Genomic DNA, 57671 nt, shown 5'->3' with positions numbered 1-57671 from the left:
CCGAACGCGCCGACCAGCTGATCTCCGGCAGCCGCATGCGCTTCGCCGACCCCGTAGCCGAGCTGCCGCACGCGCCGGATGTGCCCTTCGCCGCACCGGCGGAGGCGGCACGCTGGATGAGCGCCGAGCACGCGGCCCTGCACGCCTGCGTACGGCTCGCCCACGAGGCCGGGACCGCACAGGGCGACGCGGACGCCTGGGGCCTGTGCGAACCGCTGTGGACGCACTTCATGGACCACCGCCACCACGCCGACGCCATCGACGCGTTCGAGGCCGGGCTCGCCGCCGCCCAGCGTGCCGGACACCTCGCCGCCCAGGCCCGCATGCGCTGCCAGCTCGCCCGCCCGCTGTGGGAGACCGGGCACCTGGGCCGGGCCCGCGAGCAGGTGGACGCCGCCGTCCGCACGGCGCATGCGCTGCCCGGCGAGCCGAAACTGCGGGCCTCCACGCTGGAGTTCCGCGGCCTGACGCGCTCGGCCGAAGGCGACTGGGCGGGAGCGGCCGAGGAGTTCGCGGCCTCCCTCCGCATCCACGAGGAGATCGGCAACACCTACGGCGTCCTCCTGCAGAGCTATCTGCTGGGGAAGGCCCTCATCGAGCAGGGCGCGGCACACCGCGCCGCCGAACTGCTGGCGGACGCCCACGCCGAGGCCCAGAAGCAGCGGCGCGAACGTATGACCGGCCTCACCGCCTTCGAGCTGGCCCGCGCCCTGGAGCGCGAGGCGGCGGACGACATGGCGGGCGAGGCGGCGGACGAGGAGACGCACGGCGCGGCGGGCGACGCGGCCAACGGCACAGGGTACGGCCCGGGAAACACCGGGAACGGCCCCGGGAGCGCCGGGCACACCGCGCGTCTCACCGCCCTCTACGGCCGCGCCGTCACCAGCGCCCGAAGCCGTGGCGCCGACCACGACGAGGTCACGGCACTGCGCGCGCTCGCCGATCTCGCCGAGCGGACCGGGGACACGGCCGGAGCGCATCGACACCGCGCCCGCGCCCGCGCCCTCACATCCCGCGCGGGCGGCCTCTCCGAGAACGCCTGAGCCCCGGCCCGCGCTCCGCCCCTGTGCCCGTCACGGCCGGCTCCGTGCGGGCCAGCCCGGTTCGGAGCGCGGGGGAGGGGACCCGCTGATCCGGCCGCGACGCCATCCGGGCAGCCGGAGGGCTCGGACCACCCGAGGGCCCGGACCACCCGAGGGCTCGGACCGGCCATGTGCCGCCCGCTCCCTCAGACCCGCTCAGAGCAGCGCACCGGCCTCCTCGTCCGAGGCGGGCCCCAGCAGCACCGTCGCCGCCAGCTCGCCCACCACACAGTGCACCCGTGCCACCGGGCTGCGTCCCGCGTGCTTTCCCAGCCACGCGTGCACCCCGCACAGCACGGCCACCGGATCGGGAAGCGCCCCGCCGCCGGGCGCCTCGATCCGGACGCTCAGCAGACTCCCGCCTCGCACCCGCAGCCCGCCCCGGTCGTCCGCCAGTACGGCGGCTGCCGTACGGCAGCCCGGGTACGCCGCGAGCAGGCGGGCGCTCCAGTCGCCGAGCGTCACCCTGTCGCGGTGGCCGGTCCGCCCGGTGGCGGGGCCGGCGTGGCGGTAGAGCAGCCCCGCGCTCTGCACGTACCGCAGCCCCGCCCAGTCCTCCTCGGCCGCCAGATGATGGCCGGGCCTGCCCGACACCGGGCGTCGCACCACCTTCACCGTGTCCGCGCCGACCTCGGCGTCCACCGCGAACGCCGACAGACCCGAAGAGCGCCGCGCGACCTCACCGGGCAAGGGCAGCGGTTCGGGTTCGGCGGGGGTGTCCGGCGGTGCGAGGCCGAGCAGCCCGTACAGGTGTCCGCGCAGCTTGCCCAGCGCGTTGCCGCTCGGTCCGAAGGCGTACGAGGCCGCGTCCCGTGCGCGCTGTGCGCCATCGCCCGCCAGGGCCTGTGCGAGCTGGCCTTCGTACGGCGCGTCCTCCGTCAGCCGGGGTGCGCCCTCCAGCAGCCGGGCCATGGGCGTGCCGGGCAGCAGTTCCCCGCCGCCGTCGTAGGCGCCGAGGACGGGGAGTCCGAGTGCGGCGGCGTACAGCGCGGTCGAGCCGTGGTCGGTGACCACACAGTCCGCCGCGACCAGCACCGACGCCCACTCCTCGTACGGCCCCGGCACCAGCACGCCCGCCCTGCGCTCCGGCACCAGGTCCTGGCTCAGGCCGAACGGCGCCTTGCGCGCGTACTCGTTCGGGTGGAGCACGAGTGCGGCCTGGTAGGTGTCGTAGGGCAGTTCGGTGGCCATCCGCAACGGCAGCCAGGGGCGGCGCGCCAGCAGGGATTCCGGGCCCCAGGTCGAGACCAGCACGACCAGTCGCCGCCTGCCGGTGCCCAGCGCCCGCCGGTAGCGGTCCCTGCGCGGTGTGGACTCCAGCAGCCGGTCGAGGGTCGGGTCACCCACGACGGCCACGCGCGCCGCCGCCCGGGGTGAACCGGCCGCGATCCGGTCGAGCTGGCCGGGGTGCGCCAGGGCGTGCACGTCGGCCAGTGGGCTGCCGTCGGGGAGCAGCAGTTGCTCCGGATGCAGCCCGTTGGCCGCGTCGTCGGCGCCGACGACGGCTCGCGCGCCGGGGATCCGCCTGTTGAACCCGGCACCGTGCGGCAGCAGCGCCAGCGGCCCGCGCAGCAGGTCGAGCCCGCCGTTGGCGCTGGCGGCCAGTACGAGCCCGAACGGGCGGCGCAGCGCCTCCTCCCAGGGCAGCTGTGCGGCCCTCAGCCCGTCGAGCGCCGCGAGGGCGCCCGCGCCGAAGTCGGAGCCGGGCACGAGCGTGAAGTACGGCCGTATCCGCCGGTCACCCGCGAGTGCGGGCGCCGCATCGAGCAGCCGGTGCAAGGTGGTCGCCGTCCGCACCGCGAAGAGCACGTCACACACGACGGCTCCCGGCTCCCGGCTCCCGGCTCCCGGCTCCCGGCTCCCGGCTCCCGGCTCCCGGCTCCCGGCTCCCGGCTCCCGGCTCCCGGCCAAATTGCCCACCCTATCGGGTTCCAGGCGGTCGAGGGGGTCGGTTCGGGCAGGCCATGCGGGGCCGTTGGGGTCACTGGGTGGCATGGGCGTGAGGGTACTCGCGGGGGTGCGGGTGCCGAGGGGGTCCACGGGACTTCTGACACCCTGCCAGCACCGTGCGCCACGTGGGCATACGGCGGCCCACGCCCGTGCGCGGTCGGTGCGCTGTCGGGCCCCGCGCGAGGAGCGGACACAATGGGGGCATGACCGACTCCCTCGCTGACCCGCATCTGCGCTATCCCGGCACCGTGCCGGAGGCGGGTGCCCCACGCGACATCGTGATCCTCGGCTCGACGGGATCGATCGGCACCCAGGCCGTCGATGTCGTGCTCAACAATCCGGACCGCTTCCGGGTCACCGCGCTGGCCGCGTCCGGCGGTCGGGTCGAGCTGCTGGCCGAGCAGGCACACCGGCTGGGCGTGCGCACCGTGGCCGTCGCCCGCGAGGACAAGGTGCGGGAGCTGCGCGAGGCCCTGCGCGCCGTGTACGGCACGGGGGAGCCGCCGCCCGAGGTGCTGGCGGGCGACGAGGCGGCGACCGAGCTGGCCGCCTCCCCCTGCCACACCGTGCTCAACGGCATCACCGGCTCCATCGGGCTCGCCCCGACCCTGGCGGCGCTGAAGGCGGGCCGCACGCTGGCGCTGGCCAACAAGGAGTCGCTGATCGTCGGCGGCCCCCTGGTACGGGCGCTGGCCGAGCCGGGCCAGATCGTTCCGGTGGACTCCGAGCACTCGGCGCTCTTCCAGGCGCTCATGGGCGGCACCCGCGCGGAGGTGCGCAAGCTGCTGGTCACCGCTTCGGGCGGCCCGTTCCGGGGCCGCAGCAGGGCGGAGCTGGCCGGGGTGAGCCCCCAGGACGCGCTGGCGCACCCCACGTGGGACATGGGCCCGGTGATCACCATCAACTCGGCCACGCTGGTCAACAAGGGCCTGGAGGTCATCGAGGCCCACCTGCTCTACGACATCCCCTTCGACCGCATCCAGGTCGTGGTGCACCCGCAATCGGCCGTCCACTCGATGGTGGAGTTCACCGACGGCTCGACGCTCGCCCAGTGCGGGCCCCCCGACATGCGGCTGCCGATCGCGCTGGGGCTGGGCTGGCCCGAGCGGGTGCCGGACGCGGGGCCGGTCTTCTCCTGGGACCAGGCCATGTCCTGGGACTTCTACCCGCTGGATGAGGACGCCTTCCCCTCCGTGCCGCTGGCCTGCCGGGTGGGTGAGCTGGGGGGCACGGCCCCCGCCGTCTTCAACGCGGCGAACGAGGAGTGCGTCGGGGCTTTCCTGGCGGGAAGGCTGCCGTTCACCGGCATCGTGGATACGGTTGCCGCTGTGGTCGAGGAGCACGGCACCCCGGAGGGAACCGGGCTGACCCTGCCGGATGTCCTGGCCGCAGAGACCTGGGCGCGCGCGCGTGCCCGTGAACTGGCCGCGCAGTCGGCGAAAGCAACAGCAACAGCGGAGGCCCGCGCATGACGACGTTCATGACCATCCTCGGCATAGTCGTCTTCGTTGTCGGCCTGCTGTTCTCCATCGCGTGGCACGAACTGGGGCACTTCTCCACCGCGAAGATGTTCGGTGTCCGCGTTCCGCAGTTCATGGTCGGATTCGGGCCCACCGTCTGGTCCAAACGCAAGGGCGAGACCGAGTACGGCATCAAGGCGGTGCCGCTGGGCGGCTACATCCGGATGATCGGCATGTTCCCGCCCGGTGAGGACGGCACCGTGCGGCAGCGCTCCTCCTCACCGTTCCGCGGCATGATCGAGGACGCCAGGGCGGCGGCGTACGAGGAGCTGAAGCCCGGTGACGAGCACCGGATGCTCTACACGCGCAAGCCGTGGAAGCGCGTCATCGTGATGTTCGCCGGGCCCTTCATGAACCTGGTCCTGGCCGTGGTGATCTTCCTGACGGTGCTGATGACGTTCGGGGTGAACACCCAGACGACCACGGTCTCCTCCGTCTCCAAGTGCGTGATCCCCGCCTCGGCGCAGACCGACAAGTGTCCGGCCGGTGCCAAGGACTCCCCGGCCAAGGCGGCGGGCATCGAGCCCGGCGACAAGATCGTCGCCTTCGACGGCCGCCGGGTGACGGACTGGGGCAGCCTCCAGCAGCACATCCGGGACACGACGGGCCCGGCCACGATCACGGTCGAGCGCGACGGCGCCCGCCGCACGCTGCACGCGAACCTGATCGAGAACAAGGTCGCCAAGTCCGACGGCAAGGGCAGCTATGTCCCCGACGAGTACGTCACGGCCGGTTTCCTCGGCTTCACCCCGGCCAGCGGCGTCGTGAAGCAGTCCTTCCCGCAGGCCGTGGACCGCATGGGCGACATGATGGCCAACGGTGTGCAGGCCCTCATCGACCTGCCGGGCAAGATCCCGGACCTGTGGAACGCGGTCTTCGACGGCGGGGAGCGCAAGCAGGACTCCCCGATGGGCGTCGTGGGCGCGGCCCGGGTCGGCGGCGAGGTCTTCTCGCTCGACATCCCGCCCAGCCAGCGGGTGGCGACCATGCTCTTCCTGGTCGCGGGCTTCAACCTCAGCCTGTTCCTGTTCAACATGCTGCCGCTGCTGCCGCTGGACGGCGGACATATCGCGGGGGCGCTGTGGGAGTCCGTGCGCAGGATGTTCGCCCGGGTCTTCCACCGGCCCGACCCCGGCCCCTTCGACGTCGCCAAGCTGATGCCGGTGGCGTATGTCGTGGCCGGAATCTTCCTGTGCTTCACGCTGCTCGTCCTGGCCGCCGACCTGGTGAACCCCGTCAGACTCACCGGTTAGCACGCCTGTGTGACGTCCGTACGTTTCGCGTGCGGACGTCATATTTTGCTGTTGTTCCGCCCAAGCGATGTGCCTGGCACACAGTGGGTGCCGTAATCTCGGGGCCTGGAGCCCGTCGAACCCGGGACTTGAACCACACCGTTGGGGTTGCACGCTGATGACAGCGATTTCGCTCGGAATGCCGGACGTTCCCGCAAAGCTCGCCGACCGCAGGGTCAGCCGGAAGATCCAGGTCGGACAGGTCGCCGTGGGCGGAGACGCACCGGTGTCCGTGCAGTCCATGACCACGACCCGCACCTCGGACATCGGCTCGACGCTTCAGCAGATCGCGGAGCTGACCGCGTCCGGCTGCCAGATCGTGCGGGTGGCGTGTCCCACACAGGACGACGCCGACGCCCTCGCCACGATCGCCCGTAAATCCCAGATCCCGGTGATCGCGGACATCCACTTCCAGCCGAAGTACGTCTTCCAGGCCATCGACGCCGGCTGCGCCGCCGTCCGCGTCAACCCCGGCAACATCAAGCAGTTCGACGACAAGGTCAAGGAGATCGCGGACGCCGCCTCCGCGGCCGGCACCCCGATCCGCATCGGCGTCAACGCGGGCTCCCTCGACAAGCGGCTCCTGCAGAAGTACGGCAAGGCCACCCCCGAGGCGCTGGCCGAGTCCGCGCTGTGGGAGTGCTCGCTCTTCGAGGAGCACGGCTTCCGCGACCTCAAGATCTCGGTCAAGCACAACGACCCGGTCGTGATGGTCAACGCCTATCGCCGGCTGGCCGCCCAGTGCGACTACCCGCTGCACCTCGGTGTCACCGAGGCCGGCCCCTCCTTCCAGGGCACGATCAAGTCGGCCGTCGCCTTCGGCGCCCTGCTCAGCGAGGGCATCGGCGACACCATCCGGGTCTCGCTGTCCGCGCCGCCCGTCGAGGAGGTCAAGGTCGGCATCCAGATCCTGGAGTCCCTCGGCCTGCGCCAGCGTGGCCTGGAGATCGTCTCCTGCCCGTCCTGCGGCCGGGCCCAGGTGGACGTCTACAAGCTCGCCGACGAGGTCACCGCGGGCCTGGAGGGCATGGAGGTTCCGCTGCGCGTCGCCGTCATGGGCTGCGTCGTCAACGGCCCGGGCGAGGCCCGCGAGGCCGACCTGGGCGTCGCCTCCGGCAACGGCAAGGGCCAGATCTTCGTGAAGGGCGAGGTCATCAAGACCGTTCCCGAGGCCAAGATCGTCGAGACGCTCATCGACGAGGCCATGAAGATCGCCGAGCAGATGGAGAAGGACGGCGTCGCCTCCGGCGAGCCCGTCGTCACCACCGCCGGCTGACGCGCCCCTCGCACATCCACCCGACTCGCACGCCGCCGCCGCCCCACCACCGGCGCCGTCGCGCGGCCGATCCGGCCGCACGGCGGCGCCAGGCCATGGGCAGAGGTACAGTGCGAGAGATCGTTCCCCTTGCCCGCGGGCCGTACGGTGAGGCGCCGAGACGTTGTTGACCACCACCTCCACCAAGGTCGTCGAACCGGCCGAACTCCAGGACGCGCTGGCCGTGCTGCGCAGGGAGCCGGTGAACAACGCGTTCGTCACGGCCCGTGTGCAGGTCTCCGGGCTCGACCCGTGGCGTCTCGGCGGCGAGATGTGGGGCTGGTACCAGGACGGCCGCCTGGAAGCCCTCTGCTACGCCGGAGCCAACCTCGTCCCCCTGTGCGCGGGCCCCGAGGCCGTGAGCGCCTTCGCCGAGCGCGCCCGCCGCCAGGGCAGGCGCTGCTCCTCCATCGTCGGCCCCGCGGGACCCACGGCCGCCCTGTGGGCCGCCCTCGAACCGCACTGGGGCCCGGCCCGCGAGGTGCGCGCCAACCAGCCACTGATGATCACCGACCGGGTGCCGCCGGACATCGAGCCCGACCCCCGGGTGCGCCGCGTGACCAAGGGCGAGATGGACACCGTCCTGCCGGCCTGCGTGGCCATGTTCACCGAAGAGGTCGGCATCTCCCCGCTCGCTGGCGACGGCGGCCTCGTCTACCAGGCCCGCGTCGCCGAACTCGTCAGCTCGGGCCGCTCGTTCGCGCGCATCGAGGACGGCCAGGTCGTCTTCAAGGCCGAAATCGGCGCCGCCACCCCCTACGCCTGCCAGATCCAGGGTGTCTGGGTGGCGCCCGAGCGGCGCGGCGAGGGCCTGTCCGAGACGGGCATGGCCGCCGTCGTCGGCTACGCGCTGCGCGATGTCGCGCCGCTGGTCAGCCTCTACGTCAACGACTACAACGCCCCCGCGCGGGCCGCCTACCAGCGAGTCGGCTTCCGCGAGGTCGGCGCCTTCATGAGCGTGCTGTTCTGAGCGCGGCCCCGGGTGACGCCCGCCCCGCGATGTGCCGCCTCTTCGCGGCGGCCCGGCGGAGGAAGTAGCCTCCCCGCCATGCCGCATTCAGCCCGGGGGCAGCTCCCGGACCCCCGGAGCGTCGTCATCGGCCCGCTGGACCTGGCCGCCCGCGTGGACGACGCGCTGGCAGTGCAGGCCGTGGCCTTCGGCCTTACCGACGAAGAGATCGGCGTACGCAGACACATCGTCCTGCGCCATATGGCCGGCCCCGGCGCCAGTGCCCTGGGCGCCACCACCGAGGAGGGGCGGCTGGTCGGCTTCGTCTACGGCATGCCCAACGACGACACCCAGTGGTGGTCCACCATCGTGCGGCCCTACCTGGCCCGGGAGGGCAACGAGGGCTGGCTCAGCGGCTCTTTCGTGATCACCGAACTCCACGTCCACCCGGCCTTCCAGCACCGGGGCATCGGCCGCGGCCTGATCACGGCCCTCACCGACACCGCGGCGGAACCCCGCTCCCTGCTCTCGGCCCTGGACACCGACAGCCCGGCCCGCACGCTCTACCACGGCCTCGGCTACCACGACCTGGCCCGCCGCGTGCAGTTCCCGAGCGCGGTCCAGCCCTATGTCGTGATGGGCGCTGTGTTGCCGCTGGCGCGGTGGTGAGGGTGAGGGTGGGGGCAGCCCCGCCGTCCTCGGCGGGGAGATCTCGTTTTCGCGGCGTCGGTCCGGGCGGATAGGCTGCCGCCTCGGCGAGTTCGTCTCCTGACGGGTTCGTCCCCATCGCCAGCAGCCCAGCAGGAGTTCCCATGGCAGCCCGTGTCCAGCGTTTGTCCCGGTCGATGCTGAAGACGCTGCGGGATGACCCGGCCGACGCCGAGACGCTCAGCCACAAGCTGCTGGTCCGCGCCGGCTATGTGCGCCGTACTGCCGCCGGTATCTGGACGTGGCTGCCGCTGGGCAAGCAGGTGCTGGACAACGTCACGCGCATCGTGCGCGAGGAGATGGACGCCGCCGGCGGCCAGGAGGTGCTGCTGCCCGCCCTGCTGCCCAAGGAGCCCTACGAGGTGTCCGGGCGGTACGAGGAGTACGGTGACCTGCTCTTCCGCCTCAAGGACCGCAAGGGCGGCGAATACCTGCTCGGGCCCACCCACGAGGAGATCTTCACCCAGGTCGTCAAGGACCAGTGCACGTCCTACAAGGACCTGCCGGTGACCGTCTACCAGATCCAGACCAAGTACCGCGACGAGGCCCGCCCCCGCTCCGGCATCCTGCGGGGCCGCGAGTTCACGATGAAGGACTCGTACTCCTTCGACGTCTCCGACGAGGGCCTGGCCGACTCGTACGCGAGGCACCGCGTCGCCTACAAGCGCATCTTCGAGCGCCTCGGCCTGGACTACCGCATCGTCTCGGCCATCTCCGGCGCCATGGGCGGCTCGGCCTCCGAGGAGTTCCTGGCGCCCGCCGCCGCGGGCGAGGACACCTTTGTGCAGTGCCCGCAGTGCGGCTACGCGGCGAACACCGAGGCCATGACCTTCACCGTGGCACCCGCCGCCACCGAGGGCCACGATCCGGTGGAGAAGCTGGACACCCCCGACACCCCCACCATCGAGACCCTCGCCGCCCACCTGGGCGTCCCGGCCTCGGCCACCTTGAAGAACCTGCTGGTCAAGGTCGATGGCGAGATCACCGCCGTCGGCGTGCCGGGGGACCGCGAGGTGGACATGGGCAAGCTGGCCGAGCAGCTGGCACCCGCCGCCGTCGAACTGGTGACGGCCGAGGACTTCGAGGGCCGCGAGGACCTGGTGCGCGGCTACGTGGGCCCGCAGGGCGGCATGGCGGGCAAGGCGTTCCGCTACCTCGCCGACCCCCGCATCGCGCCCGGCACCAGCTGGATCACCGGCGCCAACGAAGCGGGCAAGCACGCGCGCAACGTGGTGTGCGGGCGGGACTTCGAGGTCGATCAGTACCTGGACGTCGTCGTGGTCGAGCCCGGCGACCCCTGCCCGAAGTGCGGGTCCGGCATCGAGCTGGACCGCGCCATCGAGATCGGCCACATCTTCCAGCTCGGCCGCAAGTACGCCGACGCCTTCGAGCTGGACGTCCTGGGCAAGGACGGCAAGCCTGTCCGCGTCACCATGGGCTCCTACGGCATCGGCGTCTCCCGCGCCGTCGCCGCGATCGCCGAGCAGAGCGCCGATGAGCAGGGCCTGTGCTGGCCGCGCGAGGTCGCGCCCGCCGATGTCCACGTCGTCGCCGCCGGCAAGGCGCAGCAGACCGAGGCGGCGCTGGAGATCGCGGAGCGGCTGGGCGATGCCGGGCTGCGCGTGCTGGTCGATGACCGCACGAGCGTCTCTCCGGGCGTGAAGTTCACCGACGCCGAGCTGATCGGCGTGCCCACGATCCTCATCGCGGGCCGGGGCATCAAGGACGGCCTGGTCGAGCTGAAGGACCGGCGTACCGGCGAGCGGGAAGAGCTGGCGATCGACGCGGCCGTCGCCCGTCTCACGGAGGGCTGACCGGCGCGGAGCGGGCCCGTTCCCGGGGGAGCGGGCCGCTGTCACCGAGAGGCCGAAGGCCGGATGACCGGGTGACGGCGCGGGCGGTGTGCGGCTCCGGGGCCCGGCAGGTTCACAGCCAGGCGGCGAACTCCAGCAGCATCTCCGCGTCCGCCCGGCTGCCGCCCGCCGCCTGGCGTACGGCGGATTCGACGGCGCGGTAGAGCGCCCACAGCCGTACCCGCTCGCGGGGGACGTCCAGCGAGTCCGCGAGTTTGTGGATGCGCCGCCGGGTCTGGGCGGCGGCGCCGGAGGCGGCCATCAGGTCGTGCAGCCGGTCGCGGGCCAGCCGGGCGAGGTCGAAGGCGGGCTCTCCGACCAGCGGATCCGGCCCCACGGTCAGCCAGGGCGCACGCTCACCGGAGCCGGGGGGCGAGGAGCTGGCCAGCACGGCGCCCTGCCGGAAGTCGCCGTGCAGCAGCACCGGTCTCCCCTCGGGCGGCTCGGCCAGCAGCGTCTCGCGTGCCTCCAGCGCGGCGGCCACCAGCGGCTCGGCGTCGAGCGGCACGGCCGAGCGCATCAGGGCCGCCTCCGTCCCGGTGTGCGCGGCCACGGTCTCGAAACCGTGCCCCGGCGCCACGGGCACCCACAGCCGGCGCACCACGGAGACGGCCTCCAGCGTGGCCTTGGCCTCCGGCAGCGAGCGCAGCGACACCTCGCGCCGCAGCCGCTCCAGGAGCAGCACCCCCTCTTCCGGGGCGGCGCGCAGTACCTGTACGGCTCCCAGCCCGTGCCAGGCGGTCAGTGCCTCGTGCTCGCGCGCCGCCCGCACCGGCGCGGGGGCCCCGTCGGGAGCCAGCAGCTTCAGCGTCGCGGGTGAGCCGTCGGCCTGCCGTACCAGCGCCGTCACGCTGCTGCGTCCGCCGGGGGAGACGATCCGCTCCAGCGACAGCTCCCAGCGCTCCAGCCACCGGCCCAGCAGCCGGGGTGTCTCCGCCAGCCAGGCCGGTCCCGCGGCGGCCCACTCGGCGTCCGGCTGCGCCGCCAGCGCGCGTACGAGCCGCTGCGGTGGGTCGAAGGGCACTGCGGGAGCCATGGTGAGGGCCTTTCAGAGCGGGGAGGCGCACCCGCGGTACGCGCGGGTCCGGGAGCGCGGGAGGAGCGGGTTACAGCGTGCCCGGCGCCCTGGACCCGCTCGGGGATTCCGAGGGGGAGGGCGGCGCGTCGTCCGCGCCCAGCTCGGTGAGACCGGGGAAGGCCACGCCGCCGCCCTTCCACCGGACGGAGCGGACGGCGGCCTCGCGCAGCGCGTCCGCCGCCTCCCGGCGCCTTGCCCCCTCGGTGGCCCGTACGAGGTCCGCGTAGACGCCCGCGAGCCGGCTCTCCAACTCGGCCGCGAGCCGTACGGCGGCGGCGCTGTCGGGGACGGCGAACGGCAGCGTGTAGGCAGCGGCGGCGGGCGCGGGCGTGCCGCCCAGGCTCCGCACGGTGCGGCGCAGCGCGTCCCGGCGGGCGCGGTGTGCGTCGTACGCCTGCCGTACCTCGGGCTTGCGGCTCTCGGCGATCCGGCCGCCGACGACGCCGTAGCCGTAGACGGCCGCGTGCTCGGCCCGCAGCGCGGCCTGAACGGCGGTCAGTTCCTTCATCCGTGCGCTCCGTCCGCTCCGTCGGCCCCGCTGTCTCCGCTGCCCTTGCCGTCCCCGCCGCCCTCTTCCAGGAGGTACACGTGCGCCGCGCCGCAGGCCGCGACCGAGGCCAGCAGCCGGGCCAGCTCCGGCGGGGCTGTGGCCAGCGCCTTGGCGCGCGCTCCGGCCAGCTTCCGCTCGGTCCCGGCGAGTGCGGCGAGCGCCGCCTTCTCGCTGCGCGGTACCCCCGAGGTGTCCGGTTCGGGGGTGCGCGAGGGGGTCGGCGAGGGGCCTTCCTGCCCGGCGGGCCGGTCCTGGCCCCCGGAAACCGGCGCCCCCGAGCGGCTCGCGGGCGGCTGCGAACCGGACGGGACAGGGGAGGGCGATCCGTCGCCCGTACCGCTGCCGCGCAGTACCTGTGCGTGGCGCGCGACCTCTTCGCGCAGCGGGCGCAGCCGCTCGGCCAGCGCCGGGTGCACCTCGACGGTGCCTTCGTAGCGGGCCACCAGCTGTTCGCTGTCGCGGGCGCTGCGGACGCGCAACTTCCGGCCGGCGTCGGAGCGTTCCGCGTCGGCGCTGCTCTGGCCGTCGCTGCATCCGGAGAGCAGTCCTGTCACCGGCACCGCTCCGGCGCCGACGGCTCCGAGCCCGCCGGTCAGCAGCGATCTGCGACGCGGCCGGGCTGCTGCCGGTGACGGCGTGCGCGGCATGTGTGCCCTCCCTGAATATGGGCCCTCGCCCGTACTTTTGAGCCTCGCGGGTCGGCGATCACCGCCACGCGAGAGTACCCGTGCCGCTCTTCGCGGATGCCACGGGCCACCCCGCCGCATCCGGCCCCGCCCGGCTCCCGCACAGGCGGTGCAGGCCCCGCCTGCCCCGAACGGGTCGGCGCAGCCCGCCACAGACGATAGGCTTGTGCGGCGACACGCCCCCGTTACAAGGCCCCCTACAACAGCACACGCGGCCGAGGAGTCACCCGGATGAGCACGACCCAGAGCGAGAGGCTGCGCGGACTGCTGGAACCGCTCGTCAGCGAGAGGGGGTTGGATCTCGAAGAGATCGACGTGACCCCGGCCGGAAAGCGGCGCGTGCTGCGCGTCGTCCTGGACGCTGATGACGGAGTCCAGCTCGACACCTGCGCCGAGGTGAGCCGCGCAGTGTCCGAGGCGCTCGACGAGAGCGACGTGATGGGCGGCTCCCCCTACGTGCTGGAGGTCACCTCCCCCGGCGCCGACCGCCCGCTGAGCGAGCAGCGGCACTACCGCCGCGCCCTCGGCAAACTGATCAAGGCGCAGCTCACCGAGGAGGCCGGCGGCGGCGAAGTGACCGCCCGGCTGATGGCGGTGGACGACGAGGGCATCGACGTGGAGGTCCCCGGCGTCAAGGGCCGCAAGCCCACCGCGCGGCGGCTCGCCTTCGACGGGATCGCCAAGGCGCGCGTGGAGATCGAGTTCAACCGCAAGGCCGCTGAGAAGGCGCAGCACGAGTCCGCGGCCACAGACCAAGAGAACAAGGAGGAGGCGTAGCCGTGGACATCGACATGAGTGCCCTGCGGGGGCTGGTGAGGGAGAAGGAGATCTCCCTCGACCTGCTGGTGGAGGCGATCGAATCGGCCCTCCTCATCGCGTACCACCGCACCGAGGGCAGCAGGCGCGACGCCCGCGTCGAGCTGAACCAGAAGAGCGGGCACGTCACCGTGTGGGCCAAGGAGAGCCCGGAGGACCTCGAAGAGGGTGCTGAGCCGAAGGAGTTCGACGACACCCCCACGGGCTTCGGCCGGATCGCGGCCACCACCGCGAAGCAGGTCATCCTCCAGCGGCTGCGGGACGCCGAGGAGGAGGTCACCTTCGGTGAGTACGCGGGCCGCGAGGGCGATGTCGTCGCGGGCGTCGTCCAGCAGGGCAAGGACCCCAAGAGCGTGCTGGTGGACATCGGCAAGCTGGAGGCGATCCTGCCCCCGCAGGAGCAGGTCCCCGGCGAGGACTACGCACACGGCACCCGCCTGCGTACTTATGTGGTGCGCGTCGCCAAGGGCGTGCGCGGCCCCTCGGTGACCCTCTCGCGAACCCACCCCAACCTCGTCAAGAAGCTCTTCGAGCTGGAGGTCCCCGAGATCGCCGACGGCTCGGTCGAGATCGCGGCCATCGCCCGTGAGGCAGGTCACCGCACCAAGATCGCCGTCCGCTCCACGCGTTCCGGACTGAACGCCAAGGGTGCCTGCATCGGCCCGATGGGCGGCCGGGTGCGCAACGTGATGGCGGAGCTGCACGGCGAGAAGATCGACATCGTGGACTGGTCCGAGGAGCCGGACGAGCTGGTGGCCAACGCGCTCTCCCCGGCCCGGGTGAGCCAGGTCGAGATCGTCGATCTGGCGGCCCGCTCGGCGCGAGTGACCGTGCCCGACTACCAGTTGTCGCTGGCCATCGGCAAGGAAGGCCAGAACGCGCGCCTCGCGGCCCGCCTCACCGGCTGGCGCATCGACATCCGCCCGGACACGGCGGACGCGGGCACTCCGGGGAGCGGGCAGCAGCCGGCGCAGGCCCAGCAGCGGGCGGCCGGACAGGACTGAGACCGGGCGCACCGCGCGCCCGGCCGCGAATGAGTAACGGCGCCCTTACCCCCCAAGGGGTTCGGGGCTTCGGGGAGGTAGACTTAAGCAGTGTCTGGCCGGACGCGTGACCGGGCATATCCTCAGCGGACCTGCGTGGGCTGCCGGGAGTGTACGGACAAGAGCGATCTGCTGCGGGTGGTCCTGGAGAGGGGAAGCCTGATCCCTGATCTTCGCGGTAGGCTGCCCGGCCGGGGTGCGTATCTGCACCCCGTTCCGGCCTGTCTTGAGCAGGCTGTCCGGCGCCGGGCGTTCAACAGGGCCTTCCGGGGTCCGGGTCCGTTCGATCTCGCGGAACTGCGAGAGCACGTGGAGCGGACAGCACAGGCAACACCGTAAGTGAGCTCGCACGGAACCTCCGTGCGGGACGAGGTACCTCGCGAGTTGGAAGTAGGTCGAGATTGCGATGAGCACTCGATGAGTACGCGATGAGTACGCCCATGCATAAGTAGCGAAGGTCCGGCGGACGATCCCCCGGGCCGTAAGGAGCGAAGTGGCTAAGGTCCGGGTATACGAGCTCGCCAAGGAGCTTGGAGTCGAGAGCAAGGTCGTCATGGCCAAGCTCCAAGAACTTGGAGAATTCGTCCGTTCGGCGTCCTCGACGATCGAGGCGCCGGTAGTCCGCAAACTGACTGACGCATTTGAAGCGGGCGGTGGCGGCGCCAAGAAGTCCGCCGCGAAGCCCGCGGCACCCAAGAAGGCGGCCGACTCCGCCGCACCCAAGCCGGGTGCGGGCGCGGCCCCCAAGCCGGGAGCGCCGAAGCCCGGCGCCCCCAAGCCGGGCCCCGAGGCCCCGGCAACCCCCGCGCCGGGTCCCGCTGAGGGCACCTCCGGCGCCCCCGCCGAGGCCCCCAAGCCCGCGGCGGCTCCCAAGCCCGCCGCGGAAGGCCCCCGGCCGGGTCCCGCCCAGCCGGTGACCCCGGCCAGGCCGGAGTTCCAGGCGCCGCCCGCGGCCCCCGGTGCCCCGAAGCCGGGCGCGCCCAGGCCCCCGCAGACCCCCAAGCCGGGCCAGACCTCTCGCCCCGGAGGCCAGGGTGGCCAGGGCCAGGGCGGCCGTGGTGGCCAGGGTGGTCAGGGAGGCCAGGCCCCGAAGCCGGGCCAGGGTGCTCCGAAGCCGGGTGGCCGTCCCTCCGGGCCGCGCCCCGGCAACAACCCCTTCACCTCCGGCGGCTCCACCGGTATGGCGCGCCCCCAGGCGCCCCGTCCCGGCGGTGCCCCCAAGCCCGGCCAGGGCGGTCCCAAGCCCGGCGGCGGCGCCCCCAAGCCCGGTCAGGGCCAGGGCGGCTCCGGCGGTCAGGGTGGTCCGCGTCCGCAGGCGCCGGGTGGCGGCCGTGCGACGCCGGGCAACATGCCCCGTCCGCAGGCCCCGCAGGGCGGCGGCGCAGGCCCGCGTCCCGGCGGCGGTAACCGTCCGAACCCGGGCATGATGCCGCAGCGTCCCGCCGCGGGCCCGCGTCCCGGTCCGGGCCGTGGTGGTCCTGGCGGCGGTGGCCGTCCCGGCGGCGGGCCCGGAGCGGGTCGTCCCGGCGGCGGTGGCGGCGGCTTCGCCGGCCGTCCCGGCGGGCCCGGAGCGGGTCGTCCCGGCGGCGGTGGCGGCGGTTTCGCCGGCCGTCCCGGCGGTGGCGGCGGTGGCCGTCCCGGTTTCGGCGGCCGTCCCGGCGGTCCCGGTGGCCGTGGCGGTACCCAGGGTGCCTTCGGCCGTCCCGGCGGCCCCGCGCGCCGTGGCCGCAAGTCGAAGCGGCAGAGGCGCCAGGAGTACGAGCAGATGCAGGCGCCGTCCGTCGGCGGTGTGATGCTGCCGCGCGGCAAGGGCGAGACCGTCCGGCTGTCGCGTGGTGCCTCGCTCACGGACTTCGCGGAGAAGATCAACGCCAACCCGGCGTCGCTGGTCCAGGTCATGTTCAACCTGGGCGAGATGGTCACCGCGACCCAGTCCGTCTCCGACGAGACGCTGCACCTCCTCGGCGAAGAGATGAACTACACGGTTCAGATCGTCAGCCCGGAGGAGGAGGACCGCGAGCTGCTGGAGTCCTTCGACATCGAGTTCGGTGAGGACGAGGGCGGCGAGGAAGCGCTCACGGCACGGCCCCCGGTGGTCACCGTCATGGGCCACGTCGACCACGGTAAGACGCGCCTTCTGGATGCCATCCGGAAGACCAACGTCATCGAGGGCGAGGCCGGCGGCATCACCCAGCACATCGGCGCCTACCAGGCATCGACCGAGGTCAACGGTGAAGAGCGCAAGATCACCTTCATCGACACCCCCGGTCACGAGGCGTTCACCGCCATGCGTGCCCGTGGTGCCAAGTCCACCGACATCGCGATCCTCGTGGTCGCGGCCAACGACGGCGTGATGCCGCAGACCGTCGAGGCGTTGAACCACGCCAAGGCGGCCGATGTGCCGATCGTCGTCGCGGTCAACAAGATCGACGTGGAAGGCGCGGACCCGACCAAGGTCCGTGGCCAGCTCACCGAGTACGGCCTGGTGGCCGAGGAGTACGGCGGCGACACGATGTTCGTCGACATCTCCGCGCGCCAGGGGCTGAACATCAAGGAGCTGCTGGAGGCCGTGGTCCTGACCGCGGACGCCTCGCTCGACCTGCGGGCCAACCCCGACCAGGACGCGCAGGGCATCGCGATCGAGGCCCACCTGGACCGCGGCCGTGGCGCCGTGGCCACCGTGCTGGTCCAGCGCGGCACGCTCCAGGTCGGCGAGACCATGGTCGTGGGCGATGCCTACGGCAGGGTCCGCGCGATGCTCGACGACAAGGGCGAGAACATCAAGGAAGCGGGTCCCTCGACCCCCGTCCTGGTGCTCGGCTTGACCAACGTCCCGGGCGCCGGCGACAACTTCCTGGTGGTGGACGAGGACCGCACCGCCCGGCAGATCGCCGAGAAGCGCGCGGCGCGCGAGCGCAACGCGGCCTTCGCCAAGCGGACCCGCCGCGTCTCCCTGGAGGACCTGGACAAGGTGCTCAAGGCGGGCGAGGTGCAGCAGCTCAACCTCATCATCAAGGGCGACGCGTCCGGTTCGGTCGAGGCCCTGGAGTCCTCGCTGCTCCAGCTCGACGTCGGCGAAGAGGTGGACCTGCGCATCCTGCACCGCGGGGTGGGTGCGGTCACCGAGACCGACATCGACCTGGCGACCGGCTCCGACGCGATCGTGATCGGCTTCAACGTCCGCGCCGAGGGGCGTGCGACGCAGCTGGCCGAGCGCGAGGGTGTCGATGTCCGCTACTACTCGGTGATCTACCAGGTCATCGAGGAGATCGAGGCAGCCCTGAAGGGCATGCTGAAGCCGGAGTACGAAGAGGTCGAGCTGGGTACGGCGGAGATCCGCGAGATCTTCCGCTCGTCCAAGCTGGGCAACATCGCGGGTGTCCTCATCCGCTCCGGCGAGGTCAAGCGGAACACCAAGGCACGCCTGGTGCGCGACGGCAAGGTCGTGGCGGAGAACCTCAACATCGTGGGGCTGCGCCGCTTCAAGGACGACGTCACCGAGATCCGCGAAGGCTTCGAGGGCGGTATCAACCTCGGCAGCTTCAACGACATCAAGGTCGATGACGTCATCGCGACGTACGAGATGAGGGAGAAGCCTCGCGGCTGATCCCCCTGCCGAAGCTCGGGGCCGCCACCCTGGGGGTGGCGGTCGGGCGACGGGAGGGCGAGATGAGGGAGAAGCCTCGCGGCTGATCCGTGGTTTCGTTCCGGGGCCGGTCGGCGGAAGGAATTCCGTCGATCGGCCCCGGCCGTTGCGTGTACGGTTCCAGGGTCTCGTACCCCCAGGCCCCCCGGGTGGCATGACCCGCACTGTATGTACGTAGGGACGCTGTCCTTCGACCTGCTCCTCGGCGACGTACGGTCGCTGAAGGAGAAGCGCTCCGTCGTCCGCCCGATCGTCGCCGAGCTGCACCGCAAGTACGCGGTCAGCGTGGCGGAGACCGGCGAACAGGACCTCTACCGCAGGGCCCATATCGGCCTCGCGGCGGTCTCGGGCGAGGCGGGGCACCTCACAGAAGTGCTGGACCGCTGCGAGCGGCTTGTCGCGGCGCGGCCAGAGGTGGAGCTGCTGTCGGTACGACGGCGGATCCACGGTGATGATGACGAATGAGCGCATGAGCGAGGAGACGGACCAGTGGCCGACAATGCGCGGGCGAAGAGGCTGGCGGACCTCATCCGTGAGGTGGTCGCGGAAAAGCTGTACCGGGGTATCAAGGATCCGCGGCTCGGCACACATGTGACCGTCACGGACACCAGGGTCACCGGCGATCTCAGGGAGGCGACGGTCTTCTACACCGTCTACGGCGACGAAGAGGCGCGCAAGGCAGCCGCGGCCGGCCTGGAGAGCGCCAAGGGCGTTCTCCGCTCCGCCGTCGGCTCCGCCGCGGGCATCAAGCACACGCCGAGCCTGACCTTCGTGGCGGACGCCCTGCCGGAGAACGCCAAGACGATCGACGAGGCACTCGCGCGGGCGCGGGCCGCCGACGAGGAGGTGCGCAAGGTCTCCTCCGGCGCCTCGTACGCGGGCGAGGCCGACCCGTACCGCAAGCCGGGCGAGGACGCCGACCCCGCCGACGAAGCCGAGGTCGATGACGACATCGAGGACGTCGCGGACGCGGGCGGCGACGGCCGGGGCGCGGGTGGCGGCACGGGCACGCGCGGCAAGGACGAGAGCGCCTGAGCTGTGGCACGTAAGAGAGACAACGGGCCCGGCGGGCTGGTCATCGTCGACAAGCCCGCCGGTTTCACCTCCCACGACGTCGTCGCCAAGCTGCGCGGTATGGCACGCACCCGGCGCGTGGGGCATGCGGGAACGCTCGACCCGATGGCCACCGGGGTGCTCGTCCTCGGCACCGAGCGGGCGACCCGGCTGCTCGGCCATCTCGCGCTGACCGAGAAGGAGTACGTCGCCACCGTCCGGCTCGGCCAGGACACCGTGACCGAGGACGCGGAGGGCGAGTTCACCGCCTCGTCGGGAGCCAAAGACCTGGCCCGCGAGGCCGTGGACGCCGCCGTCGCGCGGCTCACCGGCGACATCCTCCAGATCCCCTCCAAGGTCAGCGCCGTCAAGGTGGACGGCAAGCGGGCCTATGCGCGGGTGCGCGAGGGCGAGGAGGTCGAACTGGCCGCCCGGCCGGTCACCGTCTCCTCGTTCGCGGTGCACGACATGCGCGAGGAGACGGCGGAGGACGGCACACCCGTCACCGACCTGCTGGTCTCCGTGGTGTGCTCGTCCGGCACGTACGTGCGTGCGCTCGCCCGCGACCTGGGCTCGGCGCTCGGCACGGGCGGCCACCTCACGGCGCTGCGCCGCACCCGGGTCGGCCCGTACGGGCTGGAGGGTGCGTACACGCTGGAGCGGTTGCAGGAGCGTGTGGACGGCGAACAGCCGCTGCCCGTACTGCCGTTGGGCGAGGCGGCGGCCGAGGCATTCCCCCGCTGGGACGTCGATGAGGAGCAGGCCCGGCTGATCGGCAACGGCGCGCGGTTGCGCATGCCGGCGGCGTTCGTCCGGCAGCGCGAGTCCGGTGCGGGCGGTGGGCCGGTCGCGGTCTTCGGGCCTGGAGAGCGGTTCGTGGCGCTTGTGGAGGAGTGGGACGGCAAGGCGAAGAGCCTGGCTGTGTTCGCCTGAGTCTGCCGTCACCCGCGGTGGTCCTTGCCCTGAGCCCGCGCCGTCATCTGGGTTCATCTGCGTTCGCCCTCGCCGTCCGTGTTGTCCGGGCGGGTATGGCGTTGCGGCCCCGGTGTTGAGTGTCCGGTGTCGCGGGATCGGGTGTTGAGCGTCCGTTATGGCGTGTTCGGTGTTGCGTGCCCGGTACCCGGTGCCCGGTGCCCGGTGCCCGGCGAGCGTGCGGCGGGCGCCCGGTGTTCGTGCGCGGACGCCGGGCGCCCCCTTCGCACGTGCGGGCGCCCGCCCCACGTTCCCCCTCCTGATCCCCAAGATCTCTATGTCCACTCGTGGACACCGTTTCACCCCCCTGTGCGGGCGCTTGGAGTGAAGCATGGGCGCGGACGGGGGCGCGTTCGCGGCAGGGCCTGTCGCCGCTGATCAACTCCGCTCTACGGTCGGGATGGTGGGGCGGTGGGGCGGCCAGCGTGGAGGTTCGGGCGATGTCGGCGGTGCGTAGGGGGCCCGCTCTGGCGCACATCTGCGATCTGGCGGGACGGCCGCGGGGCACGGGTTTCCCGGCCGACGCTCTCGGCACCCTCGTCACCAGCCATGAAGCGGTCGATGGGCTGAGCCGGGTGGTGGTCCAGGCGGGCGGGCGCAGTTGCCTGGCCGAGAGCGGCGACATCACGCCGGTTCCCGAGTGGGACCTCGCGCTCATCCGTACCCGGGGGCTGGGGCTCGCGCCGCTGGTGATCGGCGGTGAGCGCGCGCATCCCGGCGGCAGCCCGGTTGACCTGCGGATCGACGAGCCGCTGCGGGCGACGCTGGTCGGCACCACCGCGGCGACGTACACCTCGACCGAGCGCTACCACCCCCTGGCCCAGGTGCTGGAACTGGCGGTCCCCGACGCCCTGCGCGTGCAACTGCGGCTCAGCAGACCGGCGTCGGGCGCACCCGTGCTGGACGCTGTCACCGGCGCCGTCCTGGGCGTCCTGGGCACCGCGCTGCACGCTCCGGGCCGCGCCGCCGTCTTCGCGGTGCCGCTGTACGCGACCGGGATGCCGGTGCCCGAGGGACCGCTCAGGGCGCTCCTGCGGCACAACGCCGCAGGAGTGCCGGGCTTCGGGCCCGACCTGAACCTGGCCGGAGCACTCCGGCTGTCGGCGACCTCGGTCGGGCCGGCGGTGGAGCGCTGTGCGCACGCGGCGACCCGGCCCGGCATCGCTATCGCCCTGAAGGAGTTCGCGAACGGGAACGCCTCCGTCCTCGCGCTGCTGGGTGACCCCGGCACCGGACGCACGACCGAACTGGCCGCGTTCGCCGCACGGCGGATCTTCGGCGCCGCGCCTGTGCCGGCCGCCGGGACTGTACCCGCGGCGGCCTCCGATTCCGTGCCCACCCCGGCCGACGGTGCGGAGCCCGCGCCGACCGTGTGGCTGCGCGGGGCCGACCTGCACGACGGCGACGGCAGCGTACGGGAGGCCGTCGGGCGCGCACTGGCCTCGGCGGGCCGGATCCTCGCCGCCTCCCACCATGCGGCGGGCCTGGGCGTGTGGCGTGCGCAGGATCCGCGCGAGGCCAACCCCGATGTGGTCGCACGCCTGTCGCGCACCGCGGGCCGCCCGCTGCTCGTCCTGCTCGACTCCCCCGAGGAGATGCCGCCCCAACTCGCCCAGCGCCTGCGCCGGTGGATCACCGGGACGGCGAGCTGGCTGCGTGCCGCGGGGGCCCGTATGGCCGTGGCCTGCCGCCCCGAGTTCTGGGGGCACGCCGGTCCGCTCTTCCCCCGCGAGATGCTGCACGTGCCACCGGATGCCTGGGCGGAAGCGGCGCTTCCGCAGGAGTCGGCACCTTCGCGGAAGCCGGAGGGTTCGCGGAAGGCGGCGGGTTCGTCCGCCGGAGTGCCCATCGGAGTGCCATTCGGAGCGCTGTCCGGAGTGCCGTCCGGAGAGGTGTTGCCCGGGTGCGTGCGTATCGGCGATCTGCCGGAGCGGGAAGCCGTCCGGGTCCGTTCGGTCTACGGCCTGCGGGACGGTGCGCTCGCACCGGAGGATGAGGGGCACCCTCTGGCGATCCGGATGCTGGCCCAAGTGCACGCGGCACAGGGCGGTTCGGGGGCGGGGGCGCTGTCCGCGCGGCAGCCCGCGCGGGTGGAGATCTTCTCCGCCTATCTGGACCTGCTCTGTCTGCGCGTCGCCCTGCGGATGAGGAGCGGAGAGCGGCGGACGGGGACAGCGGCCGGGCCGGTCGATGTCCGGCGGCTGGCCACGCGGGTGGCGGGCCGGTTCCACCAGGCGGCCCGGCACTGTCTGGGGCCGGGGCAGGGGGAGTTGGAGCCAGCTGCCTTCGAGGAGCTGTTCCCCCGGAGCGGAGGCTGGGCCTCCGCCGTACTCGCCGAGGGCGCACTGGTGCGGGCGGGTGAGGGGTACCGCTTCGCGGACGAGGAGTTCGCCGACTGGATCCAGGGCCGCCACCTCGAACTGGACGCCGCTTTGGACGCGTTGGTGCACCACAGAAGCGCCGCCACTCTCGCCCCCGTCCCGCGTCACCGCGCCGGGCCGGTGGTGCACTCGCTCCTGCTGTGCGGGCACCGGGACGGCCACGAGGCGCTGGCCCCGCGGCTGCGGAGGCTGGCCGACGCGCTGGTGTCCGCCTGCGCCTGCGCCTCCGCCTCCGATGGCGGCGACGAGAGCGGGAACGACGACGAGGAGGTGGGTGATGAGGGGGAGGGGGAGGTCGGTGACGAGAGTGTGCGCAGCGACGAGGCGGTGTGGTGGAGTGCGCACCTGCTGAGGGAGACCCTGCTCCGGGTGCCGGATGCCGGCCCCTACACGGAGGTGCTGCGCGTCCTCGCCCGCTTCGTCGTGAGGACGGAAGCGGAGGCACGGAAGGAGGGCGACTCCGGGTACGCGCCATATTCCGGTTTCGGGCCGTGGTTTTGGCGACGTCTGTCCCTGCCCGTGGCTGACAAGGCAGAACTGCTGCGGCTCCTGCTCCCGGCGGACCCTCCGTTTCCGGGGCGGCACGCCCCTTCCGGCCGACCCTCCGATCCTGCCTTTCCCGGCTGTCCGGATGCCGCGTCGCGGGAGCGCTTCCTCGACGTCGTGGGTGGGCTGCTCGCGGCCGAGCCCCAGGCCATGCAGCCGGTGCTGTGCGAGTGGTTCGGCGACCCGCGTCCGCTGCGGTTGTGCACGGAGGACGTGCGGGAGGCCGACGGCCCGGCTCCGACCGTGGCCGCCGCGGCGCAGGCGCTCTTGTACGTCCACCGGGGGCGTGCCTTGGATGAGCTGCTTGAGGTGCTGGTGGAGGCGGCGCACCCGCGCGCCGACGAACTGCTCGCCGAACTGGTGCACGAGGAGCCCTCGGGCGTCTGCCGCGCCGTCCGTCGCTGGGCACGCGCCCCGCGCGACGGGTGGGGCGGGCGTGACAGGCGCGACGGGCGGTGGGGCGCGGCGGCCACCTACGGGCTGCGCGCCGCGCGCCGCGTCCGTAGCGACGCCGACCGCGAACTGCTGCGGGGTGCCGCGCTCGCCCTGTTGCGTGAGTGCGGCGGCTCCGCGCGGGGTGACGCGGCGCTGGCACTGCTGGTACGGGATCCCGCCAGCCGTTCGAGATACGTGGATGCCGCGCTCCGGCGCTTCGCCGAGACGGGCGACCCCGAGCTGACAGCCGCACTGGGAACGGCGCTGAACACCCATCCTGAGCCGGTGTTCACCGCGTTCTCCGCGCTCTTGACGGGGCCGGTGTCCTCCCAGGAGGCACCGCTGCGGGCGAGCCTGGCCCGCGTCCTCGGCGCGGGGCAGGGGCCCTTGCGCGATGAACTGCTGGACCTGCTGCTGGCAGCGGAGCGGGAGTTGCCCGTGCTGGAGACGGCGCTGGACGCGGTGGTCAGGGGCGGCCGGCAGCGGCGGGCCCGAAGATCCGCGGCATCCGGCGGAGACGGAGGATTCCCGGCATCCGGTGGAAACGGAGAACGCGCGGCATCCGGTGGTGCGGAAGAAGTCATGGCATCCGGTGGCGCGGGGAGCGCTGGGGCATCGGCGCCGGGTACGGGGACGGGTACGGGACCGGCATGGGCGTCGGTACCGGGGGCTGAATCCGGGTCGCGGTCAGGACCGGGGTTGGGCTTGGGGTCAGGACCGGGGACGGCATCCGGATCGGGGCCGTCAGCGGTGGAGCCTGCCGAGGAGCGCTGGCCCGAAGGAGAGCTGGTGCGGCGTATCGGACTGCGGATGGCCGTCGTACCGCAGGGCGTCGCCTGCTTCGACCGGGCTCTGGCGGGCCTCGCGCGCGAGGTGCCCGGCTTCGCGGGGGCCCTGCGGGCATGGGTGACCGGCGCACCGGATGCCTGGGCGGTGCTGGGGCCGGGCGCCCGCCGTATGTGCGAGGTGCTGGGTACGCGTACATAGGGCGGGCTCCCGGCCCGGGGCTCCGGGGCGGCGCTTTCCGGCCCCCGGCGGCGCTCCCGGCCCGAGGGCCTCACCGGGGCCGTGTCGGGACGCCCGCCCGCTGGAGGGCCGGGACCGGGACAGTGGCCGGGACCGTGGCCGGGCGCCTCCCGTCCGGCCACTGGGTGGATCCTGCCGGGGTGGGTCCGTGCCGGGCACGAGTGCGCGGCATGGCACCCTTGGACCGGCGAGAACCATCGTCATCACCATCGGCTCAGGCACTGGCTAACTAGGTATCGACGAGGAGCAGGACGTGCAGCGCTGGCGTGGCTTGGAGGACATCCCCGAGGGCTGGGGGCGCAGCGTCGTCACCATCGGCTCGTACGACGGGGTGCACCGCGGGCACCAGCTCATCATCGGCAAGACGGTGGAGCGCGCCAGGGAGCTGGACGTTCCCGCCGTCGTCGTCACTTTCGACCCGCACCCCAGCGAGGTCGTCCGCCCCGGCAGCCACCCCCCGCTGCTCGCCCCCCATCACCGGCGGGCCGATCTCATGGCGGACCTCGGGGTGGACGCGGTCTTGGTCCTGCCCTTCACCTCGGACTTCTCCAAGCTGGCACCGGCCGACTTCGTGGTGAAGGTCCTGGTCGACAAGCTGCACGCCCGCAGCGTCGTCGAGGGCCCCAACTTCCGCTTCGGCCACAAGGCGGCGGGGAACGTCGCTTCGCTGGCCGAGCTGGGCGGAACGTACGATTACGACGTGGTCGTCGTGGACCTCTTCGAGCGTGCGGAGAGCGGGGAGCCGTTCTCCTCGACGCTGACGCGCCGCCTGATCGCCGAGGGCGAGGTGCGCGGGGCCGCCGAGATCCTCGGCAGGCCGCACCGCGTCGAGGGCATCGTGGTGCGCGGCGCGCAGCGGGGACGCGAGCTGGGCTACCCCACCGCGAACGTGGAGACCCTGCCGCACACCGCCATCCCCGCCGACGGGGTGTACGCGGGCTGGCTGACGGTGCGGGGCGAGGCGATGCCCGCGGCGATCTCCGTCGGCACCAACCCCCAGTTCGAGGGCACGGAACGCACAGTGGAGGCGTACGCCATCGACCGTGTGGACCTGGACCTGTACGGGCTGCATGTCGAGGTGGACTTCCTGGAGTACATCCGGGGCCAGGAGAAGTTCGAGACTCTGGACGCGCTCAAGGACCGCATGGCTCTGGACGTGGACCGGGCCAGAGATCTGGTCGGTGTGGCCGACGCGGAGCGGGGCTGAAGCCGGCGGTGGGCAGTCGGCGGCCGACGGGGCGGATCGACAGCCGTTAGCCGACAGCCGACAGCAGGTGGCCGGTAGTTGGTGGCTGAGGACCGGCAGTTGGCTGTGCCGGCTGTGTCGACCGCACGGAGACGTGGAAACACTGGGGAGGGGCCCGGCGGATCGTCCCCCCGGGCCCCTCCTCGTTGCTGCCGCAACCGCGAGGCTACTGCTGCCAGCCGCCGCCGGACTGAGGCGGCTGCGGGTAGGTCATACCCCCGCCCGCGTACGGCTGCTGGGGTGCCTGGGCCTGTTGCCCGCCCGGGCCCTGGGCCTGTGAGGGGTCCGGCTGTCCGCCGGGGCCCGGCATGGGCGGGGCCAGCTGCGGCGGCGGATTGCCATCGGCCGTCCACAGGCCCTGCTCCCGCTGGGCACGGGCGAAGTCCTCGGCGACCAGCGCGGAGAGGTTGAAGTACGCCTCCCGGGTCCTGGGCCGCATCAGGCTCAAGTCCAGCTCGGCGCCCGCCGAAAGGTGCTCGTCGAACGGGATGGTCACCACACCGCGGCAGCGCGTCTCGAAGTGCGCCACGATGTCCTCGACCTTGATCATCTTGCCGGTCTCACGGACCCCGGAGATCACGGTGATGCTGCGCTGCACCAAGTCGGAGTATCCGTGCGCCGCCAGCCAGTCGAGCGTGGTACTCGCGCTGCTGGCGCCATCGACCGAGGGCGTGGAGATGATCATCAACTGGTCCGCGAGGTCCAGCACTCCGCGCATCGCGGAGTAGAGCAGACCCGTGCCGGAGTCGGTCAGGATGATCGGATACTGCTTGCCCAGCACGTCGATGACGCGTCGGTAGTCGTCGTCGTTGAACGTGGTCGAGATCGCCGGGTCCACGTCGTTCGCCAGGATCTCCAGCCCGGAGGCCGCCTGCGAGGTGAACCGGCGGATGTCCATATAGCTGTTGAGGTACGGGATCGCCATGACCAGGTCCCGGATGGTGGCACCCGTCTCGCGGCGTACCCGGCGGCCGAGCGTACCGGCGTCCGGGTTGGCGTCGATGGCGATGACCTTGTCCTGGCGCTCGGTCGCCAGGGTGGAGCCCAGCGCGGTCGTGGTCGTCGTCTTGCCGACGCCGCCCTTGAGGCTGATGACCGCTATCCGGTAGCAGGAGAGCACCGGAGTGCGGATCACCTCAAGCTTGCGCTGACGCTCGGCCTCCTCCTTCTTCGCGCCGAAGCGGAAGCGGTTGGCGCTCCGGTTGGGGTTCTGCGGCCGGGGCTTCTTCTTGCTGTTGATCAGCCGGTCGGAGGACAGCTCAACTGCCGCTGTATAGCCAAGCGGAGAGCCGGACTGGTCCAGCCGACGCGGATCCACCGCACCGGGGTGGGGCTGGAGCGGCGAGTGAGTCTGGGCGGGAGGCTGGCCCTGGCCCTGGCCGGGGACCGGGGGCTGGTCTGGGGCCTGGCCCTGAGCCGTCGGCGGTTGTGCCTGGCCGGGCTGCGGCTGAGCGGGGTGGGCCTGCTGACCGTGCGGGGGCAGGGGCTGCGGATGCTGGTCCGGCTGGGCGTGACCTGGCGGAACTTGGCCCGGCTGCGGCTGTCCGGCCGGGTGCGGATATCCGTACGCGCCCTGGCTCTGCTGGCCCGGCTGGCTCTGGGAGCCCTGCTGGCCTTGGGAAAATTGGGGTGCCTGTGCGGCCTCTGGCGTGTGCGGTGCGTGCGGCTGCTGGGGCGGCTGCTGTCCTTGGGGAGCCGAGGACAGGGGAGCGTCGCCCGGTGGCAGAGCTACATCGGTCCCCGGCTGCTGCTGGCCCGGCGCGGGGTTGTGCGGGTATCCGTAGCCGCCCTGTCCGGTGGCGGGCAGCGGGCTCGGTCCCTGTGGCGGCTGGGACTGCGGCGGCTGTGGGGTTTGCGGGGGCTGTTGCGGCTGCGTCAGCGGCGGTTGCGCGGGTTGCTGCGAGCCGTCACCTTGCTGCGGGCCGTTCGCGGGCCAGGGCGTCCCCGGAGGCGGGGAAGCGGTGGCGGGCTGGAAGTCCGGTGGCAGCGGCGGGAGTCCGCCACCGGCTGGGGTGCTGCCGCCCCCCTCGGCGGGAGTGGTGGGCCACGGTGCGGCCTGCTGGGGCGCTGCCGGAGAGAGCGGGTGCGGAGGAATGGCGTCCCGAGGCTCGGCGTCCCGCGGTTCGGCGGGAGCCGGAGGCGGCGGGGCGTCCTCGATCCGGCGCTCCTCGGAGGGTGATTCCAGCGCGAAGTCGTAGGCGGCCGGAATGGCGTCCTGCGCCTCGGGGCTGCCCATTCCCTTCGCAGAACCCGTGCGGAAGCCGGAACCTGACGGATCGTCACCGGACGTGGCGCCTACGGCGTCCCGGGACTCGTCCTCCGGCTGTGCGGGAGTGGACGCGGGGGAGGGGTTGGTGGAAGTGGCGGTGCCGGGCACGGAAGGTGCCGGGGGACCGCTGTCGGTCGCCGTGGGGGCGGGGAGGTTCTCCCCGTCATCCTTCGTAGTGGACTCTTCGTGCTCGTGCTCGCGCTCCGCTTTGGCGTAGGCGGCCATCTCGCGGCGCAGGGCCGAGGCCGAGAAGCGCATGGTGGCGCCGTCCTCGGCGTCCCCGGCGCCCTTGGGAGCGCTGTCCCCGCTGTCGTCGCCGGCGCTGTGGGCCGTTCCGCTTCCGGGCCCGTTCTCGGGCCCGCTTCCGGGCGCGTCCGCCTCCGGCTCAGGGGGCGTTGACACGGGTCCGGAGGTCGCGTCGGCCCCGTCCCCCCGGTCCTCGGCTTCTTCACGAGCATGCTCATCCGCGCTCGTGCGGGTGCCCGGGATCCCGGCAGCGCTCTGGTCGTCCTGGAGGCTTGCCGGGAACCGGGCGTGCTCCTGCTCGTCCTCGCTCGACGGCTCGGAGAAGGAGTGCGGTTCGGGCTCGGTGGAGGGCGGTTCCGTAGTGGAGGAGGTCCCTGCCTCCGGAGCCACGGACTCCGGCCGCCAGGAACTCACGCCGAACGAACCCGCATCCGGTGCGTCGTCGTACGAGCCGGTATCCGGTGCGGCGCCCGAAGTGGCGGTATCCGGTGCGGCGCCCGAAGTGGCGGCATCCGGTGCGCCGGACTGCGACCGGGCCCCGTCCCGCAAGTCCTCTTCCGGCTCGCCCTCATCCAGTGAGCGTTCACCGAAGGAGTCGGGCCCCAGTACGCCCCCCTCGTCGCGTACGGCTTCCGCATCCGGACGACCGGCGGCGCCGTCAGGCTCGCGTGCATCTGCCGAAGGCTCCTGTTCCGGCTCCTGTTCCCGTTCCTGCTCCCGCCCCGCCCGCTGTTCGCCGAGGGGCTTCAGGGAGGGGAAGGCCGGCAGGTCGTCGGCGGGGGCGGGCGGGTCCGGCTCGCTGGAGGGCATCCGCGGTGCCTCGGCCGAGGGCGGCGCGGTGGGAGCGGCGGGCGGCGGGGCACTGGCGTAGTCCGTGCCGTAACCCGTGCCGTAGGCCGGGGCCTCCGGTGCGGGGGTTCCATAGCCGGAAGCGGGGTCCGAGTAGCCGGAGGTGCGGTCGGAGCCGAGTCCCGACCCGTGTTCCAAGCCCGTTCCCGCCCCGTGCTCCGGGCCGGATCCCGATTCGCGCTCCGCGGCGTCGTCGCGGCCGTAGCCCGTTCCGTAGCCCGCGTCGTACCCCGTGCCCGGGGGCTCTGTGGGGGCGCTCACCGGAGTGCTGTCGGACCGGCCGGCCGCCTCCTGCGTGTACCAGGCAGGAGGCGTGTAATCGATGGTGAACTGCCCCGTCGATTCGGTCTCGGACTCAACATCTTCCGCATCGAGCCGATCGGAGCCGGGCGTGGTCCCGCCGACGCGGATCTCGTCCCGATCGCTGCTCACAATGCCTCCTGCTGTGGTCATTCACCCCGGTTTGACGCGCGCTGACCCACGCACGTCACTCCAGCCTAATCATCGCGACTGCCGTTACGGCAGTTCGGTCCTGCCAGCGGAAGGGGAAGAAAGTGTGCCCTTCGACCGAACTTTCCAACTCCACCCGTATGCGGCACAACCGGGAGCAGGTGAGGGACTTCGGGCGAAGCCACCCCAACCGCTTCAGCGATCCTTACCCGCTCAACTGCCGTCGTCCGACGGTCGCTCCGCCCAGTGTGCACCGTGGCCCCGTCCGGCTGTCATCTCTGTGGCCGCGGGGGCCTTCCATCCGCCCTCAGTCCAGTCGGCGGGCCGTGCCCAGCAGTCCGGATTCCGCGTCGGTCGGCTGGGTGAGCGAGTACTGGCGGTCGTGTCGCGTACACCACAGCGTCACGCCGTCGCCCAGCGTGGAGAGCGCCTCCACCTCCCGGCGGGGCAACTGCATGATCCGGCCGATGTGCTGTGCCTCATCCGGTGAGACCCGCTGGATGCCCACCAGTGAGGCACCGCGCAGCAACCGGGGGGCCACCGGGCTGAGATAGGGCAGCAGCGTCAGTACCGACTGCCAGGGCATCGAGGAGACCCGGCCGCGCGGTGGGCGCATGCCGCAGTCCCGGATGACGAGTACGGGGCTGCCGACGGTGGCCCCCATGGGCGGCACCCGGCCCACGTCGTAGAGCGAGATGCACTCCTGGCCCGCGCCCGCGGCCTGCACCAGCGTCGTCCACGCCTGGGCGCGGCCGGTCTCCACCGCGACGCGCGCGCCCGTTCCGGCCAGGCGCAGCGCGAGGACCTGCGCTGTCCACAGGCCCCCGATCAGCAGTACGTCGTAGGCGACCGGATGGTGGAAGCCGACGACCTGGGGGCGGCCCTCGGAGTCGTTCCCGACGACCACGCCGTCGTCTCCGATGGGCAGCGAGAGCGCGCCCAGATGGTCGGCCGGCAGGGCGTGTGCCGAATGCCGGGGGCCCAGCAGGCCGTGGGGGCGAGCGCCGGTGGCCATCAGCGGGTACCTCCCAGCGGCAGGGTGGCGAGGGCGCCGGGGACCTGTTCTCTGTCGAGCCGCACCAGGCTCAGCCGGGCCGAGCGCGCGGCCTGCTCCAGATGCCGCCGGGCCGCGGCCAGTTCGTTGTCCGAGCGTCCGGTCAGCCGCACATGGCCGCTGACCGTGACCGCGGTGCGGCGGGCCGAGCGGCCCAGCGTCAGGCTGAAGGTGGTGGTCAGCGTCGGCACCGAGGTCAGCAGCGCCACCAGCCGGGGCAGTGGCGTGGCAGCGCGGCCCAGCTCCGGCCAGCGGCCCACCCCGTACGTGGTGTGCCAGCGGTCGTCGCACCGCCACACGCGCGAGGACTCGGCGGTGCGCCGGGCGGGCGCCGCGTCCGGCCGGCTCGCGCGCGCCGTCGCCACCGGGTTCACACAGGCCGAGGTGGCCACCGCGGAGATCAGCTCTTCCTCGTTGAGCACCGTCGAGATGAATCCGGCTCCCGTCACCCGGCTCGCCAGATGGTCCGCCGCTCGCACCAGGCAGCGCTGAGCGCCCTCCAAGCCGCCGCCACGCGCCTCGACAGCCTCCGGGCACAGCTCCGGGTCGAGCTTGAGCGCCACCCACGTCAGCCGCAGCGCGGGCGAGCCCGTCTGCTCCTGGAGCGGGCCGTAGCTCCTCCTGGCCACCGACTGTTCGGGCAGATGTGGCGCGGGGGCGGGCTGGACGTGCTGGACGATCTGCACCGACTCCAGGGCGATGCCGTCCACATCCAGGGCGTCGTGCATGAGCCCCAGGGGGAGGGCGCGCGTGCCGAAGGCGGGGCGCAGCGCGCTGGATCTGGCCTCGATCCGTACGAGGGCCGTCAGGAACGTGCCGTCCCCGAGCATGCCGATGGTGCGCCGCTTCTTGTCGAGATACGCGTACGTCCGCAACCCGGGCGCGCACTCCACCACGGGCAGGAAGCTGGCGTTCACCCGCTCGCCCTCGTCGTCCAGGACCATCGCGGGCGTCAGGGGCTGGGCGGCGGCGCGTGTGCGCGCGCGCAGCGCGAGGCGCCTCCCGCTCCAGTCGTGCAGCGACCGCTGGTGCCTGCGCAGTACCGCCAGCAGGACCAGTGCCACCGCGAGCACGGCGGCGGGCACCAGCATCAGCCGGTCCACGGCGGCGGCGATCAGCAGTACGGCGGCGGCCAGCTCCAGCAGCACGAATTGTTGCAACTGAAACGGTCCGAGCCGGCTGGTGCGGGATTCGGTGCGCAGCGTCGTGGAGGCCGGGACCTGGGGGCGTGGCGCCCTCGGGGCGGGTGGGGCGGCCCCCGGGCGCCCGGAGGCCGCAGCCCCACGGCGCCTCGCGGTGCCCGTGGCACCCCGCACCCCCGTCGCAGATCCCATCCGAGAAGGCCCCCTCATGTCCGAAATAACCCCACTCGTCAGGGGTGTTGGGCGGGCGATCACGATACCGGAGCAGCGGACCACGATCCCCAACCGGCATAGTAGGGGCCCGGTCCGACAATAGGCAGCGACCCGGGGCGGTACGGCGCCCCGCGGGCGGGTGCGGCCCGGCGCCCGGACCGAGCGGGACCAACAGGGGACAGCGGCACTTCAGGGGAGCGTCTTTCACTCATGGCATCACGGCGCGATGAGCTCAATGCCTACACCTTCGCGAAGAAGCGCTTGGTGGCGGCGTTTCTCCAGCCCTCACCGACAGGGACCGAAGAGGGCGCCCCCCGGCCGATGCGCGGCTTCCTTCCCGGAATCATCGTCGGAGCGGTGATACTGGCGGGCTTCGGCGCCTGGGGCATGTTCAAACCCAAAGCGCCGCAGGGCTGGGACCAGCCCAAGGAGAAGGTCATCATCGGCTCGGAGTCGACCACCCGCTATGTGGTGCTGATGACCGACGGGCAAAAGCAGCTTCATCCGGTGCTCAATCTCGCCTCCGCCAAGCTGCTCCTCGACCCGGGCAAGGGCCAGGTCGTCAAGGTGGACGAGAAGGTCCTGGACAACGGCGACATCCCGCACGGCCCGACCATCGGCATCCCCTACGCCCCCGACCGCCTCCCCGCGCCCGAGGAGGCCGGCAAGAAGAAGCGCTGGGCCGTCTGTGAACGTCCGAGCCAGGGCGACCGCGCCGTCCAGAAGGCGTCCTTCGTGCTGGCCGAGCGCGACGAGCACAAGGTGGACGGCAAGAACCGGCTGACGGGCGGGGAGCTGCTCTTCGTCCAGGGCCCCGACGACCGGCTGTACATGGTGGACAAGTCCGGCACGAAGTACGGGATGCCCAACAACGAGCTGCTCCAGCGTGTTCTGGCCGACAACCGCAAGCCGCAGCGGGTCTCCCGCCAGTGGCTGGCGACCTTGCACACCGGCTCCGACATCGGGTTCCCGCGCATCGCCCAGCCGGTGGGGGAGGAGGCGGGCGTCTCCAGCCTCGACCCGGACATCAACAAGATCGGCACCGTCATCAAGGCCCCGGCGGGCAACCACATGCAGCACTACGTGGTGCTGCGCGACAAGGTCATGCCCATCAGCGGCTTCATGGCCCAGCTGCTGCTCTCCTCCACGCAACTGGAGCCCCTCGAACAGAACAACCGGGCGAAGGAGGTCAGCGCGAGCGCCTTCTCCCCGACCTTCCAGGAATTCGGAGCCAAGCTGAAGTGGCCCAAGGAGAAGGGGCACGCGGTCAACTCCGCCGCCACCCGCTCCGGAAGCCGCAACGTCGCCTGCAACGTCTTGCGCGACGTCGACAACAAGACGGGAGCCACCACGCTCAGCACGTGGTCCGGCAAGGACTTCCCCGAAGAGGTGCCCTCCGGTTCCACCAGCGCCTATGTCACCCCCGGCACCGGCCAGCTCTTCCGCCAGTTCAAGGGCCGGAACACCAAGGCCGGCGGAGTCTTCCTCGTCACCGACACCGGACTGCGCTATGCCATGCAGTCCAACCTCGACAGCGAGCGGGACGAATCGGATATCGGCAAGGAGAAGAAGAGCAAGGCCGAACAGGAAGCGCAGCAGCAGGAGGACAAGAACGCACAACGGCGCCTCGGCTACGAGAGGGTCAAACTCGCCCGGGTCCCCGCCGAATGGGCCGCCTTCCTGCCGACCGGCCCCCGCCTGTCCACCGGCAGCGCACGCCAGCCGCAGGGCTCCTGAGACCGGGGGAGAGCGATGCCGCACAGGAGCACACACGAGACCGCGGGCAGCTCGACGGCCCCGCGGAGGAACAAGAGCACGAGCGGCGTACGGCGGCCGGCCGCCCTCGGAGCCGCGATGGCCGTCATGGCCGCCACACTGACGGTCACCTTCGCCACCGCGCCGCCCGCCGCCGCTGACGAAGGCGGCCAGTGCAGCTTCCCCTCCAAGCCGTACAAGGGCCGCCCCTGGGCCCTTCAGAGGGTCCTGCTGAACGAACTGTGGCGCGGGACCGACCAGGGCGCCGGCGTGCGGGTGGCCGTCATCGACACCGGAGTGAGCACCGAGCACGAGCAGTTGAAGGACGCCGTTGACGCCTCGGCGGGCAAGAACCTGCTCCCCAAGAAGCTCAAGAAGGACGAGTCGGGCCGCGCTCAGCCCCGGGGCAAGTCCAACGGCACCACCGACGTGGTCGGCCACGGCACCAAGGTCGCCGGGATCATCGCCGCCCGCCCCGCCGGGGACACCGGATTCGTCGGCCTGGCACCCAAGGCGACGATCATCCCCATCAAGCAGAACGACTCCAACGGCAGCGGCACCGCCGCCACCCTCGCGCAGTCCATCGACTACGCCGTCAAAGCACGCGCCGACGTCATCAACATCTCCCAGGACACCGCCGAGGCCCTTCAGCCGGAATCCACGCTCCAAACCGCGATCGAGCGGGCCCTGGCGGCCGATGTGGTCGTCGTCGCCTCGGCCGGCAACGACGGGCTCGGCGGCAACGTGAAGAAGACATACCCCGCCTCCTACCCCGGTGTCCTGGCCGTCGCCTCCTCCGACCGCAACAACGAGCGGGCGCCCTTCTCCCAGTCCGGGGACTTCGTGGGCGTCGCGGCACCCGGCGTGGACATGATCTCCACCGTCCCCAAGGGAGGGCACTGCGCCGACAACGGCACCAGTTTCTCCGCGCCCTACGTCGCGGGCGTGGCCGCGCTTCTTCGCGCCAAGCACAGCAAGGGCGCCGACCGGTGGAGCCAGCGCAACATCGTCGCCCAGATCGAGCAGACCGCCGAGCGCTCCACCCCCGGCCACGACCGCCTGGTCGGCTGGGGCGTGGTCGATCCGGTCCGCGCACTGACCGAGGACGAGCGCCGCATCAACCGCCCGGTGGCGAAGGAAGGCGTCGAAAAGGGGAAGAAGCCGACGCCGGCCAAACTCCAACTGGGAGAAACCCAGCAGGAACGGAACGAGAGGCTCGGAACCTACGTCCTTGTGGGAGGCGGGACCCTGGTCGCGGTCGTCGCAGGCACCTCGCTCATCTGCCGCGACTGGCGCCGCCGGCGAGGCTCGGCCGACAGCGGCGGCTGACAGAACAGACGCGTATGTCACATGCGTGTCGCGACCAATTGCGAGCGGTTGATTTGCAGTTGGAACAGGCGGATGGTGTGGATACAGTGACTCTTGGAGCACTGCGCGTCGCGCGGACCGTAACGGGTGGACGGGGAGGACGACATGGCAGAGCCGGGGGGCTCCGGTGGCGGGTCAGGAAAGAAGCCGGACCTGCGCCGCGGCGGCGAACATGTCCTGAAGGAATTCAAGAAAAAGATCGACGACGCCTTGAGCGAACTGGAAAAGTCGCCGGGCGGACGCAAGATGATGGAACGCAAGCAGCTCACCGAGGCCGCGCTACGCAGCGGCTCGGGCGAGTTCCACGAGGCCGACGCGCTCTACCGGCGCTACAAAACAGTGCACACCTCGCTGACCCAGCTCTCGAAGGACCTTGAAGATCAGCTGGTCGCATTCAGCGTCGCCGTCCTGGCAGCCAACGGGGAGTTGGACAAGGTGGACGTCGACCAGCGGCAGGAATTCTGGGAGATCCAGAAGCGGCTGGAGGCCAGGCGCGCTCATCACAAGGGCGAGGACAAACAGTCCGGCAAGTCCGAGGATGACAGCAAAACGGTGGAACAGTAGCGGCGTCGACGCTCAGAGGGAGGCAGTTCGTGGGCGGGACGAACGGGGAGAAGCCCGGGGGCGGTGGGGAGACGGAAAACCCCAACGTCGGCCCGGAGATGTTCCAGCGGTACTTGCAGGAGAAGCAGTACGGGAAGACCGGGCCGCCACTGGTGCTGGCGCCCGAACACATGCCGCTGTTGCCGGCGAAACACCGCACCAATTTCGAGAACCACAGCCTGGCCGAAATGAAAGCCCTGGTGGAAGGCACCAAGCCGTCCGACCTGGAAGACGTGGGCGCGGCCCTCTACGAGGCATCAACGGCAATCAAAAAGGCCGGCTCCTGGCTGCAGCGCGAAGCCGGCCGAGTCGACTGGGACGGCGACGCGGCCAACGCCGTAGGGAACTGGACGGAACAACTGGGTAAAGACACCCAGAAGATGGGCGGCTTCTTCGAGGCGGTCAGCACAGAACTCACCATCCTGAGCACCGGGCTGACCGGCGTGAAGAACAACATGATGACCCTGAAAAGCGAACCGCCCGACAACGCCCCGCTGTTGATGAACAACTTCAAGGGCGGCGGAAAAGGGCACAGCCTCAAAGACATTCGCTCCCCCGCATGGGTCGACAGCAACCCGGACTACAAGTACGAGAAGGACCGCGCGGCGGCGATCGAGCAGATGAACATGCTCAGCTCGTACTACTCGGTGTCGCAGCAGGCGATGGACCGGGCCGAGGCCCAGAAACCGATCTTCCGGCCGCTGCCGGATGTTGGGGTGCCGCCGGCTTTGCCGGGGGACGGCGGGTGGAACAAGCGCACTCCCACAGAGACAGGGCCCGGTGGATCCGGTGCCAACTCGCAGAACAGCAACAGCTTCCATAGGCCCGATGACTACCCGGATCAAGACGGAACTCCGCTCGGCGGGGGCGACCGAGATTCGGTGACGCGTCATGGGCGTGAATTCGTGCCCCCTGGATATTCGGAAGGAGACATCTCCACAGGGCTCGACAGCACACCGTACACACCGACCCTGAATCCGCCCGCCAGCGGTCCCCCTGTCACCTCACAGCCCACCGTTCCGACTCCAGGGGGTCAGAACGGGTGGCAGCCGTCTCCCGTGGCCCCTCCTGTGGGCGGTTTTCCCCCGCCGAAGACGACTTCTCCCTCGCTGGCGAAGCCAGGCGTGGCCAAGTCCATGCCGCCCGTCGCGCCCGGTCGGACGGGGCCTGGCGTTCCAGGTCCGGCGGGACGGCCCGGGTTGCCGGGCACAGGGGGTACCCGGCCCATCACGGGGCCTGCGGGCAGACCGGTCGGACCTGAATCCGGCCCGCGCGGCATGGGACGTCCCGGAATGATGCATCCGGGTACGACCGGCCCTGGCGGAGCCAACGGTGGTCGTGGCCCGGTGGGCGGAGGTACGGGCGCCCGCGCGATCCGTCCTGGGATCGTCGGCGGCACGCCTGGACGGTCCACGCAGGGTGGCTCCTCCGCCATTCCCCGCGGGACAGTGGTCGGCAATGAGGGGTCTCGCACCGGCCGTGGTTCTGCGGGCATGACACCCATGGGTGGCAAGGGGCGCGGGAAGCGGAAGAGCAAAGACACCGATGGCCCTGGACAGAGGATCGCTTCGACTCCTGGTGGCATCGTCGGTGAACCTCGGTCAGGTGAGTCCGGACAGGGCCGGAGGCCGGGTGAGTTCACTGAGGGTGGAGCCGGCCTGGTCCGAAACGAGGACCAACGTGAGCCCGGGGAGCGCGGCGGTAACGAACCCCGCCGTCCCAACTACCTGACGGAAAACGAAGAGACCGGGCCGGGGGGGCAGCACAACAGCGTCCCGCCAGTAGTCGAGTAACCCAGGGTGAGTGCGGAAATGACGGCAGGAAGTGTCCGATCACGGCGGGGGGCCGCAGGTACAGCCCGCCGCCGGGTGGTGTCCGTTGTGGCGGCGGTGGGAGCGATGGCCGCCCTACAGGGAGGATTGGCCCCCACTGCCGTCGCGGAGGACGTTCAGTCCCAGCAGTGGTATCTGGACGGGATGCAGATCGAGAAGATCTGGAAAGTGAGTACGGGGAAAGGAGTCAAGGTCGCAGTCGTGGACACTGGTGTTGATCCGACGACTCAGTCCCTTCGCGGCCAGGTTCTCCCCGGGAAGGATATTTCTGGTGCCCCCGGTGACGAGACAAAGGATGACGTGGGTCACGGGACCACGATGGCGGAACTGATCGCGGGCACCGGTCGAGACGGAACGCTAAAAGGAATGGCACCCGATGCGAAGATCGTGCCTATCCGGACAACGTTGCGGGGCATCAAGGGGATCGACAAGAGCTTGAATCGCCATGCTGATGCCATCAGAGCCGCAGCGGACAGCGATGCGAGAATCATCAACATGTCCTGGGGCACATCGACCGATGGCCCGATGAAAAGGGCTCTCGACTACGCAGTCAGCAAGGGGAAATTGCTGATCGCGGCCATGGGGAATGACCGCCAGGAGGCCAATACCAACGGTCTCGGCTACCCCGCCGCTCACCCTAATGTCGCGGCAATCGCCTCCTACGGAAAAAATCTGAAGGTTTCTGATTTCTCGTCATCCGGAAGGGCTACGACATTCGCTGCCCCAGGCCAGGAACTGCCCGGATGGTGCGACGGGCAGCGTGAGAGATACTGCTCCAATATCGAGGGCACCAGCTCCGCTTCCGCCATCGCCTCCGGCGCAGCCGCCCTCGTCTGGGCCAAGCATCCGACGTGGACGGCGAATCAAGTGCTGCGCGTCCTGATCGAGACGGCGGGGCGGAAGGACGGCAAGAAGGACACTGTCAGCAAGTACATCGGGAACGGCGCGATCCGGCCCCGTATGAATCTTCTGGAGGGAAAGGGTAAGCCGGGTGATCCGGACATCAGCCCGCTCACCGGGAAGAAGACCGGAAACACGGCTCCAGGTCCGAAGTCACCTGGTGACAAGGGTTCCGGTAAAAAGGGTTCCGCCGAGGACGATGCCCCTGACAAGGTGAAGGTGGCAGACTCGAAGTCGGAAGACGGGGGCAGCAGTCAGCTTCTTCCCATCCTCGGGGTGGGGGCGGGGGTTCTCATCCTCGCGGGGTGTGGCTTCGCCGTCGTACGCAGCAGGCGGAACTAGACGCGGCGCACAGAGCGTCACAGACAGCGCGAGCTGTCCGCACAGCGGAACGCAGCGAAACGGAGGATGCAGTTCATGCCCGGTAAGCAGAAGCTAAGCCATGCCGAAGTCGTCACATTCAAGGGGACCCTTGACGAGATCGGTGGAAACTTGGAGGACAACCTCCGTAAGCTCTCCCAGTTGATCGCCACGGCAGAGGCCGGCTGGAAGGGTGCCGGTGGTGGGGCGTTCCGTTCCGCGCAGATGCGGATCAACGACGACCACCGCGCGATCCACAACCTTCTGTACGGCATTTACCACGCCGTGGACCAGACCCAGAAGGTGGGCAGTGGAAACGACGACTCGATCCTCGACGAGTTCAAGAAGATCGACATGAACGGGTCGGCGCCCGGCGGCGCGGTTCCGGGCATGAGCAAGCTCCACGGAATCTGAGCAGCCGAAATCGCAGCTCCCGTCACCGCCTTGAGCGGTGACGTTTTCCACCCACACATCTTTTTGGAAGGGAGTCACGATGGCAGCCAATTCTGGCGGCGACATGGTGATGGAGGTCCACTACGGGACCGTTGAGCAGATCGCGGGCGACATCAAGGTGCGCCGTGAGCTGCTGGAGCGCCAGCTCGAAGCTCTGTGGTCCGCGGTGAACAAGGTGGACGACGCCTGGGAGGGTGACGCCCGTCAGGCGTTCAACTTGATCAAGCGCCAGTGGGACCAGCGTGTGCAGAGCATCTCCACCACGCTGACCACGATGGAGACCAAGGTCCGCAACGGCAACGACCAGTACCAGGCCACCGACAAGAAGGCGGCCAGCTTCTTCGACGACCTCAGCTGGTAGTCGTCCAGCCGGGCCGGAAGTCGCGCCCGAGCTGAAACAGGGGACGGCGGGAGCATTCGCTCTCGCCGTCCCCTTTCGCTTTTCAACCGGTCTCACTCCAGCGGCCACGCTCTCAGCCGCGGTCTCACTCCCGGCCCTGCGGCTCTCCTGACCGAGAGCCGTCGGTCCGGCTCACGTGATGTCGAATTCGCCGTCCCGCGCCCCCAGGACAAATGCCTCCCACTCCGCCGCGGTGTAGCGGAGCACCGTGTCGGGGTCCTTGGAATTCCGCATCGCGACACCGCCGCCCGGTAGGTGGGCGATTTCCACGCGCTCTTCCTCGGGACTTCCCGGCGCGCTCTCCCACACCACGTCGGAGATGTCCATGGCGTACAGCTCTTCCTTCTCCTGCTGAGTGCCCATCAGCGGATGCTCCTCCCCAAGCTGTTCGGGGCCGTAGCTCGACGCGTGTCCTGCCGCATGCCCGGATGTCCCGGGTTCGTGCCCCGGTCGCGTGCTCCGGTGCCTCGGCAGAGGTACGGCCCCCTGGTCGTGCCGGAATGATTCCAGTACGGCGGGGGGCGGTCCAATCGGACCGGCCGCCGCCGTGCGCTCCTGGCCGCCGTGCGCTTTGAGGCGCTTTCAGGCGCTCTCAGGCGCTGTCGGCGCTGGCAGCACTCTCAGACGGTCACTGCTCCGGCGACCATCCGATCTGCACCATGGGCGTACCCCGCTTCCGGGAGACGAAGAAGCCACGGCCGGGCGGCATCGGCCGGGGCCGGACGTTGCCGAGGATGTCGCCCTCCTGCGGGTCGCCGGACAGGACGACGCCCTGGGCTCCCAGCTCCTTGATCCGGGTGATGAAGGTTTCGAACATCGACCGTGCGGCCCCCGCCGAGCTGCGCGCGATGATGAAGCGCACGCCCACGTCGCGGGCGAAGGGGAGGCTCTCGGTCAGCACGGCCAGCGGGTTGCCGCTGGAGGTGGCGACCAGGTCGTAGTCGTCGACGATGATGAAGACCTTCGGCCCGCTCCACCAGCTGCGGTCCCGCAGCTGCTGCGGGGTGACGTCCGGTGCCGGAGCGCGCCGCTCCATGAGGTCGCGCAGGGCGTTCATGTGCGTCTCCATGGCGTTGGACATGGGCGCGTATTCGAGCAGGTGCGAGTCGGGGATCACACTGAGCAGCGAGCGCCGGTAGTCGCCGACGACGATCTTCGCCTCCTCGCCGCTGTAGCGCTCCGTGATCCGCTGGGCGAGCAGCCGCAGCAGGGCGGTCTTGCCGGATTCGCTCTCGCCGAAGATGAGGAAGAACGGGTCGGTCTCGAAGTCGACGAAGACCGGCTCCAGTTCGTTCTCGTCGATGGCGAACGCCAGGCCCCGCTCCGGGTGGTCCCCGCCGCTCGGCAGCTGGGCGGCGTCCATCCGGCGCGGCAGTAGCCGTACGGCGGGTGCGGGCGGGCCTTGCCAGTGGGTCTTGACGGTCTCGCACATGGCGGCCGTCGCGTCGGAGAGTTCGTCGGCGGTGCCGTTTCCGTCCATGCGCGGCACGGCGGCCATGAAGTGCAGCTTCTGCGGGGTCTGGCCGCGCCCGGGGACGCCGGGGGGCACGTTGGCGGCGACCCTGCGGTCGAATTCGGAGTCCATGGTGTCGCCGAGCCGCAGCTCCAGCCGGTTGGCCAACTGGTCCTTGAGCGAGGCGCGCACCTCCATGTTGCGGGAGGCCGTGACGACGAGGTGGACGCCGTAGCCGAGGCCGCGGCCCGCGATGTCGTGGATGATGCCGTCCAGGCCCTCGTACTCGTTGCGGAAGTTCCCCCAGCCGTCGATGAGCAGGAAGACGTCGCCCCAGGGCTGGTCGGTGATCTGGCCGCGGGAGCGGCGCCTGCGGTAGGTGGCGATGGAGTCGATGCCGTTGGCCCGGAAGTACTCCTCGCGCCGGTTGAGGATGCCGTAGACCTCGGCGATGGTGCGGCGCACCCGTTCGGGGTCGAGGCGGGAGGCGGTGCCGCCGACGTGCGGCAGCTCACCGATGGAGGACATGCCGCCGCCACCGAAGTCGAGTCCGTAGAACTGCACTTCGGAGGGGGTGTGGGTGAGTGCGAACGCCGCGGTCAAGGTGCGCAGCAGCGTGGACTTGCCCGACTGCGGCCCGCCGACGATCAGCATGTGTCCGGCGGCGCCCGAGAAGTCGAGGTACAGCGGGTCCCGGCGCTGCTCGAACGGCTTGTCGACCAGTCCGATGGGCACCATGAGCTGCCCGAGCCTCGGGTAGTCCGGAACGGTCAGGCCGCGGCCTTCCACGGGTGCGAGGCCCGGCAGCAGCTCATCCAGCGGCGAGGCGGCGTCCAGCGGCGGCAGCCACACCTGGTGGGCGGGCGTGCCCTGGCCCTCCAGGCGCCGTACGACCACATCGAGCACGGTGTCGGCCAGTGCGTCGTCCTCCCCGGCGGTCTGCGCCGGTACGGGTGCCACCGAGTCCGGGTCCGGCTGCTGCACGGGTACGGGGGCCGCGGTGAACAGCACCGGCTTGCGGTTGGCGGACCGAGGGCTCGCGGACAGCTCGCCGCCGTCGCCCGCGCGGTGGACGCCGGAGACGTAGGCCGCCTTGAAGCGGGTCATTTCATCCGTCCCGAACTTCAGGTATCCCGAGCCCGGAACCGACGGCAGGTGGTAGGCGTCCGGCACGCCGAGCGCGGCGCGCGACTCGGCGGCGGAGAAGGTGCGCAGGCCCACGCGGTAGGACAGATAGGTCTCCAGGCCGCGCAGCCGGCCTTCCTCCAGCCGCTGCGAGGCCAGCAGCAGGTGGACACCCAGTGAACGCCCGATGCGTCCGATCTGGATGAACATGTCGATGAAGTCCGGCTTGGCGGTGAGCAGTTCACTGAACTCGTCGATCACCAGAACGAGTGAGGGGATCGGGGAGAGCGGCGCACCGGCGGCGCGGGCCTTCTCGTAGTCGTGGATGTTCGCGTAGTTGCCCGCGTCGCGCAGCATCTCCTGGCGCCGGTTCAGCTCGCCCCGGATGGAGTCGCCCATGCGGTCGACGAGCGTCAGGTCGTCCGCGAGGTTGGTGATCACGGCCGCGACGTGCGGCATCTGCGCCATGCCCGCGAACGTCGCACCGCCCTTGAAGTCGGCGAGGACGAAGTTCAAGGTCTCCGAGGAGTGGGTGACGGCCAGGCCCAGCACCAGCGTCCGCAGCAGCTCGGACTTACCGGAGCCGGTGGCTCCCACGCACAGTCCGTGCGGGCCCATGCCGTCCTGCGCGGCTTCCTTCAGGTCCAGCATGACCGGCTGGCCGTCCTCGCCCACCCCGATGGGCACCCGCAGCCGCTCGGACTGCGAGCGGGGCCGCCAGGTGCGGCTGACATCCACCGAGGCGGGGTCGCCCAGGTTGAGCAGTTCGGTGAACTCCAGCTTCGCCAGCAGCGGTTCGTCATCCCCTCCCGTGCCCACCCGCAGCGGCGCCAGCTGTCTGGCGACCGCCTCGGCCGCGGTGTACGAGAGCGCGTCCGGCATTCCGTCGTAGACCAGGCCCTGGCCCGATTCGAGCTGGAGGGCGCGGGGCCGTACGAGCACCGAGAGCCCGCCGCGCGGGCCGTCCGTGTCGCCGGGCACTATCTCCACCACGGTGACGCCCTGGAGCCCTTCGGGCGCCGCCAGCACCGAGTTGGGCGGCACGACCGTCCCGTCCACCACGATGACGATGTGCGGCTGCTCCACCAGCGGCTCGGCGGCCGGATTGAAGCGGGGCCGGCCCTCCAGCCGGGCCAGGAGCAGGTCCTCCAGCTCGATGACGTCGTTCATGATCAGCCGCCGGGTGCCCGCCCCGTCCGCGAGGTCCCTGGCCTGCGCGTGCGGCAGCCACTTGGCCCAGTCCCAGGCGCCGTAGTTCTCCCGACCCGCCGCCACCGCGATCACGAGGTCCTCGGGGGAGTGCAGCGCCGCGAGGGAACACAGCATGGCCCGTGCCGAGGCGTACACCGACTCGGGCTCCCCGCTGACGGTCACGTGGTAGAAGGCACGCAGGGAGACGGCCATGGGCAGTCCGTCGAGGGTGGCGTGCGTATTGAGGAACTGGTGCATCGCACCGGCCGTCAGCGGCTCCAGCTCGTCCACGGGCGCGGTCTCCGGCGCGACCAGCGGCGTTGCCAGCTGCTGTGCGCCCAGCCCGACACGGACCTGCCCGAAGTCCTCGTCGGACGAGCGCCGCTCCCACACCCTGCTGCCCTCGGCCACCAGCGACCACAGCTGGTCGGGCGCCGGGTGCAGGTAGAACTGGGCGTCCCGCTGCTTGAGCGCCGTCTTGCGCACCGTACGACGCGTCTGGGCCAGGTACTTGAGGTAGTCGCGCCGCGTCTGCGCCAGGTCTCCCTGGGTGCCCCTGCGGAATCGCACGGCCATCGCGACGACCATGCCGACCGTGGAGACCAGCATCAGCACGCCCATGATCCGCATCATCGGATGGGTGTTCATGCCGGGCATGAAGAAGAACATGCTGGAGCCGCCCATGCCGAGCATGGGCAGGAGCTGCATCAGCATGCCCTCTTGCTGGCCCCGGGGCAGTTCGGGCGGTGCCTCCATCTGAAGTTCCTCATCGGGCACTTCGGGGGGCAACGCCCGAGGCGGACGCTTGACGACAATCTGGGTCACTCGCGCACCAATTCCCTCGCGCGGAAGGGACAGTTCGATGCCGGCGCCCCCGTGGCGACGGTCCCCCTCCGCGGCTGGCGATCCTAGTGGCACGCGGGGTTGACGGGGAGCGGTAGGGTGGCGCGCGCTGTCGGCGTGCGCGCCGCGAACGGCCGTGTGCGGTCACAGCCGCCGTCGCGTCGGCCCGGAGACGGTCAGGACCGGCGAGCCGGACGGAGCGGATCCGGCCCGGGGCGCGGTTCCGGGCGGAGTGATCCGGTCCGCGACGGAGGGGCTTCCGCTCCGGACCGGCACGGGCCCGGAGCGGACCACAACGGACCACAACGGCACGGAAGAGCGGAGCCGCTCCGGCGGCACGGGGCCGAGCCCGAACCCGAATCCGAATCCGAGCCCGAGCAGAAGGTCGGCAGGCAGGCGGACGGAATCGGCGCCGGCATCGGCAGCAGCACGAGCAGGCGTTCAACAGCAGGCTTCCGAGGGGGACACACAGGTGAGTACGACGGCTTCCGCCGCGGCCACAGGACCCGGCAGTGGACCGGGTGCCGGAGGAGCCCAGGGAGCGGCCGGAGCGCCGCGCCCGGCGGCCGGAGCCGCCCTGGACACCGGGTTCTGCCGGGTGACCATCGTCGCGCCCGACAGCCGTATCGACGTCGCCCTCCCCGAGGACATCCCCGTCGCCGACATCTACCCCGAGATCCTCCGCCTGTCGGGGCAGAGCCCCGCCGAGGGCGCCCCGGTCGGCTACCACCTGGTGCGCCGCGACGGCACCGTCCTGGACAGCGCCCGCTCCTTCATGGCCCAGCGGATCCTCGACGGGGAGGTGCTCAGCCTCCGTCCGTTCGCCGAGTCCCTGCCGCCCGCCGTCTTCGACGACGTCTCCGATGCCGTGGCCTCCGCCGTCACGCGGGACCGCAAGCTGTGGGGCGACAGCATGATGCGCGCCGCCGGCCTCATCGGCGGGGGAGCGCTGCTGGCCCTGATGGCGCTCGTGCTGTGGTTCTCCGACCCGGCCGGGCACGACATGCACGGCCTGGCCGGGATCCTGGCCGCGGTCACCGGCGTGCTGCTGACCGCGCTGTCCGCCGTGCGCGCCCGCGTCTACGACGACCGGCCCACCGCCATCGCGCTGGGCCTCGCCGCCCTGCCGCACGCCCTGGTCGCAGGCAGCGGACTGCTGCCCCTGGAGAGCGGGCAGGGCATCGGCAGGCTCCAGTTCCTGCTCGGCTGCGTGGCCGTGCTGCTGATCTCCTCGATCCTGATCGCCCTGACCCCCAACGGCGACGGGCCCTTCGTCGCCGCCGCCTTCACCTCCACCGTCGGCACCCTGATCACCTTCATCTCGATCGTGACCGACATCCGCCCCGTGGAGACCGCCGCCATCTGCGCCCCGCTCGCCGTCGGCGTCCTGGCCTTCCTGCCGGGGCTGTCCACCCGCTTCGCGCGGCTGCCCATCGGCTTCGAGACCACGCGCAGCGCGACCAGCGACTACGACACCGACCCCGACGCGGCCCCCGAGACCCAGGGCGCGATCGACGCCGAGCGCATCGCGGCCCAGGCCCGGCGCGGCCACGAGATGCTCGTCGGCCTGGTCGGCGGCTGCGCGGCCGTCGTCATCGTCTCCAGCGCCGTGCTCAGCCTCTCCAGCTCCCTGTGGGGCCAGCTGCTCGCCTTGATGACCGGCGTCGCCATGCTGCTGCGCGCCCGCCTCTTCCGCTACACCTCGCAGGTCAGCTGTTCCCTGGTCGCGGGGCTGGCCTCGCTCGTGCTGCTGGGCGCCGGTCTGGCCGGGGACTTCCCCGCGGAGGGCGGTTCGCTGCGCACCGTATGGCTGACCGCCGCGCTCGCCGGAGCCGCTGCCGTGATCATCGGCATCGGCCTGGCCGTCCCCGACAAGGGCGTGACCCCCTTCTGGGGCCGCTTCGTGGAGATCCTGGAGACCTTCGTCCTGCTCACGCTGGTCCCGCTGTGCCTGGCGGTGATGAACGTCTACTCGGCCGCCCGCAGTCTCACCAGCTAGCCACTGCTACGCTGTAGTGGCCTCACGAGTAGTCAAGGAACCCCTGTGAAGAAGACCAGGGGCGCTCGGTGGCCGGAATCCATGAGGAGTACGAGTGTCGTCTCTCGACGCCGCGACGAAGAAGCAGATCATGTCCGAGTTCGCCACCAAGGAGGGTGACACCGGCTCCCCCGAGGTTCAGGTGGCGCTGCTCTCCCGGCGGATCAGCGACCTGACCGAGCACCTGAAGCTTCACAAGCACGACCACCACTCGCGCCGTGGTCTGCTGCTTCTGGTCGGCCAGCGCCGCCGCCTGCTGCAGTACCTCGCGAAGAAGGACATCCAGCGCTTCCGTGCCCTGGTCGAGCGCCTCGGCATCCGCCGCGGCGCGGCCGGCGCCCGCTAGCACATGCGGAAGGGAGCGGTTCCCGAGACCGGGGACCGCTCCCTTCGCCGTATCGCGGCAAAGCCGTATCTCGCGTGACAGGGATGCTTTGTAGTCTGGTCACAGCGAGCCGTAGCACAACAACAGCACATCGAGTACGTCGAGCACATCGAGTACATCCAGTACGAGGCAGGAGCGCGCCCCCGACGCCGGTCCTCGGTAGTGGCCCCCGGAGAGTCCGAAGCTTCCGGGTGCTTCGATCGAAGACCGGCCCGCACCGGGAGCGCTCCGCCGCAGACGGTCCGCGGCCATACGGGCAGCGGACACAGACGAGGAGATTTTCCTGGTGGAGAACGAGACCCACTACGCCGAGGCCGTCATCGACAACGGCGCCTTCGGCACCCGGACCATCCGCTTCGAGACGGGCCGCCTGGCCAAGCAGGCCGCCGGCTCCGCCGTGGCGTATCTGGACGACGACACCATGGTGATGTCGGCCACCACCGCTTCCAAGAATCCCAAGGACCAGCTCGACTTCTTCCCCCTGACGGTGGACGTCGAGGAGCGGATGTACGCCGCGGGCAAGATCCCCGGCTCCTTCTTCCGCCGCGAGGGCCGCCCCTCCGAGGACGCGATCCTCACCTGCCGGCTGATCGACCGGCCGCTGCGCCCCTCCTTCAAGAAGGGCCTGCGCAACGAGATCCAGATCGTCGAGACGATCATGGCGCTCAACCCCGACCACCTCTACGACGTGGTCGCCATCAACGCCGCCTCCTGCTCCACGCAGCTGGCCGGCCTGCCCTTCTCCGGTCCCGTCGGCGGCACCCGCGTCGCGCTGATCAAGGGCCAGTGGGTCGCCTTCCCGACCCACACGGAGCTGGAGGACGCCGTCTTCGACATGGTCATCGCCGGCCGTGTCCTGGAGGACGGCGACGTCGCGATCATGATGGTCGAGGCCGAGGCCACCGAGAAGACCATCGAGCTGGTCAAGGGCGGTGTCGAGGCCCCCACCGAGGAGGTCGTCGCCGCCGGTATCGACGCGGCCAAGCCCTTCATCAAGGTGCTGTGCAAGGCCCAGGCCGACCTCGCAGCCAAGGCCGCCAAGCCCACCGGCGAGTTCCCGATCTTCCTGGACCACCAGGACGACATCCTGGAGGCCCTCTCCGCCGCCGTCCGCGACGAGCTGGCCCAGGCCCTCACCATCGCGGGCAAGCAGGAGCGCGAGAGCGAGCTGGACCGCGTCAAGGCGCTGGCCGCCGAGAAGCTGATCCCGCAGTTCGAGGGCCGCGAGAAGGAGATCTCCGCGGCGTACCGCGCGCTGACCAAGACCCTGGTGCGCGAGCGCGTCATCAAGGAGAAGAAGCGCATCGACGGCCGCGGCGTCACGGACATCCGTACGCTCGCCGCCGAGGTCGAGGCCATCCCGCGGGTGCACGGCTCCGCTCTCTTCGAGCGCGGCGAGACCCAGATCCTGGGTGTCACCACGCTGAACATGCTCCGCATGGAGCAGCAGTTGGACACCCTCTCGCCGGTGACCCGCAAGCGGTACATGCACAACTACAACTTCCCGCCCTACTCCACCGGTGAGACCGGCCGCGTCGGCTCCCCCAAGCGCCGCGAGATCGGCCACGGGGCGCTCGCCGAGCGCGCGCTCGTGCCGGTGCTGCCCACCCGCGAGGAGTTTCCCTACGCGATCCGTCAGGTCTCCGAGGCGCTCGGGTCCAACGGTTCGACGTCCATGGGCTCGGTCTGCGCCTCCACCATGTCGCTGCTGAACGCCGGTGTGCCGCTGAAGGCCCCCGTCGCCGGTATCGCCATGGGCCTCATCTCCCAGGAGATCGAGGGCGAGACCCACTACGTCACCCTCACCGACATCCTCGGTGCGGAGGACGCCTTCGGTGACATGGACTTCAAGGTCGCCGGCACCAAGCAGTTCGTGACCGCGCTCCAGCTCGACACCAAGCTGGACGGCATCCCCGCCTCGGTCCTGGCCGCCGCGCTGAAGCAGGCCCGTGACGCGCGTCTGCACATCCTGGATGTCATGAACGAGGCCATCGACGTCCCGGACGAGATGTCCCCCAACGCCCCGCGGATCATCACCGTCAAGATCCCGGTGGACAAGATCGGTGAGGTCATCGGCCCCAAGGGCAAGATGATCAACCAGATCCAGGAGGACACCGGCGCCGACATCACCATCGAGGACGACGGCACCATCTACATCGGTGCCGCCGACGGCCCGGCCGCCGAGGCCGCCCGCGCCACCATCAACGGCATCGCCAACCCGACGATGCCCGAGGTCGGCGAGCGCTACCTGGGCACGGTCGTGAAGACGACCACCTTCGGCGCGTTCGTCTCCCTGCTCCCGGGCAAGGACGGTCTGCTGCACATCTCGCAGATCCGCAAGCTCGCCGGCGGCAAGCGTGTGGAGAACGTCGAGGACGTCCTCGGCGTCGGCCAGAAGGTCCAGGTCGAGATCGCCGAGATCGACCAGCGCGGCAAGCTCTCCCTCATCCCCGTCCTGGACGAGGAGGAGTCGGCTTCCGAAGGCTCCGAGGCCGCACAGCCCGAGGACGAGTCCGCGAAGTGACCCGTACGCCCCGTACGACGGCCCGCCCCGCCACCACGGCGAGGCGGGCCGTCGCCCGTACCAGGACCCTGCTCAAGGGCGAGAACGGCATGGGCACCGTCCGCAAGACAGTGCTCCCCGGCGGGCTGCGCGTGGTCACCGAGACCCTGCCGACCGTCCGTTCCGCCACCTTCGGCATCTGGGCCCACGTCGGCTCCCGCGATGAGACCCCCGCGCTCAACGGCGCCACCCACTATCTGGAGCACGTGCTCTTCAAGGGCACCGAGCGGCGCAGCGCACTGGAGATCTCCAGCGCGCTGGACGCGGTGGGCGGCGAGATGAACGCCTTCACGGCGAAGGAGTTCACCTGCTACTACGCGCGGGTCCTGGACGCCGACCTCCCGCTGGCCATCGACGTCGTCTGCGACATGCTCACCAGCTCCGTCATCGACCCCGAAGAGGTGGAGTCCGAACGCGGCGTCATCCTCGAAGAGATCGCCATGACCGAGGACGACGCGGGCGACTGCGTCCACGACCTGTTCGCGCAGACGATGTTCGGCGACTCGCCGCTGGGGCGCCCCGTCCTGGGCACCGTGGACACCGTCAACGCGCTGACCCGCGATCAGGTGGCCCGCTTCTACCGGAAGCACTACGATCCGACCCGCTTGGTCGTCGCCGCCGCCGGAAACGTCGATCACTCGAAGGTGGTACGCCAGGTCCGGGCCGCGTTCGACCGTGCGGGCGCTTTGGCCCGCACGGAAGGCGCGGAGCCGGTGGGCCCCCGAGGGGGAGCCCGCACCATCCGGACGGCCGGGGGCGTCGAGCTGCTGGACCGGCCCACCGAGCAGGCACACCTGGTGCTGGGGATGCCCGGCGTCTCCCGCAACGACGAGCGCCGCTGGCCGCTCGCCGTGCTCAGCACGGCGCTGGGTGGCGGCATGAGTTCCCGGCTCTTCCAGGAGATCCGCGAGAAGCGCGGCCTCGCCTACAGCACCTACGCCTACACCTCGGGCTACGCCGACTGCGGCCTCTTCGGTGTCTACGCGGGCTGCCGCGCGGCGCAGGTGCCGGACGTGCTCAGGATCTGCCGCCAGGAACTGGACCAGGTCGCAGGCTCCGGACTGAAGGACGACGAGGTCCGGCGCGCCATCGGGCAGCTGTCCGGATCGACGGTGCTCGGGCTGGAGGACACCGGCGCACTGATGCACCGCCTCGGCAAGAGCGAGCTGTGCTGGGGCGAGCAGATGTCGGTCGACACGATGCTCGCGAAGATCTCCGCCGTCACCCCCGACGACATCCGCGAGGTCGCCCGCGAGGTGCTCGCCCACCGCCCGTCCCTGTCGGTCGTCGGACCGCTCACCGACCGGCAGGCAGCGCGCCTGCACGAAGCCGTCGCCTGATGGCAGGCCCACGCCGCACGAACGCCGGCCCACCTCCCCCGAAGGAAAGCATCAGATGAGCAAGCTGCGCGTAGCCGTTCTCGGAGCCAAGGGCAAGATGGGCTCCGAGGCCGTACTCGCCGTCGAGGCGGCCGAGGACATGGAACTGGTGGCCGCCCTCGGCCGCGACGACTCCCTCGACGCCCTCACCGAGTCCGGCGCCCAGGTCGCCGTCGAACTGACCCAGCCCGAATCGGTCATGGGCAACCTGGAGTTCTGCGTCGCGAACGGCATCCACGCCGTTGTCGGCACCACCGGATGGACCGAGGAGCGCCTCTCGCGGCTGCGCGGCCAACTGGACGCCTCGCCCGGCACCGGCGTCCTCATCGCCCCGAACTTCGGCATCGGAGCCGTCCTCACCATGCGTTTCGCGCAGCAGGCCGCCCGGTTCTTCGAGTCGGCCGAGATCGTCGAGCTGCACCATCCGAACAAGGCCGACGCACCCAGTGGCACGGCCGTACGCACCGCCCAGCTCATCGGAGAGGCCCGTCAGGCCGCCGGCCTGCCCGATCAGCCCGACGCGACCAGCACGGCACTGGAGGGTGCGCGCGGAGCCGAGGTCAATGGCGTTCCCGTGCACGCCGTACGGCTGCGCGGGCTGGTCGCCCACCAGGAAGTCCTCTTCGGCGACGAGGGGGAGATCTTCACCATCCGGCACGACTCGCTGCACCGCTCCTCGTTCATGCCGGGCGTGCTCCTCGGAGTGCGCAAGGTCCCCTCGGTGCCGGGCCTGACCTTCGGGCTTGAACACTTCCTCGACCTGGACTGACGGGGCTGAGCAGCATGCGTGCGAAGATCACCTATTTTCTGCTGGCCGCCGTCCTGGTCGTCTACTTCGTCCTGGTCGGCAGCCGGGGCGTGCTGCTCATCCAGCAGGGCACCGCGGTCACCGTCGTCTTCGGCGCCGCGGTGCTGGTGCTGCCCTTCATCGGGGCGTGGTTCCTGTGGCACACCACCCGCTTCGCCCGCCGTGCGGGCCGGCTGGCGCGGGAACTGGAGGCCGAGGGCGGACTGCCGCCCGACGAGCTGGAGCGCCTGCCCTCTGGCCGTATCGACCGCGCCTCGGCCGACGCGGCCTTCGCGCGCCGACAGGCCGAAACAGAGGAGAACCCGGGCGACTGGCGCTCCTGGTTCCGGCTGGCCGTCGCCTACCACGATGCCCGGGACACCCCCCGGGCCCGCAAGGCCATGCAGCACGCCATCGCCCTGCACGAGAAGGCGGCAGCCGAGAGCCGCTAGCCGACCCGCGCTCCCGCGGTCCGGGACTCGGCGGCCCAGCTCTCTATGACGTCGGCGGCGCGGTCGAACGCGGCAGTGCGGGAGAGGAAGTCGGCGTTGCGATTGGTCAGCAGTACCCGATGGGCGTCCGCGCCGTCGCCCGTGCCCCGGCCACTCGCGCGCCCGTCCCCGGCGGCTGTCAGCAACAGCGCCTCGCCCTGCACCGTACGGGGCATCCCGAGCCATCTCACGGGGCGCTGAACGGTGCGCAGAGCCGCTATCTCCCGCCAGGCCAGCGTCTTCGTACGGAAGAGCCCCACCTGGCGCAGCCCGTGCGAGCTGACCCAGATTCCCGCCCTCAGCAGCCGCAGCGCCAAGACGATGACGAGCGCCGCGGCCCCCGCGCAGACGGCGCCGCTCGCGGTCGCCCCGGCGAAGATGATGATCAGCGCGGAGAAGAGCAGGTAGGACGCGAGCAGGAGCAGCAGAGCACCGCCGCCGACCCGCCAGGGACCGGGCCGGTAGGGGCGCCGCCACAGGTCACGGTCGGCGTACAGAGGCGGGACCGACTGGGCCGCGAGCACGCTCGACTCACGGTCGGCCGTCAGAAAAGGCAGGGGCACGGCAGGATCCTCGCTCGCTCACAACAGCCCACAGCGGGCTGTGCAACTGGGGCTGTGTGCCGTGAGATTAGCGAGGTCCGGCAGACCGGGCCACCCCGGGGCGCCGCGCCGGAACGGGCGCCCTGGGGTGGCCACCGCTCACCGGAGCGGGCCCACCGGTCAGCGGTGCTCGGCAGCCGCCGGATGTTCCTTCGCCGGACCGCTGTGGTCCTCCTGCAACGCGGGCAGGCCGACCAAGACGGAACCGACGAGACCGGCGACGATCGTCAGCCCCACCAAGGCGTTCCCCGCGACCTCGCCGAAGCTGCGGCGAGGACGGGGCGGCGGGGTGACATTACTGCGGAAGCGGTCGGCCTCGGCTATGAAGGCGAACGGCACTGGCTCTCCGCGGCGGAACATGACGGGCTCTCCTGAGATCGTTCTGGAAGGTGATCGTTCTGGGCTGTAAAGGGGCAAACGTCCGGGGCTGTGCATGAGTGCCCGCTCCCGGCGATCCCCTGTGAAAAATATCAATCGCGCTGAAGACGTATGGCGGCGGGGTGCCGTATCTGCGCATCGAGCCGCTTATGTCCGATCAAGAGTGGATATAGCGCTCGAATGATCGCGGTCGGACCGCCCGTCCCGCCGCCCGCGCGAGACGGTGTCCGCCGCCGACCGCCGCTGTCGGCGCTCGCCTCCACAGGACGAGGACACGGCGCTGTCGGTGGCTCCGCTTAGGCTGGCTCCGCCCTGGCAGACGTACGTGGAAGGACCAGCCGGTGACCGACACCCCCGCCCCGCCCGCCCCGAGTTTCCGCAGCGACATGACGGTCGAGCTGATCAAGCACAGCGCGGCAGACACCGACGTGCTGTGGGCGGCCCGGGTCTCCACGTCGGGCGAGCAGTCCTTGGAGGAGCTGAGCAAGGACCCGGAGCGCTCCAAGGGGCTGATCAACTACCTGATGCGGGACCGCCACGGCAGCCCCTTCGAGCACAACTCGATGACCTTCTTCATCAGCGCCCCGCTCTTCGTCTTCCGCGAGTTCCACCGCCACCGCGTCGGCTGGTCCTACAACGAGGAATCCGGGCGCTACCGCCGTCTGCAGCCGGTCTTCTACGTCCCCGACGAGTCCCGCAAGCTCGTCCAGCAGGGCCGTCCGGGCAAGTACGAGTTCGTCGAGGGCACACCCGAACAGCACAAGCTGACCGCCCAGGCTATGGAGCAGAGCTACCGGCAGGCGTACGAGACCTACCAGGAGCTGCTCACCGCCGGGGTCGCGCGTGAGGTGGCGCGCGCCGTGCTGCCCGTGGGGCTCTACTCCTCGATGTACGCCACGTGCAACGCCCGCTCCCTCATGCACTTCCTCGGGCTGCGCACCCAGCACGAGAACGCCAAGGTCCCCAGCTTCCCGCAGCGCGAGATCGAGATGGTGGGCGAGCTGATGGAGGAGCAGTGGGCCAAGCTCATGCCGCTGACGTACGCGGCCTTCAACTCCAACGGCCGTGTCGCGCCCTGATGACGGGAATCCGGATCGAGGCTGGGGGGCGCGCCCTGGCGCACCCTGCGTCTTCGGCCGCCCCGTCACCGGTCTGCCCGGAACGACAGGTGTCCGTATTGCGGCGTTTCAAGAAGTTCATCTAGGGTGATTAAGCGGTCTCGGCACTGCCTGAACCCCCGAGCAGGCAGTGCCGAGGCCCCCCGTTTCGAGCCCCTTCAGGCCGATCCTCAGCCCCGAGCGAGCCAGCCGGGGGGCGCTGCGAGTAGCGTGGACCCCATGGCTCCGACCTCCACACCGCAGACGCCCTTCGGGCGGGTCCTGACCGCGATGGTCACGCCGTTCACCGCGGACGGTGCTCTCGATCTCGACGGCGCGCAGCGGCTCGCTGCCCACCTGGTGAACGCAGGCAACGACGGACTCGTCGTCAACGGCACCACCGGAGAGTCCCCGACCACGACCGACGCGGAGAAAGCGCAGCTGGTCAAGGCCGTCGTGGAGGCAGTCGGAGACCGGGCACACGTGGTGAGCGGAGCCGGCACCAACGACACCTCCCACAGCCTGGAGCTCGCCCGCGCCGCAGAGAAGGCCGGCGCACACGGCCTCCTCGCCGTGACGCCCTACTACAGCAAGCCTCCGCAAGAGGGGCTCTACCGGCACTTCACCGCGATCGCGGACTCCACCGACCTGCCGGTCATGCTCTACGACATCCCCGGCCGCAGCGGAGTCCCGATCAACACGGAGACGATCGTCCGGCTCGCCGAGCACCCCCGCATCGTCGCCAACAAGGACGCCAAGGGCGACCTCGGCCGCGCGAGCTGGGCCATCGCCACCAGCGGACTCGCCTGGTACAGCGGTGATGACATGCTCAACCTCCCACTGCTGTCCGTCGGCGCAGTCGGCTACGTCTCCGTGGTCGGCCACGTCGTCACCCCCGAGCTGCGCTCCATGCTGGAAGCGCACCTGAGCGGCGACGTCGCCAAGGCCACCGAGATCCACCAGAAGCTGCTGCCGGTCTTCACCGGCATGTTCCGCACCCAGGGCGTGATCACCACCAAGGCCGCCCTCGGCCACCTCGGCCTCCCCGCCGGCCCGCTCCGCCTCCCGCTGGTCGAGCTGTCTCCGGAGGAAACGGAGCAGCTCAAGCACGATCTCGTGCACGGTGGGGTACACCTGTAGACCTCAGACTTCACAACTGCATACCGCCGGACTACGGCAGTGCACGACCCCAACGCAACAGCACGACACGTACGTCTCAGCACGACACATACGTCTACGTACGCATCATGAATATCGCGCGCCACGTGCCCAGGCGGGTGCGTGGCGCGCGCGGTAAGGAGAGTCTTTTGAGTCATCCGCATCCTGAGCTCGGTCCGCCGCCGAAGCTCCCGGAGGGTGGCCTCCGCGTCACCCCACTGGGCGGCCTCGGCGAGATCGGCCGCAACATGACCGTCTTCGAATACGGAGGACGGCTGCTGATCGTCGACTGCGGCGTCCTCTTCCCCGAGGAGGAACAGCCCGGCATCGATCTGATCCTCCCCGACTTCACCTCGATCAGGGATCGCCTCGACGACATCGACGGCATCGTCCTCACCCACGGTCACGAGGACCACATCGGCGGCGTCCCCTACCTCCTGCGCGAGAAGCCGGACATCCCGCTGATCGGCTCCAAGCTCACCCTCGCCCTGATCGAGGCCAAGCTCCAGGAGCACCGCATCCGGCCGTACACGCTGGAGGTCGAGGAGGGACACCGCGAGCGCGTCGGCCCCTTCGACTGCGAGTTCGTCCCCGTCAACCACTCCATCCCGGACGCCCTCGCGGTCGCCATCCGCACCCCGGCCGGCATGGTCGTCCACACCGGCGACTTCAAGATGGACCAGCTCCCGCTGGACGGCCGCCTCACAGACCTGCGCGCCTTCTCACGCCTGGGCGAAGAGGGCATCGACCTGCTGCTGAGCGACTCGACCAACGCCGAGGTCCCCGGATTCGTCCCGCCCGAGCGCGAGATCTCCGGGGTGCTGCGCCAGGTCTTCTCCAGTGCACAGAAGCGCATCATCGTGGCCAGCTTCGCCAGCCATGTGCACCGCATCCAGCAGATCCTGGACGCCGCCCACGAGCACGGCCGCCGCGTCGCGTTCGTCGGCCGCTCCATGGTCCGCAACATGGGCATCGCCCGTGACCTGGGATACCTCCAGGTACCGGGCGGGCTCGTCGTGGATGTCAAGACACTGGACGACCTCCCGGACGACGAGATCGTGCTGGTGTGCACCGGCTCCCAGGGCGAGCCCATGGCCGCCCTGTCCCGCATGGCCAACCGCGACCACCAGATCCGCATCGTCCAGGGCGACACGGTGATCCTCGCGTCCTCCCTCATCCCGGGCAACGAGAACGCGGTCTACCGCGTGATCAACGGGCTGACCCGCTGGGGCGCTCATGTCGTCCACAAGGGCAACGCAAAGGTCCACGTCTCCGGACACGCCTCCGCGGGCGAGCTGCTGTACTTCTACAACATCTGTCAGCCCAAGAACCTGATGCCGGTGCACGGGGAGTGGCGCCACCTGCGTGCCAACGCCGAGCTGGGTGCCAAGACCGGCGTCCCGCACGATCGCATCGTCATCGCCGAGGACGGCGTCGCCGTCGATCTGGTCGACGGCAAGGCCAAGATCAGCGGCAAGGTCCAGGCGGGTTACGTCTACGTGGACGGGCTCTCCGTCGGAGACGTCACCGAGACCTCCCTCAAGGACCGCCGCATCCTCGGCGACGAGGGCATCATCTCGGTCTTCATCGTGGTCGACAGCACGACCGGCAAGATCGTCGGAGGCCCCCACATCCACTCGCGGGGCTCCGGCATCGACGACGCGTCGTTCGCCGACGTCATGCCGAAGATCGACGAAGCACTGGCCAGATCGGCCCAGGACGGCGTCGCGGAGCCCCACCAGCTGCAACAACTGGTGCGCCGCACTGTCGGCAAGTGGGTCTCGGACACCTTCCGCCGCCGCCCGATGATCCTCCCCGTGGTCGTCGAGGTCTGAGCCAGCGGAACCGCCGAACGGCGGGGCGCCTCGATTTGCCTCCAGGCGCCCCGCTCCAGTACGTTTACATCTCCACCGCAACGGGAAACCGGGACGCTCAGCGCCCCGAGGACTCGGATGGCCAGGAATCCAGAAAACTCCGGAAACGGAGTGGAAAAAGATTCTGGTAAGGTTGGAAACACCGAAAGGGAAGCGCCCGGAGAAGCCGGTGAGATGGTTTCGAAGGAAGCGTCCGTTCCTTGAGAACTCAACAGCGTGCCAAAAGTCAACGCCAGATATGTTGATACCCCGATCTGCCGGGTTTC

At 71.0% G+C, this 57671-nt stretch carries 44 protein-coding genes (1 of these 44 running past the window's edge); 32 read left to right on the top strand and 12 right to left on the bottom strand.

Going from position 1 to position 57671, the window contains the following annotated elements:
• On the top strand, window positions 1–1043 hold the 3' portion of the coding sequence (locus ABD339_RS30215) for a hypothetical protein (protein ID WP_344570341.1). 1270 nt of this gene lie to the left of the window's left edge; 1043 of the gene's 2313 nt are visible here — the last part of the coding sequence; the start codon falls outside the window, past its left edge; its stop codon occupies window positions 1041–1043.
• Window positions 1044–1238: 195 nt separating this feature from the next.
• Here the strand turns inward: ABD339_RS30215 and ABD339_RS30210 are convergent, their stop codons facing one another.
• A complete protein-coding gene (locus ABD339_RS30210) occupies window positions 1239–2900 on the bottom strand; it encodes a translation initiation factor 2 (protein WP_344570340.1) in 1662 nt (553 codons plus the stop codon).
• A 335-nt stretch (window positions 2901–3235) separates the two neighbouring features.
• Between ABD339_RS30210 and dxr the strand changes: the two genes are divergently transcribed.
• The 6 genes from dxr to ABD339_RS30180 all read left to right on the top strand — a co-directional run bounded on the left by dxr (window position 3236) and on the right by ABD339_RS30180 (window position 10630).
• The gene (dxr, locus tag ABD339_RS30205) at window positions 3236–4504 is read left to right on the top strand and encodes a 1-deoxy-D-xylulose-5-phosphate reductoisomerase (RefSeq protein ID WP_344570339.1); all 1269 of its coding nucleotides are present in this window, start codon (window positions 3236–3238) and stop codon (window positions 4502–4504) included.
• Window positions 4501–5805 carry a M50 family metallopeptidase gene (locus tag ABD339_RS30200; RefSeq protein WP_344570338.1) on the top strand — a complete coding sequence of 435 codons (1305 nt, stop codon included), beginning with the start codon at window positions 4501–4503 and terminating at the stop codon, window positions 5803–5805. Before dxr ends, ABD339_RS30200 begins: the two co-directional genes overlap by 4 nt.
• A 157-nt stretch (window positions 5806–5962) precedes the next feature.
• Complete coding sequence (gene ispG / locus ABD339_RS30195; protein ID WP_344570337.1) at window positions 5963–7120, top strand: flavodoxin-dependent (E)-4-hydroxy-3-methylbut-2-enyl-diphosphate synthase; 1158 nt, start codon at window positions 5963–5965, stop codon at window positions 7118–7120.
• Window positions 7121–7283: 163 nt separating this feature from the next.
• On the top strand, window positions 7284–8129 hold the full coding sequence (locus tag ABD339_RS30190; RefSeq protein ID WP_344570336.1) for a GNAT family N-acetyltransferase: 846 nt from the start codon (window positions 7284–7286) through the stop codon (window positions 8127–8129).
• A gap of 78 nt (window positions 8130–8207) precedes the next feature.
• On the top strand, window positions 8208–8777 hold the full coding sequence (locus ABD339_RS30185; RefSeq protein ID WP_344570335.1) for a GNAT family N-acetyltransferase: 570 nt from the start codon (window positions 8208–8210) through the stop codon (window positions 8775–8777).
• 143 nt (window positions 8778–8920) lie between these two features.
• Window positions 8921–10630 (top strand): proline--tRNA ligase, encoded by a 1710-nt coding sequence (locus ABD339_RS30180; protein WP_344570334.1) that lies wholly within the window; start codon window positions 8921–8923, stop codon window positions 10628–10630.
• A 112-nt stretch (window positions 10631–10742) separates the two neighbouring features.
• On the opposite strand, the gene ABD339_RS30175 is transcribed toward ABD339_RS30180, so the two are convergent.
• The 3 genes from ABD339_RS30175 to ABD339_RS30165 form a co-directional block, all read right to left on the bottom strand.
• Entirely contained in the window at window positions 10743–11705 is a 963-nt protein-coding gene (locus tag ABD339_RS30175) for an aminoglycoside phosphotransferase family protein (protein WP_344570333.1), read from the bottom strand.
• Window positions 11706–11775: 70 nt separating this feature from the next.
• Complete coding sequence (locus ABD339_RS30170) at window positions 11776–12255, bottom strand: ferritin-like domain-containing protein (RefSeq protein ID WP_344570332.1); 480 nt, start codon at window positions 12253–12255, stop codon at window positions 11776–11778.
• Window positions 12252–12944 carry a hypothetical protein gene (locus ABD339_RS30165; RefSeq protein ID WP_344570331.1) on the bottom strand — a complete coding sequence of 231 codons (693 nt, stop codon included), beginning with the start codon at window positions 12942–12944 and terminating at the stop codon, window positions 12252–12254. The genes ABD339_RS30170 and ABD339_RS30165 overlap by 4 nt, the downstream gene beginning before the upstream one ends.
• Window positions 12945–13214: 270 nt before the next feature.
• On the opposite strand from ABD339_RS30165, the gene rimP reads away from it, so the two are divergent.
• From rimP to ABD339_RS30120, 9 genes are all read left to right on the top strand, one after another.
• The gene (rimP, locus tag ABD339_RS30160; protein ID WP_344570330.1) at window positions 13215–13760 is read left to right on the top strand and encodes a ribosome maturation factor RimP; all 546 of its coding nucleotides are present in this window, start codon (window positions 13215–13217) and stop codon (window positions 13758–13760) included.
• Between the two features lie 2 nt (window positions 13761–13762).
• Window positions 13763–14803, top strand: a complete 1041-nt coding sequence (gene nusA / locus ABD339_RS30155) for a transcription termination factor NusA (RefSeq protein WP_344570329.1) — start codon at window positions 13763–13765, stop codon at window positions 14801–14803.
• A 90-nt stretch (window positions 14804–14893) separates the two neighbouring features.
• Window positions 14894–15181, top strand: a complete 288-nt coding sequence (locus tag ABD339_RS30150; protein ID WP_344570328.1) for a YlxR family protein — start codon at window positions 14894–14896, stop codon at window positions 15179–15181.
• A gap of 154 nt (window positions 15182–15335) precedes the next feature.
• Window positions 15336–18449, top strand: a complete 3114-nt coding sequence (gene infB, locus ABD339_RS30145; protein ID WP_344570327.1) for a translation initiation factor IF-2 — start codon at window positions 15336–15338, stop codon at window positions 18447–18449.
• A gap of 207 nt (window positions 18450–18656) precedes the next feature.
• Window positions 18657–18953, top strand: a complete 297-nt coding sequence (locus ABD339_RS30140; RefSeq protein ID WP_344570326.1) for a DUF503 domain-containing protein — start codon at window positions 18657–18659, stop codon at window positions 18951–18953.
• Window positions 18954–18977: 24 nt separating this feature from the next.
• On the top strand, window positions 18978–19523 hold the full coding sequence (rbfA, locus tag ABD339_RS30135) for a 30S ribosome-binding factor RbfA (protein WP_344570325.1): 546 nt from the start codon (window positions 18978–18980) through the stop codon (window positions 19521–19523).
• A 3-nt stretch (window positions 19524–19526) separates the two neighbouring features.
• Complete coding sequence (truB, locus tag ABD339_RS30130; RefSeq protein WP_344570324.1) at window positions 19527–20474, top strand: tRNA pseudouridine(55) synthase TruB; 948 nt, start codon at window positions 19527–19529, stop codon at window positions 20472–20474.
• A 479-nt stretch (window positions 20475–20953) separates the two neighbouring features.
• Entirely contained in the window at window positions 20954–24862 is a 3909-nt protein-coding gene (locus ABD339_RS30125; RefSeq protein ID WP_344570323.1) for a serine protease, read from the top strand.
• Between the two features lie 292 nt (window positions 24863–25154).
• Window positions 25155–26108, top strand: coding sequence for a bifunctional riboflavin kinase/FAD synthetase (locus tag ABD339_RS30120; RefSeq protein ID WP_344570322.1), 954 nt, complete (start codon window positions 25155–25157; stop codon window positions 26106–26108).
• A 205-nt stretch (window positions 26109–26313) separates the two neighbouring features.
• Here the strand turns inward: ABD339_RS30120 and ABD339_RS30115 are convergent, their stop codons facing one another.
• The 3 genes from ABD339_RS30115 to eccE all read right to left on the bottom strand — a co-directional run bounded on the left by ABD339_RS30115 (window position 26314) and on the right by eccE (window position 32349).
• Entirely contained in the window at window positions 26314–29943 is a 3630-nt protein-coding gene (locus ABD339_RS30115) for an SCO5717 family growth-regulating ATPase (protein ID WP_344570321.1), read from the bottom strand.
• 325 nt (window positions 29944–30268) lie between these two features.
• Window positions 30269–30976, bottom strand: coding sequence for a hypothetical protein (locus tag ABD339_RS30110; RefSeq protein WP_344570320.1), 708 nt, complete (start codon window positions 30974–30976; stop codon window positions 30269–30271).
• Window positions 30976–32349, bottom strand: a complete 1374-nt coding sequence (gene eccE, locus ABD339_RS30105; RefSeq protein WP_344570319.1) for a type VII secretion protein EccE — start codon at window positions 32347–32349, stop codon at window positions 30976–30978. Before eccE ends, ABD339_RS30110 begins: the two co-directional genes overlap by 1 nt.
• A 231-nt stretch (window positions 32350–32580) precedes the next feature.
• Between eccE and eccB the strand changes: the two genes are divergently transcribed.
• The 7 genes from eccB (at window position 32581) to ABD339_RS30070 (ending at window position 40002) form a co-directional block, all read left to right on the top strand.
• On the top strand, window positions 32581–34107 hold the full coding sequence (eccB, locus tag ABD339_RS30100) for a type VII secretion protein EccB (RefSeq protein WP_344570318.1): 1527 nt from the start codon (window positions 32581–32583) through the stop codon (window positions 34105–34107).
• A 117-nt stretch (window positions 34108–34224) separates the two neighbouring features.
• A complete protein-coding gene (gene mycP / locus ABD339_RS30095) occupies window positions 34225–35454 on the top strand; it encodes a type VII secretion-associated serine protease mycosin (protein WP_344570350.1) in 1230 nt (409 codons plus the stop codon).
• A 144-nt stretch (window positions 35455–35598) separates the two neighbouring features.
• Entirely contained in the window at window positions 35599–36057 is a 459-nt protein-coding gene (locus ABD339_RS30090; protein WP_344570317.1) for a hypothetical protein, read from the top strand.
• Between the two features lie 29 nt (window positions 36058–36086).
• Window positions 36087–37889 (top strand): hypothetical protein, encoded by a 1803-nt coding sequence (locus ABD339_RS30085; RefSeq protein WP_344570316.1) that lies wholly within the window; start codon window positions 36087–36089, stop codon window positions 37887–37889.
• 183 nt (window positions 37890–38072) lie between these two features.
• Window positions 38073–39170, top strand: coding sequence for a S8 family serine peptidase (locus ABD339_RS30080; RefSeq protein WP_344570315.1), 1098 nt, complete (start codon window positions 38073–38075; stop codon window positions 39168–39170).
• 75 nt (window positions 39171–39245) lie between these two features.
• On the top strand, window positions 39246–39602 hold the full coding sequence (locus ABD339_RS30075) for a WXG100 family type VII secretion target (RefSeq protein WP_344570314.1): 357 nt from the start codon (window positions 39246–39248) through the stop codon (window positions 39600–39602).
• A gap of 79 nt (window positions 39603–39681) precedes the next feature.
• Window positions 39682–40002: a WXG100 family type VII secretion target gene (locus ABD339_RS30070; RefSeq protein WP_344570313.1), complete on the top strand. Its 321-nt coding sequence runs from the start codon at window positions 39682–39684 to the stop codon at window positions 40000–40002.
• Between the two features lie 171 nt (window positions 40003–40173).
• Here ABD339_RS30070 and ABD339_RS30065 read toward each other — a convergent pair whose 3' ends face one another.
• A complete protein-coding gene (locus ABD339_RS30065; protein ID WP_344570312.1) occupies window positions 40174–40404 on the bottom strand; it encodes a DUF397 domain-containing protein in 231 nt (76 codons plus the stop codon).
• Window positions 40405–40669: 265 nt separating this feature from the next.
• Entirely contained in the window at window positions 40670–44635 is a 3966-nt protein-coding gene (eccCa, locus tag ABD339_RS30060; RefSeq protein ID WP_344570311.1) for a type VII secretion protein EccCa, read from the bottom strand.
• Window positions 44636–45125: 490 nt separating this feature from the next.
• On the opposite strand from eccCa, the gene eccD reads away from it, so the two are divergent.
• Both eccD and rpsO read left to right on the top strand, forming a co-directional pair.
• Entirely contained in the window at window positions 45126–46652 is a 1527-nt protein-coding gene (gene eccD / locus ABD339_RS30055; protein WP_425576143.1) for a type VII secretion integral membrane protein EccD, read from the top strand.
• Between the two features lie 94 nt (window positions 46653–46746).
• Window positions 46747–47037 carry a 30S ribosomal protein S15 gene (rpsO, locus tag ABD339_RS30050; protein ID WP_326687625.1) on the top strand — a complete coding sequence of 97 codons (291 nt, stop codon included), beginning with the start codon at window positions 46747–46749 and terminating at the stop codon, window positions 47035–47037.
• 99 nt (window positions 47038–47136) lie between these two features.
• Here the strand turns inward: rpsO and ABD339_RS30045 are convergent, their stop codons facing one another.
• Window positions 47137–47328 carry a hypothetical protein gene (locus ABD339_RS30045; protein ID WP_344570310.1) on the bottom strand — a complete coding sequence of 64 codons (192 nt, stop codon included), beginning with the start codon at window positions 47326–47328 and terminating at the stop codon, window positions 47137–47139.
• A gap of 34 nt (window positions 47329–47362) precedes the next feature.
• On the opposite strand from ABD339_RS30045, the gene ABD339_RS30040 reads away from it, so the two are divergent.
• The 4 genes from ABD339_RS30040 to ABD339_RS30025 are packed head-to-tail and all read left to right on the top strand — an operon-like array spanning window position 47363 to window position 52257.
• Window positions 47363–49600 (top strand): polyribonucleotide nucleotidyltransferase, encoded by a 2238-nt coding sequence (locus ABD339_RS30040; RefSeq protein WP_344570309.1) that lies wholly within the window; start codon window positions 47363–47365, stop codon window positions 49598–49600.
• Window positions 49597–50979 (top strand): M16 family metallopeptidase, encoded by a 1383-nt coding sequence (locus tag ABD339_RS30035; RefSeq protein WP_344570308.1) that lies wholly within the window; start codon window positions 49597–49599, stop codon window positions 50977–50979. The genes ABD339_RS30040 and ABD339_RS30035 overlap by 4 nt, the downstream gene beginning before the upstream one ends.
• 55 nt (window positions 50980–51034) lie before the next feature.
• Window positions 51035–51787, top strand: a complete 753-nt coding sequence (dapB, locus tag ABD339_RS30030; protein WP_344570307.1) for a 4-hydroxy-tetrahydrodipicolinate reductase — start codon at window positions 51035–51037, stop codon at window positions 51785–51787.
• A 14-nt stretch (window positions 51788–51801) separates the two neighbouring features.
• A complete protein-coding gene (locus tag ABD339_RS30025; RefSeq protein WP_344570306.1) occupies window positions 51802–52257 on the top strand; it encodes a tetratricopeptide repeat protein in 456 nt (151 codons plus the stop codon).
• Here the strand turns inward: ABD339_RS30025 and ABD339_RS30020 are convergent.
• Together ABD339_RS30020 and ABD339_RS30015 are read right to left on the bottom strand one after the other, a co-directional pair.
• Complete coding sequence (locus ABD339_RS30020) at window positions 52254–52859, bottom strand: hypothetical protein (protein WP_344570305.1); 606 nt, start codon at window positions 52857–52859, stop codon at window positions 52254–52256. The genes ABD339_RS30025 and ABD339_RS30020 overlap by 4 nt on opposite strands.
• A gap of 159 nt (window positions 52860–53018) precedes the next feature.
• Window positions 53019–53258, bottom strand: a complete 240-nt coding sequence (locus ABD339_RS30015; RefSeq protein ID WP_344570304.1) for a hypothetical protein — start codon at window positions 53256–53258, stop codon at window positions 53019–53021.
• A 359-nt stretch (window positions 53259–53617) separates the two neighbouring features.
• Between ABD339_RS30015 and thyX the strand changes: the two genes are divergently transcribed.
• The 3 genes from thyX (at window position 53618) to ABD339_RS30000 (ending at window position 57366) form a co-directional block, all read left to right on the top strand.
• Window positions 53618–54355, top strand: coding sequence for an FAD-dependent thymidylate synthase (thyX, locus tag ABD339_RS30010; RefSeq protein WP_344570303.1), 738 nt, complete (start codon window positions 53618–53620; stop codon window positions 54353–54355).
• A gap of 258 nt (window positions 54356–54613) precedes the next feature.
• A complete protein-coding gene (gene dapA / locus ABD339_RS30005) occupies window positions 54614–55513 on the top strand; it encodes a 4-hydroxy-tetrahydrodipicolinate synthase (RefSeq protein WP_344570302.1) in 900 nt (299 codons plus the stop codon).
• Window positions 55514–55680: 167 nt separating this feature from the next.
• Window positions 55681–57366 carry a ribonuclease J gene (locus tag ABD339_RS30000; RefSeq protein WP_344570301.1) on the top strand — a complete coding sequence of 562 codons (1686 nt, stop codon included), beginning with the start codon at window positions 55681–55683 and terminating at the stop codon, window positions 57364–57366.
• The last annotated feature ends 305 nt before the right edge of the window (window positions 57367–57671 follow it).

It is taken from the genome of Streptomyces axinellae (assembly GCF_039532135.1).
In the GTDB taxonomy this organism is placed as follows: Bacteria; Actinomycetota; Actinomycetes; order Streptomycetales; family Streptomycetaceae; genus Streptomyces; species Streptomyces axinellae.
The sequence above is the reverse complement of the archived record's forward strand: the minus strand, read 5'-3'. Positions and strand labels throughout refer to the sequence as shown.

Excerpts from the sequence above, each read along its gene's own strand:
- dxr (WP_344570339.1), top strand. The coding sequence starts at position 3,236 with ATGACCGACTCCCTCGCTGACCCGCATCTGCGCTATCCCGGCACCGTG.
- ABD339_RS30200 (WP_344570338.1), top strand. The coding sequence starts at position 4,501 with ATGACGACGTTCATGACCATCCTCGGCATAGTCGTCTTCGTTGTCGGC.
- ispG (WP_344570337.1), top strand. The coding sequence starts at position 5,963 with ATGACAGCGATTTCGCTCGGAATGCCGGACGTTCCCGCAAAGCTCGCC.
- ABD339_RS30185 (WP_344570335.1), top strand. The coding sequence starts at position 8,208 with ATGCCGCATTCAGCCCGGGGGCAGCTCCCGGACCCCCGGAGCGTCGTC.
- ABD339_RS30180 (WP_344570334.1), top strand. The coding sequence starts at position 8,921 with ATGGCAGCCCGTGTCCAGCGTTTGTCCCGGTCGATGCTGAAGACGCTG.
- ABD339_RS30175 (WP_344570333.1), bottom strand. The coding sequence starts at position 11,705 with ATGGCTCCCGCAGTGCCCTTCGACCCACCGCAGCGGCTCGTACGCGCG.
- ABD339_RS30170 (WP_344570332.1), bottom strand. The coding sequence starts at position 12,255 with ATGAAGGAACTGACCGCCGTTCAGGCCGCGCTGCGGGCCGAGCACGCG.
- ABD339_RS30165 (WP_344570331.1), bottom strand. The coding sequence starts at position 12,944 with ATGCCGCGCACGCCGTCACCGGCAGCAGCCCGGCCGCGTCGCAGATCG.
- rimP (WP_344570330.1), top strand. The coding sequence starts at position 13,215 with ATGAGCACGACCCAGAGCGAGAGGCTGCGCGGACTGCTGGAACCGCTC.
- ABD339_RS30140 (WP_344570326.1), top strand. The coding sequence starts at position 18,657 with ATGTACGTAGGGACGCTGTCCTTCGACCTGCTCCTCGGCGACGTACGG.
- ABD339_RS30125 (WP_344570323.1), top strand. The coding sequence starts at position 20,954 with ATGTCGGCGGTGCGTAGGGGGCCCGCTCTGGCGCACATCTGCGATCTG.
- ABD339_RS30110 (WP_344570320.1), bottom strand. The coding sequence starts at position 30,976 with ATGGCCACCGGCGCTCGCCCCCACGGCCTGCTGGGCCCCCGGCATTCG.
- eccE (WP_344570319.1), bottom strand. The coding sequence starts at position 32,349 with ATGGGATCTGCGACGGGGGTGCGGGGTGCCACGGGCACCGCGAGGCGC.
- eccB (WP_344570318.1), top strand. The coding sequence starts at position 32,581 with ATGGCATCACGGCGCGATGAGCTCAATGCCTACACCTTCGCGAAGAAG.
- mycP (WP_344570350.1), top strand. The coding sequence starts at position 34,225 with ATGGCCGTCATGGCCGCCACACTGACGGTCACCTTCGCCACCGCGCCG.
- ABD339_RS30090 (WP_344570317.1), top strand. The coding sequence starts at position 35,599 with ATGGCAGAGCCGGGGGGCTCCGGTGGCGGGTCAGGAAAGAAGCCGGAC.
- ABD339_RS30080 (WP_344570315.1), top strand. The coding sequence starts at position 38,073 with ATGCAGATCGAGAAGATCTGGAAAGTGAGTACGGGGAAAGGAGTCAAG.
- ABD339_RS30075 (WP_344570314.1), top strand. The coding sequence starts at position 39,246 with ATGCCCGGTAAGCAGAAGCTAAGCCATGCCGAAGTCGTCACATTCAAG.
- ABD339_RS30070 (WP_344570313.1), top strand. The coding sequence starts at position 39,682 with ATGGCAGCCAATTCTGGCGGCGACATGGTGATGGAGGTCCACTACGGG.
- ABD339_RS30065 (WP_344570312.1), bottom strand. The coding sequence starts at position 40,404 with ATGGGCACTCAGCAGGAGAAGGAAGAGCTGTACGCCATGGACATCTCC.
- ABD339_RS30045 (WP_344570310.1), bottom strand. The coding sequence starts at position 47,328 with ATGGCCGCGGACCGTCTGCGGCGGAGCGCTCCCGGTGCGGGCCGGTCT.
- dapB (WP_344570307.1), top strand. The coding sequence starts at position 51,035 with ATGAGCAAGCTGCGCGTAGCCGTTCTCGGAGCCAAGGGCAAGATGGGC.
- ABD339_RS30025 (WP_344570306.1), top strand. The coding sequence starts at position 51,802 with ATGCGTGCGAAGATCACCTATTTTCTGCTGGCCGCCGTCCTGGTCGTC.
- ABD339_RS30015 (WP_344570304.1), bottom strand. The coding sequence starts at position 53,258 with ATGTTCCGCCGCGGAGAGCCAGTGCCGTTCGCCTTCATAGCCGAGGCC.
- dapA (WP_344570302.1), top strand. The coding sequence starts at position 54,614 with ATGGCTCCGACCTCCACACCGCAGACGCCCTTCGGGCGGGTCCTGACC.